This is a genomic window from Streptomyces sp. 796.1, from assembly GCF_047525675.1.
Taxonomy (GTDB): Bacteria; Actinomycetota; Actinomycetes; order Streptomycetales; family Streptomycetaceae; genus Streptomyces.
Window position 1 is genome coordinate 121,845 of sequence record NZ_JBLIWA010000001.1, and the last position, 57,671, is coordinate 179,515.

The window sequence follows — 57,671 nt, forward strand, 5'->3', positions numbered from 1 at the left end:
CCCCCCCCCCCCCGGGCCCGCCCGCACGGGGCGGGCCGGGACGGGTGGTGCGGGGTGAGGCGGGTGGGACGGTGCCGGGTGGGGTGGGTGCGGCCGGCGTGCGGGGGGCCCGGGCGCGGCGTGGGCTGGCGCGCGGGACGGGGCCGGTGCGGCCGGACCGGCGCTGACGGGGGTCCGCCCCGGCCGCCGCGGGTCAGCCGCGCAGTGCGCTCTTGGCCTGCCAGTCGCTCCAGCTCAGGTTCCACTCGCCGAAGCCGTTGTTGGGCGCGATCAGCCCCTTGGTCTCCTGGCCCTTGATCTCGAACGGGTCACCCACCCGCACCTCGCGGTAGAGCGTGGCGGCGTCCGCGTCGCTCATCCCGATGCAGCCGGAGCTGTGGTTGGCCCGGCCGAAGTAGGCGGCGTTCCACGGCGCGGCGTGCGCGTACGTGCCCGACCAGCTCAGCCGCATCGAGTAGTCGACCATCTTGTTGTACGAGTTGCCGAGGCCCACCGTCTCGGAGTTCATGTTGATGGTGCCCTCCTTGGACATCAGCACCGTGGTGCCGCGCCAGGACGCCTTGTCGCCGCCGGGCGTGCCGCCGGAGACCGGGATGGTGCGCACCTGCTGGCCGTCCCGGGTGAGGGTGAGCTGGTGGTTGTCCAGGTCCACGCTGACCACCTGGCGCGGGCCGATGGTGAAGTCCGTCGCGTAGTCGCGGACGAAGTAGCCGCCGGCCGAGCCCGAGTTGACGCCGGCGAGCTGGGCCGCGAGCTTCACCTTGGTGCCGGGCTGCCAGTACTCCTTGGGCCGCCAGTCCACCCGGTCCTTGCCCGACCAGTCCTGCATCCAGCCCCAGGACCCCTCGGTGTTGTTCGACGTCGTCACCTTGAGCTGCTTCTCGACCGCGGCCTTGTTCTGCACGGGGTGGTCGAAGACGATCGATATCGGCTGGGCGACGCCCACCGTGCCGCCCGCGCCGGGCCGCCAGTCCAACTTGTTGACCTTGCCCGCGGCGACCGTGCGGAAGGTGGCGGTCTTGGTCGCCTCGGCCCCGCCGGTGCCCTTGGAGTGCGCGGTGACGGTGTACGCGGCGCTCGGCGCCGTCACCCGGTCCGAGGTCCAGGAAGTGCCGTCCTTGGCGAGCTTCCCGGTCAGCTTGGTCCCCTTGGCGTCGGCGACCGTCACTTCGGTCAGTTCGCCGTTCTCCGCCGTGACCTTGACCTGCTGGCCGGCCGGGACCTTGGTGCCGCTCAGGTTGACCGCGACGGTGGCCGGCTTGTCGGACTTCGCGTCCGCGTCCGCGCTGGAGCAGGCGCTGAGCGCGGCGGCAGCCAGCGCGGCGGTGCCGGCGAGGGCGACGGTACGACGGCTCTGCGGGGAGAGGCGGCGGTATGAGCGGGTGGCGTCGAACATGGCGGTTCCTCCGTGCGCTGGCTGTCGACGGGATAGAGCGCCTCGCCGGCTCGTCGGTTGCCGTGCGGGCCGGAAAACTGCGTAACAGCGCTGTCACAGCCGCCGGCGGGCGAACGCGCCGCGGCTGCCGGGGCGGCCCGTCCGTGTGCGCGCCGGTCCGCCTGTCGCCGGTCCGTCGGGGCGGCTGGTCCGCGGGGGTGGCTGGCCCGGCAAGGGGGCCGGTTTGCCGGGCGGCCGGTCCGCCGTTCGGCGCGCGCCGGGCGGCCGGTGCGCTGACCGAGGGGCCAGCCGCACAGCGCACGGGCCCCGCCGCCCCGCCGGTCGAGGGCCCCGGTGGGTCGGGGCCGGCGCGTCGGCGGGGCCTGCGGGGCCCGGGGCGTACGGGGGCTACCGCGAGGTGAGCAGCCCGCGGTGCAGCCGGTTGATGATGCGGGCCAGCAGGCGCGAGACGTGCATCTGGGAGATGCCGAGCTGCTCGCCGATCTGCGCCTGGGTGAGCTCCTCGACGAAGCGCAGGTGCAACAGGCGCCGCTCGCGCGCGTCGAGCTCGGCGATGAGCGGGGCCAGCGACTGGAAGTCCTCGATCAACTCCATCGCCGGGTCGTCCATGCCGATGAAGTCGGCGAGGGCCGCCGCGCTGTCCTGGTCGTCACCGCTGATGGCCGCGTCCAGTGAGGCGGAGTGGTAGCCGTTGGCCGCCACCCGGGCCTCGATCACCTCTTCCTCGGTCATCTTCAGGGCCTCGGCCAGCTCGGCGACCGTCGGCGAGCGGCCCAGCCGCCCGCTCAGCTCCTCGGTCACCTTGGCCAGCTCCACCCGTGCTTCCTGGAGCCGCCGCGGCACGTGCACCGCCCAGGTGGTGTCCCGGAAGAACCGCTTGATCTCGCCCACGACGTAGGGCACGGCGAAGGTGGGGAACTCCACCTCGCGTGAGAGCTCGAACCGGTCGATCGCCTTGATCAGGCCGATCATGCCGACCTGGACGATGTCCTCCATCTCGTCGGCGCGGTGCCGGAACCGCTTGGCGACGTAGCGCACCAACGACATGTTGATCTCGATGAGCGTGTTGCGCGCGTACTGGTGCTCCGGGGTGCCTTCTTCCAGGCTCGCCAGCCGGTCGAAGAACAGCTTGGACAGCGACCTGGCGTCCTTCGGCGCGAGCTTGTGGGGCTCGGCGAGCAAGGGCAGGTCCACCCCGGGATGAGTGACGTCCGCGCTGGTCGGCGCGGTGCGTGCGGGCTCGGTCGCCGTCGTGCCCAGCACGTGGGACATGACCTGTGCCGTCATGGGTCCTCCCCGAAATCCGCAGACGCTGACCGCCGGGTTCGGCGGCGAAGCAGCGCCTACCCACCCGTAACCACGTCATGCCCCCCGATTTTCCGACCGCGCTGATCCCCTCTCAACAGGGCGCGCCGGCACGGAAGATGGCCTGCTGGCGCACGCCCCCGGCACATCCGGGTGCTTGTACTGCCCCGGTGCGGGCAACCGCACCATGAGGAGGCCCGCACGCCCGGGAGTGAAAAGAACGCCGCGCGGGGGCAACCAAAAGGCCCCGCCGCGACGACTGGGACAACGACCGCGACGGCAGCGGTCGGCAGCGGGCGACCGTGAGCGACAACGGAACGCAGCACCGGTCCGTCAGACGAACCGGGTGACACTGCGTCAGTACGGGGGTGAGGGGTGTGACGTCAGCGAAGGACAGTCCGGTACGGCCGCGGCGCGGCTTCCGGCGGGCGGTCCCGCGGACCGCCGGCGAGGCCCGCCAGTGGGTGACCGAGCTGGTGCGGCGGTGCCACCCCGTGCCCAGCGACGCGGGCCGCGAGAGCGACGCCCTGGCCGATCCGCTGCTGGTCACCTCGGAACTGGTCACCAACGCCATCCGGCACGGCGGCGGCGTCACCGGCTTCTGGATCGCGCTCGACGCGGGCGTGCTGCGCCTCGGCGTACGGGACCACAGCGACGCGGTGCCCCGCGTCAGGCCGCGCGAGAGCGCCGCCGCGGTGCCCGTCGGTGGCTACGGCTGGCCGCTGGTCTGCCGGCTGGCCAGTGAGGTCGACATCCTGCCCTGTCCGGGCGGCGGGAAGGAGATCCGGGTGGCGCTCCCCCTGCCCTGGCAGCCGCTGACCTGAGTGCCCGACCCGGGCGCCCGTCGTGAGCCCGGGCCCCGAGTCACCGCCCCGAACCCCGGCGCCGAGTCCCGAGCCCAGGCCCCGAGCCCAGGCCCTGCGCCTCCGCCCCGAACCCCGGGGCCGGACCCGGCCGACGGTCCGGCCGGCGCTCCGGCCGACAGGGTGGGACGGCCGGTGCGATCCCACCCCGCGAGGGCCAGGGGTGGCGAACGAACAGGGTTGGTCGTTGCGCGTACGGGTTCGCACGCTTGGCGGTCAGTTCCGGGCATCTACCGGGTGCATCCTGAGCGGCGGGGGCATCCTGAGGCCATGGCGGAGATGGGCGAGAACGTACCCGCGTACCGGATGATCAAGGTCTCCGGGCCGGAAGGACCGGTGGAGGCCCTCGCGGACGTCGAGGCGTGGCGGGCGCGTGCGACGTACCCGGAGGTGCTCGGTCTCGGCGGGCCGGTGTTCGGCCTGGCGCGGGAGTGCGAGACCGGCGGCTGGGAGGTGATCGACTCCTTCACCGGCCACACCCCGCAGGACTGCCGCGACGACCTGGGCGCCCACTTCCGCAGGCTCGCCAAGCAGCGGGCCGCGGAGGGCGAGACCGAGGCGCAGGTGGAGTGCCTGCGGATGGCCGAGCGGCTGGAGTGGGAGGCGTTGGACGAGCTGACCGTCCTGGGCGCCCGCTACCGGGTGGTGCGGGCCGAGCGCTTCATCCGCTCGGGCCCCGACGGCCCCGAACCGCCCCGGCCGTCGGACCCCGACCCGGCCGAACCCGGCGAGGCACACCGGATCACCCGCCCCGTGGAGGGCTTCGTGATGGACCCGGCCCAGGCCACCGCAGCCGCCGAGGGCGCCCTCAAGATCGAACTGCTCTCGCTGGTCTGCAAGGCCGGCTCCGTACCCGATGACGTGCGGGACGACTCGGTGCGCGCCTCCCGGACCCACCCCGGTGGCGTGCTGCTGCCGGCCAGCTTCATGACGTCCGAGCGCAGGGACGGCCGTTGGGTGCCCGACTCCAGCGGGGTGGAGGCCACCCCGCAGCAGGCGCGCGACGGCCTGGCGATGAGCCTGCGGGTGATGATCCCGTGGCGGCTCGGCCTCAGCGACCAGGAGCAGCAGCCGTACGCGAGCGCGGCCGACCGGCTCGACGAGACCCGGGCCGACGAGCTTGAGGTGGCGGGGCGGCACTTCCGGGTGGTGCGCGTGGAGCGACTGGTGCGCATCGGCCCGGACGGACCCGAGGGCCCCCGCCCCTCCGACCGCGACCCGCACGCACCCACGTTGATGTCGCGGGAGGCGGCACAGGCGTACGCCGACGCGGACGAGGACGTGCTCCCGGAGGAGACCGAGGCGGAACGCCGCCTGCACGAACTCCTTGAGGCCGAGATCGCCCGCCACCGCGCCCGCCGCCGCAAGGAGTGACCGTCCCGCCGGGCCGCCCGACCCACCCGCCGCCCACATGCCGGACGCCGCCCGTGCGCCCGCGGCGAACACCGCAACCCCGCCCCGTACGAGACCCGCGGCCCCCGTACGGCCCATGCACCCCCTCGGACGCACCCGCCCCGCAGACCACCTCGACGGGCGCCCCGGCCGGTCCCGTGCGGCGGCCCGTACCGTCGCCCCCGCCGCTGACCAGCACCCCCCGCACCGGCCCCGACCCGGCGGCCGGGGCCCGGCGGGTGCGTGGCCCGCCGGGCCCCTCGCACCGCGCCGGCTCCGGGCCGGTCGGGCGGCCGGCGGGGAGCCGGTGGCGCGGAGCGGGTCGGCCCGGGGCGCGACCCGGGGTACACAGGATGGCCAGGGCAAGTCCCGGCCGTTGAACATTGCAGAAGAGCGACATACGCTCGCTCTTCCAACAACCACCTCGAACAGCCACCCGTGGATGGCGCCCGGGCGGCGCACCCGCCGTCTGACCGGCACACTCATAAGCAGCACGGCGGCCGGGGCGCGATGGGAGGCCAGCACGGTGAACGACGGCAGCCGCACTCGGCGCCTGACCAGTCGGCTGGCCACGCAGAGCGCCGCCCGCGGACGGGCCGCGGCACGCCGCCGGCTGCGCGCCAGCCGGGCGACGGGCGAGACCGCGACCCAGTTCACCGCCCGCTCCAAGCTGGCCTGGCTGGCCACCGCGAGCACCCGCATCGGCACCACGCTCGACCTGGAGCGCACCGCACGGGAACTGGCCGAGTTCGTCGTCCCCCAGTTGGCCGATGCGGTCGCGGTGGATCTGTTGGAGTCCGTGCTGCACGGCGAGGAGGGCGACCGCGGCGCCACCGGCGGCGTGCTCGCCGCCCGCCGGGCCATCGCCGTCAAGGCCGTCGACGCGCTGGCCGACCTCGAACCCTCCCCGGTCGGCGAGATCATCGTGCGCGACGAGACGCACCGCGAGACGCTGCTGACCACCGTCTGCCTGGCGCAACGCAAGCCGGTCCTGGTCTCGCGGATGACCGACCGGGACTTCGAACGGGTCGCCTCCACGGACAGCGCCGCCGACAAGATGCGCCGCGGCGGCGTGCACAGCTACCTGGCCGTGCCGCTGATCGCCCGCGGCCTGCTGCTCGGCAGCGCCGACTGCGTACGGGCCGGCGACAGCCCCCCGTTCACCACCACCGACCTCGCACTGGCCGAACAGTTGGCGTCCACCGCGGCCGTGTTCATCGACAACGCCAGGCTGTACGGGCGCGAGCGCGAACACGTGGTCTCGCTGCAACGCAGCCTGCTGCCGCGCGCCGCACCGCACACCCCGGGCCTGGCCGTGCACGCCAGCTACGCACCGGCCGCCGACGCCCGCGGGGTGGGCGGCGACTGGTACGACGTGATGGCGCTGCCCAGCGGGCGGAGCGCGCTGGTGGTCGGCGACGTGATGGGCCACGGCGTCACAGCGGCGGCCACCATGGGCCGGCTGCGCACCGTCGCCCGCACCCTGATGATGCTCGACACCGCGCCCGACCGCGTCCTGGCCCGGCTCGACCTGGCCACCCGCGACCTGGAGGACGACCAGGTCGCCACCTGTCTGTGTGCCGTCTTCGACCCGGCCGACAACACGTACACGCTGGCCAGTGCCGGTCACCCGCCGCCCCTGCTGGTGGCGGCCGACGGCAAGGCCAGCTACCTGGAGGTGCCCACCGGGGCGCCGCTGGGGGCCGGCGTGATCCCGTACGACCCGCTGCGCATCCGCGTCGCGCCGCAGAGCCGGCTGATCTTCTACACCGACGGACTGATCAAGACCAGGGACGACGACAGCGACACCCAGTTCGGACGGCTGCTCGGCACGGTGGCGCAGATGCCCTCGGACCGGCTGGACGACGGCAGCCTGCTGGCCGCGCTGCCCGGCAGTGACCAGCGCTTCGACGAGGCGGTGCTGCTGACCGCGGCGACCGCCGCGCAGCCGCCGGAGCGGCTGACCGTGTGGGACCTGCCGCCGGACGGGACCGCGGCCTCCATCGCCCGCCGCCACGTCACCCGCGAGCTCGAACGGTGGGGCCTGTCGGCCCTCGCCGACGTCAGCGAACTCATCGTCAGCGAACTGGTGGGCAACGCCCTGCGGTACGGGCAGGGCCCCGGCCAACTGCGGCTCATCCAGTACGAACGCCTCATGATCGAGGTCTCCGACCGGGGCCCCGACCTCCCGCAGATCCAGCACGCCGACGTCAGCGACGAGGGCGGGCGCGGGTTGCAGCTCATCAACATGCTCTGTCGCCAGTGGGGTTCCTGCCGCACCCCCACCGGCAAGATCGTCTGGGCGGAGCAGGACGTACCGCAGTAGTGGTCCGGGCGGGGCGGAGCCCGCCGGCCCGCGTGGCGACGCCCGCGGCATGACCTCGCAGGTAATCGACCGGGCCCCGGGCTGCCCGGCAGAGTGAGGGCAACGGGACCCGGTCCGGCGCACTCCGGATCGGGCCCCGGTCACGATGCCCGCTCTCCAGGAGGAATGCCATGAGCCAGCCCACCACCGCCGCGATCGACTACCAGGCGGCCGTCGACCGGTACTTCGCCGCCTGGAACGCCACCGACCCGGCCGAGCGCCAGCGGGCCGTGGCCGCCGCCTGGGTCGAGGACGGCTCGTACACCGACCCGTTCGCCGACGTCAGCGGCCACGACCAGCTCGCGGCCGTGATCGCGGGGGCGCAGCAGCAGTTCCCCACCTTCAGCTTCCGGCTGGTGGCCGCCGCCGAAGGGCACCACCACACCGCCCGCTTCAGTTGGGAGCTGGTCTCCGAGACCGACGGGTCGGCGCCGGTGGCGGGATCCGATGTGGCGGTGTTCGCCGAAGACGGCCGCATCCGCGCCGTTTACGGCTTCGTCGACCGGGCACCCGGCGCCTGAACCGGGACGCTCCCGGGCGGGCACGGGGCCGCCCGGGAGCCGGCTGACGGGGGGCACGGGCCGCGGGCTACGGGCCACATCGCGGGGGCGCGGGTACTACGGGGCGCGGCGCCGCGGGGTTCCGAGGGCGCGGCCCTACCCCAGCACCTCGCGCAGATAGGCCGCCGTCTCCTGGTTGCCCGGCAGGAAGGTCTCCACGGCCAGCTCGGACACGGTCACGTCCATCGGCGTGTTGAACGTGGCGACGGAGGAGATGAACGACAGCACCCGGCCCTCGTGCTCGATGACCATCGGCAGCGCGAACGGCAGGTTCCCGATGGTCTCCGGCGGCTCGTCGGGGCAGTTCTCCGGCAGCGGGTAGGCGCTGACCTCCTCGTACAGCGTGCGCAGCGGCTCCGACCTGAGCAGGGCCAGTTGACGCTGCATCTGCTCCAGCAGGTGGGCGCGCCACTGCCGGTAGTTGAGGATGCGGCGCGCGATGCCCTCCGGGTGCATGGTCACCCGCATGGCGTTGACCGGCGGGCGCGTCAGATGGGCCGGCACGCCGGCCAGCAGCAGCCCGACGCCGGCGTTGGCCGCCACCACCTCGTACCGGCCGTTCATCACCAGCGCCGGGTAGGGCTCGTACCCGGTGAGCAGTTGGTCGAGCCCGGCGCGCAACCCGGCCAGGGCCGGATCGTCGAGCGCGGCCTCGGGATAGTGCGGCGCGTAACCCGCCGCCACCAGCAGCGCGTTCCGCTCCCGCACCGGCACGTCCAGGTGCTCCGCGAGCCGCAGCACCATCTCCTGGCTCGGGCGGGCCCGGCCGTTCTCGATGAAGCTGATGTGTCGGGCGGACGAGTCGGCCCGCAGCGCCAGTTCCAGTTGGCTGATCCGGCGCCGGTCCCGCCAGCTCCGTAGAAGGGCGCCCACTCCCGGAGCAACCGTGGCAGTCGTCATCCCCCGACCGTAACCCGCGGCGTGGCAGGCTGGTGAGCCAGTATCCGCAGCGTCGAAGGGGACGTAGTCATGGCCGTAGCACCGCTCTCCCACACGGAGGTCGAGGAGCGCCTGTCCACCCTGCCGGGCTGGCGCGTCGACGGCGACCACCTCACCCGTACGTACGCCTTCCCGGGACACCCCCAGGCCGCCGCCATGGTGGTGCACGTCGCACAGGTCCAGGAGGAGCTGAACCACCACGCCGACCTGCTGCTCAGCTACGACAAGCTGACGGTCACGGTGAACACCCACAGCGTCGGCGGCAAGATCACCGAACTCGATCTGACCCTCGCCGGCCGGCTGGCAGAGATCGCCCCGGGACACGGAGCACGCTAGGTTGCGGTGTGGCCCACGCCACACGTGACGGATGGCGGCCCGCCGTGTCGAACCCCCCGAACGAGGCGCGACGCAGCAAGGCGGACGGCAGGGGACCGAGAGGAGCCGGTGAGTGCCCGAACCCAGCGACAAACTGCTGGCCGTACGGGCCGGGGAAGGCGACGAGGCCGCCTTCGAGGTGCTGGTGCACCGGCACAGCGGGCAGTTGCTCAGCCTGGCCACCCGGCTCCTCGGCAGCCGGGCGGACGCGGAGGACGCCGTACAGGACGCGTTCGTGAACGCCTGGCGCAGGCTCCCGGAGTTCCGGGCCGACGCGGCGTTCTCCACCTGGATGTACCGCATCGTCACCAACCGGTGCCTGAATCTGCTGCGCGCCCGCCGTCCCACCCAGGACCTCAGTTCGGTCCCCGAGTTGAGCGCGCCCGAGCACGCGGCGTCACCGGTGCGGGCCGCGGAATCCACCGAGGTGGCCCGGGCGCTCTCGGACGCGTTGCAGGGGCTCACCCCCGAACAGCGCGCCTGCTGGGTGCTGCGCGAACTGCACGGCCTGTCGTACGAGGAGATCGCGGACGTGACCCGGATCAGTCAGCAGGCCGTCCGCGGCCGGATCTTCCGAGCACGGCGCTACCTGACGGAGGCGATGGGCGCATGGCGGTAGGCAGCAACCCGGTCCCGCCCGACGACGGGCCGGACCGGAACCACCACACACCCGACCCGAACCCCGTGCAGGAACCGCGACCCACCCAGGAACCGGGCCCAACCCACGACCCGGCACCCGCCCGGGAACCTTCCCCCACCCCCGCGGCCCCCGGCCGGGCCGATGTCGGGCCCGACGCGGGCGGCGCGGGCGGTGCCGGCGGCGATGGTCACCCGGAGGGCGAAGGCGGTCAGGACGACGAGGGCGGCGAGGACGAGATCCTGCTGTGCGGGCGCTCGCTGTCGGCCGTCTGGGACCAGGAGGTGCCCCGCGAGCACACCGCGCACTGCCCGTACTGCCAGCAGGCGCTGACCGGGCTCGGGGTGCTCGACCGGTACGTGCGCGAGGCGCGTGCCGAGCAGGCACCGCCGGCCGCCGCGATCACGGACCGGGTGATGAACCTGGTCCGCACCGAACTGCGCCCCGGCCGCCTGCTGCCGCTCGGCGAAGTCGCCGAGGACGCGTGGATCGCGGAGGTTGCCGCGGCCAGGGCGTTCCGGGCGGCGGCCGAGACGCTGCCCGGCGTGTTCGCCGGCAGTTGCCGGGTCATGCCGGCCGACCCCACGGCCGCCCGCCGCGCGCTCCTGCCCGGCGCCCCGCGCCACCGCGGACCAGTGCGCGTCACGCTGGAGCTCACCGCCGCACTCGACTGGACCGTGCCCGAACTGGCAGCGCTCGTACGGCAGTTGGTCGCCGATGCGGCCCGCGACGCGGTCGGCATGGACGTCGTGGAGATCGACGTGTCCGTCGTGGACGTGATCGGGGACGACCTCGGCGACGCACGCGCGGACGAGCCGCCGCACCCACCGGGGCCGGGCGGCGGGGGCCGGCCGGGCCCCGGCGACCCAGCGGGCCCCGAAGAGAGGAGCAACCCGTGATCCCCTCGCAGCAGGAGGCCGCGGAGCACACCCGGGTGCTCGCGGCGGCGGCCGACGCCACCCGGCGCACCCCGGGCGTCGCCTATCTGCGCCCCGGCTTCGGCGATCTGGTGCGCGGCGCGGCGGTGCGGGTGCGCTCCCGCGCCGCCCAGCCGGGCACCGCGGGCCGGATAGCGGGCGTCCGCGCGCAGCGCGTGGAGCGCCCGCCGGGCTGGGATCTGCGCATCCACCTCGCCGTCGCCCGCGGCCACCGGGCGCTCGACGTCACCCGCGCGGTCCGCGCCGCGGTCACCACGGCCGTACGGGAGTTGACCGCAGACGCCACGCCCGAGCCGCGGGTGAACGTCAGCATCACGGTCACCGACATCGTCTGACCGCGGCCCCGGCAGGCGGCCGTGCGCGGGCGGTGTCAGCCCTCGTCCGCCCCGACGCCGGCCCGCAACCCCCACGCGTCGAGCCCCGAGTAGACCATCGCGACGCGCCCCTCGGGGAAGTCGAACGCCTCGGCCTCCCCGGAGTAGAGCGCCACGAGGGAGTCGGGGCCCCGCCACCAGGTGTCGGCACGGCCCCGCACCTCGTCCACCGGCTCGAAGCCGCGCAGATCGAGGCCGTCGGCGTCGTCGCCGGTCAGCCGGGTGACCTGCTTCGCCCACCTGGACGCGTGGTGGGCCAGCGCGACCGACTCCACCCACCCTTCGGTGGAGGCGTGGAGCGGCACCCACCGGTCGGTGTGGATGCCGAACTCACCGGACGGGCTGATCAGGAACCCGTAGGCGACCGAGGCCCGCGGCGCCCCCGGCTCGAACCACCACCCCGTGGAGTCCGCCTCGGGCGAGTCCGGATCGAGGTACTTGGGGCCTCCCTCGTACTGCGGCCCGGGCGGCAGCAGCAGACCGTTCCACTGCTGTTGGAAGGCGGCCATCCGGTCGATCACTTCCGCGGGGACGTCCCGTTCGAGCCACCACTGCCGGTGCCCCTCCACGGGCCTGACGTCGGCCTTGACGCCGTGCGCGCTGACGAACGACCTGGCCCGGCGGGTCAGACCGGCGGGCACGTCGTTGACGAGGTTGAGATTCACCCGGCCGACGCTACCCAGCGGCCCGGGACCCGCGGCGGCTTCCCCCACTCCGCGAAACGGCCGGCCGGCACCGGGCCACCCCACGGCCCGCGCGGACCCGCCTCCCGGCGCCATCGGCCGGCACCTACCTACCACCGGCCCGTACGCGGCACCGGTGCACACCTGCCTATCGGCCTGTACGCGGCACCGGTGCACACCCACCCACCGGCCCGTACGGCCGCGCGTTGCCGAACCGGCAACGGATATTGCCACCGCGCCCGGCCCGGCGGCAGGCTCGGCACCGGTGGTCACGGCGACCACCGCACCACGACACCCGTCCCGAGCCGGAGGCACCGTCATGGCAGAGCGGCACGTACATCCGCAGCCCCCCGAGCAGTCCGCCGACCGCCCGCCGCACGACGGGCCCGACCACGGCGACGAAACCGGTCACAGCCAGGGTCACACCCCCACCCACACCCACGGTCATGGTCACACCCACGGCCACCGCGCCGACCTGGACTGGGCGCGCGAGGGGGTTCGCCTGGTGGCGGAGGCCGAGTTGTACGGGCCCATCGCCGAGCAGATGGTCGGCTCGTTGCGGGAGCGCTTCGGCGCGGTGGGCCGGCACCCCGACGAGGTGCGCCGGGTGCTGGACGTCGGCAGTGGGCCGGGTGTCTTCACCTGTCTGCTCGCCGAGGCGTTCCCGCGCGCCGAGGTGGTCGCGGTGGACGCCGCACAGCCGCTGCTCGACCTGGTGGCGGAGCGGGCCGCCGGGCTGGGACTTGGCGACCGGGTGGGCACCCTCCGCGCCGAACTGCCGCACGGTGTGACCGGGCCGGCGGGCACCGCCGTCAACGGGCCGCGCACGCCGGGCGACGACGCGTACGGGCCGGCCGGCGGCGGCGCCCCCGAGATAGCCGCCGGCCCCGTGGTGGCCGGCATCGGTGAGGCCGACCTCATCTGGTCGCGCAAGGCGCTGCACCACGTCGGGGACCAGCGCGAGGTGGTTCAGCGGCTGGCCCGCTCGCTGCGCCCTGGCGGGCTGCTCGCCCTGTCCGAGGGCGGGCTGCCGATCCGCTTCCTCCCGCGCGACTTCGGGCTCGGCCGGCCCGGCCTCCAGGCCCGGCTGACCGCGGCCACCGAGGAGTGGTTCAACGGGATGCGGGCCGGGCTGCCGGGGTCGGTGCCGATGGTCGAGGACTGGGCCGGACTGCTCGACTCGGTGGGCCTCAAGGGTGCCGCCAGCCGCAGCTTCCTGCTCGACCTGCCGGCCCCGCTCGCAGCCGCCGGCCGCTCCCACCTGACGGCGATCCTCACCCGGCTGCGGGAACGGGCCCCCGAACTCCTGGACACCGCGGACCAGCAGGTGCTCGACCAGCTCATCGACCCGGCCAACCCGGCGGGCGTCGCACGCCGCCAGGACGTCTTCCTGCTGACCGCGGAGACGCTGCACACGGCGTACGCGTAGGGCGACGGGCCGGCCCCGCGGGCCCCTGCCACTCCTGTGGCCCGGCGGGCCACCCGGTGCGGGCCCAACCGCCCCGTACACGGCCGGTGCCGCCACCCCCGGGAGGGAGGGTGGCGGCACCGGTGGGGCTGTGTGCGAGTGGCCCGGGAGCACGGGGCACGTGGGGCGCGGGCCTGGTGGGTGCGGGGCGCCGGCGTGGGTCGCCGGCACCCCCTGGGTGCTGCCGGCCGGTCCAGCGGGCCGGTCAGCCGCGCGGTGGCGCCGGGCTGGGCCCGGCACTCGCCGCGCTGGGTCAGCCGGTGACCAGCGTCAGCCCGTAAGCGCTGAGCAGCGGGTTGATCGGCTGGTGGTACGTGGTGCCGCCGCTGCTGCAATTGCCGGAGCCACCGGAGGTGACACCCTGCGCCTGGCTGCCGGAGATGTACGAGCCGCCGGAGTCACCGGGCTCGGCGCAGACGCTGGTGCGCGTCACGCCGGAGACGGTGCCCTGCGGGTAGCTGACGCTGGTGTTGTGCTGTTGCACGGTGCCGCAGTGCCAGCCGGTCGTCGAACCGGAGCGGCAGATCGAGCCACCCACGGCGGTCTGCTGCGAGCCGGAGACGGTCACGTTGCCGCTCTGCCCCTTCACCCAGGGGCGGGGCGTCCACTGGCTGTTGACGGCCACCCAGGCGGTGTCGGCACCGGGGAAGCGGGACGCCTGGAAGGAGCCCTGCGCCACTCGGTTGTAGCCGGTGGTGGACTGGCCGGCACGGCCGCAGTGACCGGCGGTGGCGAAGCCGCCCTGGCTGCCCTTGGTCACCGAGAAACCGACCGAGCAGCGCGAGCCGCTGCCGATGTAGTACGCGTCGCCGCCCCGCACGTCGTAGAACGTCTGCGGCTGCTCGGCGGACTTCACCACCCGCACCAGCTTGTTGTCGGCGCCGCTCTTGGCGATGAGGGTGTGGGCCGCGGAGGCGTCCGAGGCCAGGACCACGACGCTGTTGGACTTGACGTCCACGTACCAGACGGGTGCCGCCTTGGTCGGGTTGGTGCGGGCGGCCCGGTCCAGCGCGCTCTTCGCGGCGTCGAGCTCCTTCAGGCTGTGCTTGACCACGTGGGCCTTGGCACCGGCCGCGGTGATCGCGGCGCCGTCGGCGGCGTCCGTGGTGGCGACGACCAACTTGGCGTCTGCACCCGTCAGCCAGGAACCGCCGAAGTCGGCGCCGACGGTGCCGCGGAGCTTGGTCTCCAGGCTGGCGGCCCGGTATTCGTTCGCTATCCGCGCCTTCGCCTCGGCCGGGGACAGGCCGAGGTCGCGCTCCATGGCCTTCAACATGCCGGCGGGCAGCTCGGGCGTGGCGCTCTGGGCCGATGTGGGGGCGGCCGAGGGGCCGTTGTCGGCCATGGCGGGCACTGCGGTCAGGGAGAAGGCGCTCAGGGCGATGGCACAACCAGCGATCAAGCCACGTCTGCGGAGCATCTGGGGTTCTCCTCGTGTCGGGGGTGGCGTCACCGTAAGCCGGGCCGTCGCTCGTCGTGGACCTGTCAAGTCACTCATATCGCGGAGGTATGGCGCGGATCACGCCGCGGCGCCGCCGCCGGATGGGCTGTCCCCGCCCTGGCCTGGCACGGCTCAAGCGGAATCGAGCATCCCGGAACGCTGCATTTCGGCCGGCCCGCCGGCTGGGCCGGCCGGCCGATTGATGGGGCGGGGCCGAGTGGGGAGGGCCGGCGCGACCGCGAGGGCGGTGCACCGGGGCGGGGGAGGAGGGAGAGGCGCGGAGGGTAGCGGGGAGCGCCAGCGAGTCGGGTGTGGATGGGGTGCGGGTCACGGCGTGGCGGGGCCGACCGTGGCCGTGCCGAAGGCGGCGCTGCACTGCGGGTGCGAGTCGAGCCACGTCGCGTACGGCACGCTGCGTTGTACGGCGTCCGCGTGTGCCGCCCTGGCGTGCCCGGCGACCGCGGGCGCGGTGTCGGCGGCGGGCGCGCCCGGATGCCAGCCGACCAGATGGCGCCAGCTCAGCGGCGCCCCGGCCAGCGGTCTGATGACCACGCCGGGCGTCGGTGGGAAGGTGGCCCGACACAGCCCCACCGCCCGTCCCACCTGCACCAGGTGTACACAGGACGCGGTATCGGTCTCGAACACCGATACCGGGGTGAAGCCGGCACGTGCGCAGGCGGCGGCGAAGCAGTCGGCGAAGCAGCCGTCGCCCGGTACGTCCGTCCAGGACTCGTTGGCCAGTGCGCTGAGCTTCAACTCGACCTCGCCGGCCAGCGGATGGTCTTCGACCAGCATCACGAAGACCGGGTCGGTGCCGATGAGCTGCCAGGTCAGTTGGTCGCCCGCGGGCGGTGGGCTCTGCCCGCAGGCCCCGATGAGCGCGAAGTCCAGCCGCCCTTCGACCACCATGGTGCTCAACTCCTGTACGGACCAGGAGGTGAAGGTGCTGACCGGGGCGGACGGATGGGCCGTCGCCAGCCGGTCGATCAGCCCACCGAGCAGCGGCCCGTGGGTGCCGCCGATACGGAACCGCTGGATGTGCGCCCATGCGTTCGCGAACCGTACGGCCTCTTCCTGGAGTTCGCGCACCGCGGGTAACAACACCCTGGCCCGGTCGAGCACCAGCTCGCCGAGCGGTGTCGGCCGGGCGCCCGTGCGGTCCCGGACGAACAGGGGGCCACCCAGCGCCCGCTCAATCCGCTTGAGTTGGGTGCTGAGGGCCGGCTGCGCGAGCCCCAATGAGGCTGCGGCCTTGGTCAGCGACCCGGTATCGGCTATCGCGCGTATCGCTCTGAGGTGCCGCAGCTCAAGCTCCATATCCGAAAGCTATGGCGGCATCAGCGCGGCAGCAATACACGTGCCCGACCTTCTCGCGTAACCTCCGCCTCGCCCGCGGGCGATGTGTGGCGATCGTGGTGAAGCGCGGAATTTCGCAGACCGCCGCGGAGGTTGGCACGTGCGAACCTGCCGCGCCAAGGGTGGGCCACATTCCGAGGCAAGCCGTGGAACACCCCGCACAACCCACCGAAAGGACCTCGATGTCCACCTCTGACACACCCGGGCCCGCCGTCCCCCTGCCGCTCGCCGGCCGCACCGTCGTCATCCTCGGCGGAGGCTCCGGACTCGGCCGCGCGGTGGCGCGCCGCTCGGTCGCCGCCGGGGCGGACGTGGTGCTCGGCGGGCGCACCGCCGAGCGGCTCGCTGCGGTAGCGGACGCGTTGGGGGAGCGGGTGAGCTGGCGCACCGTGGACACCACGGACCAGGCGTCGCTGGCCGACTTCTTCGCCCCGCTGGAGCGCATCGACCACCTGTTCACGCCCGCGGCCTCGTACCAGACCGGGCCGATGCTCGAACTCGACGACGAGGCCGCCGAGTCCCCCTTCACCTCGAAGTTCTGGGGTCAGTACTACGCGGTCAAGCACGCGGCGCCGCTGCTCGCCGCCGACGGTTCGGTGGTGCTGGTGTCGGGCGCGGCGAGCGTGCGCCCGTTCGGCGCCGCCCCCGCGTACGTGGCCTGCAACGCGGCCGTCGAAGGGCTCGGCCGCGGCCTCGCCGTCGAACTCGCCCCGGTGCGGGTCAACGTGGTCTCGCCGGGCGCCGTCGACGGCGACCTGTGGGGCCGCCGCCCCGCCGAGGTCCGCGAGGACGGCTTCGCCCGCTACAGCGAGGCGACGGTGCTGCGCCGGATCGGCACCGAGGACGAGGTGGCCGACGCCGTGCTCTTCCTGTTCGGCAACGGCAACATGACGGGCTCGACGCTGTACCCGGACGGCGGGTACGCGCTGCGCTGACCCGCGGCCGGCTCCGGCGCGCCCGTGTTGGCACCCGAGCACGGCGACGGCGCCGGCACCCCTCCCACCTGGGGGTGCCGGCGCCGTGCACCGGTCGGACGGCCGGGCCGCCGTCCAGCGGCCCGGCAGCGGGACGGGCTCAGGCCACGTCGAAGGTGTCCGGGTCGGGTCCGGTGCGCCGGCCCTGGTCGAGACCGGCGATGGCGGCGAGGTCGTCCGCGTCCAGCGCGAAGTCGAACACGTCGATGTTCTCGCGGATGCGCGAGGGGGTCACCGACTTGGGGATCACGATGGTGCCGAGCTGGAGGTGCCAGCGCAGCACGACCTGGGCCGGCGACTTGCCGTGCTTGGCCGCGATGGCGGCGATGGCCGGCTCGTCGAGCAGGCCCTTGCCGGAGCCCAGCGGCGACCACGCCTCGGTGGCGATGCCGTGCTTCGCGTGGAAGTCGCGCAGCTCCTGCTGCTGGAGCTGCGGGTGCAGCTCGATCTGGTTGAGCACCGGCACCACCGAGGTCTCGGCGAGCAGCCGCTCCAGGTGCGCGGGGTGGAAGTTGGAGACGCCGATGGTCTTGGCCCGGCCCTCGGCGTAGACCTTCTCCAGCGCCTTGTACGTGTCCACGAAGGTGCCCCGGGCCGGCAGCGGCCAGTGGATCAGGTACAGGTCGACGTAGTCGAGGCCGAGCTTGGTCAGCGAGGAGTCGAAGGCGCGCAGCGTCGCGTCGTACCCGTGGTCGGAGTTCCAGACCTTCGTCGTGACGAACAGTTCCTCACGCGGCACACCCGACTCGGCGATCGCCTTCCCCGTGCCCTCCTCGTTGCCGTAGGCGGCGGCGGTGTCCACGCTGCGGTACCCGGCCTCCAGGGCCGTGCTCACCGCGGCGGTGGCCGCCTCGTTCTCCACCTGCCACACACCGAAGCCGAGCTGCGGGATGGTGACGTCGTTGTTGAGGGTGATTGAGGGGACCTTGCTCACGAGCAATTGATCCTTACGTTGGGGGTGTACTGACTCCACGGTCAACCATCGGCCCGCTGATCGCATTCCCGCGTTCCACCACCGATTCCGACTCCGGCCCTCCCGCCCCCGGGCCCTCCCCTGCCTCCGTCAACTGCGGTAGAGCTCTTCCACCTCAGCCGCGTACGCCTGCTCGATCGCCTTCCGCTTGAGCTTGAGCGAGGGGGTGAGCAGGCCGTCTGCCTCGGTGAAGCGGGTGGCGAGGATGCGGAAGGTGCGAATGGACTCGGGGTGCGAGACCAGCGTGTTCGCGGCCACCACCGCCCGTCTGACCTCGGCCTCCAGATCGGGGTCGCGGACCAGCACGGCCGGCTCCACGACCGGCTTGCCCCGCATCTGGAGCCAGTGCACGACCGCCTCCACGTCCAGGGTGACCAGCGCCGCCACGTACGGGCGGTCATCGCCGACCACCAGGCACTGGGCGACCAGCGGGTGGGCCCGTACGCGCCCCTCAAGCGCCAGCGGCGAGACCGTCTTGCCGCCCGAGGTGACCAGCACCTCCTTCTTGCGCCCGGTGATGGTCAGATAGCCGTCCTCGTCGAGGCTGCCGAGGTCGCCGGTGGCCAGCCAGCCGTCGGGCAGGGCGGCGGCGGTCGCCCGCGGGTCGCCGAGGTAGCCGGCGAACACCTGCCCGCCGCGCACCAGCACCTCGCCGTCCGCCGCGAGCCGCACCGCGGTGCCCGGGACCGGCAGCCCGACGGTGCCGAAACGAGGGCGCTCCGGCGGGTTGGCGGTGGCCGCGGCCGTGCACTCGGTCAGCCCGTACCCCTCGTACACGGTGACCCCGGCGCCCGCGAAGAACAGGCCGAGCCGCCGCTCCATGGCCGAGCCGCCCGACATGGCGTGCCGCAGCCGCCCGCCGAGTGCGTCGCGCAGCTTGCCGTAGACGAGCTTCTCGTAGAGCTGGTGCTGCACCCGCAGGCCGGGGCCCGGGCCGCCGCCGGCGCCGAACGCCTTGCGCTCGTCGGCCTCCGCGTGCCGCACCGCCACCTCGACCGCCTTGTCGAAGGGGCCGGCCCGGCCGGCCGCCTCGGCGCCACGCCTGGCCGCGGCGAAGACCCGCTCGAAGACGTGCGGCACGGCCAGGATGAAGGTCGGCCGGAACGCGCGCAGGTCGGGCAGGAGCGCGCTCGCCGAAAGCTCCGGCTGGTGCCCCAGCTTGACCCGCCAGCGCACCGCGGCGACCTGCACCATGCGCCCGAAGACATGGGCGAGCGGCAGGAACAGCAGAGTGCTCGCCTCATCGCCCGGCCGGGAGTGGAAAACCGCCTCATACCGGGCGACGACATTATCGGTTTCGGCCATGAAATTGGCGTGGGTGAGGGCGCAGCCCTTGGGGCGTCCCGTGGTGCCCGAGGTGTAGATGACGGTGGCCATCGACGCGGGGGTGAGCGCCAGCCGCTGCCGGTGCACCACGTCCTCGTCCACGTCCCGGCCGTCGGCCACCAGCTCGGCCACGGCCCCCGCGTCCAGTTGCCACAGCCGGGTGAGCAGCGGCAGTCGATCGATCACCGAGCCGATCGTCATCGCATGGTCCTCGTGCTCGACCACACAGGCCCGCACCTGCGCGTCGTGCAGCATCCAGCGGACCTGTTCGGCGGACGAGGTGGGGTAAAGCGGTACGGGCTGGGCGCCGATGCTCCACAGGGCGAAGTCGAAAAGCGTCCATTCGTACCGGGTGCGGCTCATGATGCCGACCCGGTCCCCGAACCGCACGCCCTGCGCGAGCAGCCCCTTCGCCAGGTCCAGCACCTCGTCACGGAACTGCGCGGCGGTCACGTCGTGCCACTCGCCGGCCACCTTCCGGGCCAGCGCCACCCGCCCCGGATCGTCGGCGGCGTGCTCGAACACGGCGTCCGCCAGACCTCCGACCTGGGGCGCCGTCGCCAGCGGCGGGACGGTGAACTCGCGCACCTGCTCACTCCTTGGGCTCCACGCAGCGCCGCGACCGTAGCCGACCGCACGGACGGCGGCCAGGGCCGCTCCCACGATCGGTACCGATGGCATCAGCGCTGGTCAACGGGGTGGTACCGGGCCATTCGTAGCCCCCCACAGGCGCTCAGGGGGCTGCTGCGCTCGCTGTGGCCGGATTCTGCACCGAATCTTTCCGAACGCGGCACGGCGGCTCTACACCCGTGCACCGGGTTTCTGCACGGGGCGGGTGGGGCTGGCCGCGGGGTGCGGACCGTGCGGGGGCTGGCTGCGCGGGAGACCGGCTGGGCGCGCCGAGCCACCCGCCGGGGTGGCCGGCCTGCGGAGTCGGCCGGCCACCGAGCCAGTCAGGCCAACCGCCCGGGCCGAGGCAGCCAGCCGGGGTGGCCCGTCGGCCCGTGGGTGGAGCCGGTCAGGGGCCGGGGCGGTGCGCGGGCGCCGGTCGGGTCAGCCGCCGCCGTGGAGCTGGTCCCCGCCGGCGAGCAGGGCCGCGGCGAGCGCGTCCGCCGCGGCCAGCGCGTCCGTTCCACCGCCGGCCTCGCTCGCTCGCCCGCCCCTGACCAGTGCGAACTCCACCGTGCCCAGATCCGGCAGGCCATGGCGGTCCGGCACCCTGACCAGGCCGGGCGGGATCATGCCCCGGGTGTGGGCCATGACGCCGAGGCCGGCCCGGGCCGCGGCGACCAGGCCGTTGAGGCTGCCGCTGGTACAGGCGATCCGCCAGGCCCTGCCGTGCTGCTCCAGCACTTCGAGGGCCCGGGCCCGGGTGATCCCGGGCGGCGGGAACAGGATCAGCGGCAGCGGGCGGTCCGGCTCGATCCGCAGCCGGTCGTGGCCGATCCACACCAGCCGGTCCCGCCAGACCAGTTGCCCGCCCGGCCGGTTGGGCGAGCGCTTGGCGAGGACGAGGTCGAGCCGTCCGGCCTCAAGCAGGGTGTGCAGCGTCCCGGACAGCTCGACCGTCAGCTCCAGGTCCACCCGTGGGTGCTCGCGGCGGAAGCCCTCCAGGATCTCCGGCAACCGGGTCAGTACGAAGTCCTCGGACGCCCCGAAACGCAGCCGGCCGCGCGGCCGGCTGCCCGCGAACCAGCTCGCCGCCCGCTCGTTGGCCGCGAGGATCGAGCGCGCGAAACCGAGCATCGCCTCGCCGTCCTCGGTCAGTTCCACGCTGTGCGTGTCGCGCGTGAACAACTGCCGGCCGGCCGCCGCCTCCAGCTTCCGCACCTGCTGGCTGACCGTGGACTGCCGCACCCCGAGCCGCTGGGCGGCCTGCGTGAAGCTCAGCGTCTGCGCCACCGTGCGGAAGGCGCGCAACTGCACCGGATCGAACATGCGGCCACCGTAGCCGGTCATCGCCATGCGTGATGACAGTGAGCGTGGTGTGCGCCTTTCCCGATGAACGGCCGGTGCGGCAGGGTGGCGGACGGAGGACCGCAGGGACGGAGACCACCAACCCACGCGCACCAACCCACGCGCACCAACCCACCCCCCGCACCAACCCACTGCCCCCTCGCACCCACCCAGCACCCCCCAGCCGAAGGAGAGCCCCATGCGTCGCCCCGCCCTGCCTGCCTGGTTGCCGCTCGACGGGTTCGTGCTGGCGCTGGTCGGCACGGTCGTGCTGGCTGCTTCGGCGCCGGTCACGGGGCGGGCTGCGGCGGTCGCCGACGGTGGCAGCACGGTGGCGGTGGCCGGGCTGTTCTTCCTCTACGGGGCCCGGCTCTCCGCCCGCGAGACGGTCGCCGGGCTGCGCCACTGGCGCCTCCACCTCACCGTGCTGGCCTGCACCTTCGTGGTCTTTCCGGTACTCGGCCTGGCGGCCGGCGGGTTGGTGCCGCTGGTGCTGACGCCACAGCTCCACGCCGGGTTGCTCTTCCTGTGCCTGGTGCCTTCGACCATCCAGTCCTCCATCGCCTTCACCTCGATCGCCCGCGGCAACGTGCCCGCCGCCATCTGTGCCGGCTCCCTCTCCAGCCTGGTCGGGGTGGTCATCACGCCGCTGTTGGCCGGGCTGCTGCTCGGTGGGAGCGGCGGCGGTTTCTCGGCCGGTTCGCTGCTGGCCATCGCACTCCACCTGCTCGTGCCGTTCCTGGCCGGACAGGCGCTGCGGCGCTGGGTGGGACCGTTCGTACTGCGCCACCGCAAGTTGCTCGGATACGCCGACCGGGGCTCGATCCTGTTGGTCGTCTACACCGCCTTCAGCCAGGGCACGGCCGACGGCGTGTGGCACCAGGTCGGCTGGGCGCGGCTGGGTGGGTTGCTCGGGGTGGAGGCCGCCCTGCTCGCCGTGATGCTCACCCTGACCGCGTACGGGGCACGCCGGCTCGGCTTCGACCGCCAGGACCGGGTGGCGATCACCTTCGCCGGCTCGAAGAAGAGCCTGGCGGCCGGGCTGCCGATGGCCAGCGTCCTGTTCGGCGCAGACGCGGGCCCGGTGGTGCTGCCGCTGATGCTCTTCCACCAGCTCCAACTGATCGTCTGCGCGGTGCTGGCCAGGCGGTACGCGACGAGCGGGGCGGGCCGGGCCCCGACCCCCGACCATCCAGCCGACCGACGACCCGCACCGCTGACCCCGCCCAGCCAGTCAGCCAACCGACCACCCACCCACGCCACTAACCCCGCCGCCCACCCAGCCAGCCCACCTCGCGATCACCCACGCCGCTGACAACCCCGGCCGACCGACCGCCCAACCGCCCCGAGAGCCCGGCCGCCGACCCCGACCGGCAACCCGGCCAACCCGACCGGGCACCCCTCACGAAGACCGCACCCGGTCCAGCGGCAGCCACACCACCGCCCCGTCACGGGCCACCCCCTGGGCCGATGCGCCGCTCAGCCGGTCGATCTCGGCATCGGACAGCGCCCGGCGCAGCACCAGCACCTCGTCCAGCGCGCCGGCCAGGTGCGAGCGGCTGTCCGGCTTCTGCCCCACGTGCACGCCGAAGACCGAGTTGCGGCTCACCGAACCCGCCGGGGCCCGGACGCCGATGGGTGTGCCGTCCACGAAGAGGGTGAGTTCCCCGCCGCCCCGCCGCAGCGCCAGGTGGTGCCACTCGCCGTCGTTGTAGGCGCGGGCGGCCCGTACCGTCGTGGTGACCGGCGCCGCCGCCCCGTCCACCGTCAGCATGGACGCCGTGATCCGGTTGTTGGCCGGCTCGCCGCGCACCGCCACCTGCGGCGACTTGTTGCCGACCCCGCCCATCCACAGGAAGGGTTGCTCGCCGGCGGTCGCCGTGTACCGGAACCACAGGCTGGCCGTGAAGTCACCGTCGCCGAGCGGCAGCGAGTTACGGAACGGCAGCCGTACCGCGTCGTCGACGCCGTCGAACTCCACCGCCCGGTCGAACCGGCCGTCGCCGGTCCGCGCCCCACCGAGCACCGCGGCCGGCCGCGCCCCGCGCCCGCCGTCCACCGTCCTCGGGTCCGGGCCGCGCCGCGGCCCGAGCCAGTCCTCGGTGAAGCGGGCGAAGCGGATCTCGTCCCTGGCGTCGACGGCCCCCGCCTCGTACAGCAACCCGACCGCACCGCCGGACAGCCGCGCCATGTCGGAGTAGCCGGACCAGTCGGTGGTGACCACCTTGCCGCGGTCCACACTCTCCCAGGTGCGCCCCTCGTCGTAGGAGGAGCGGATCATCATGGTGCGCCGCCGGTCCGGGTCGGCCGGCACGGACAGCAACAGCCGCCCCGGGCCGCCCTCGCCGACCCCGGCGCCGCGCAACCGGACCACCGCCCCCTGCACCATCGGCGCGTACAGGTCGGGTAGCGCCCGGAACGGCGCCTGGAAGGTCTCGCCGCCGTCGCGGCTGACGGCGTCGTCCCGGTGCCCGAGGTCCGTACCGTCCTGCTCCCGCCCGTTGACGTAGATCGCCCCGTCCGAGCGCTCCACCAGCGTCATCTCCGAAGGCTTCTGACGGAACGTCCCGTCGGCCGCCAGCGGCCAGGTGTCCCGCGCGCCGAGCCGCCAGGAGTCACCCCCGTCGTCGCTGTACGCCAGGGCCGCGTGGTTGGCGGTGATGCGGCCGGCGCCGTAGCTCTCCGCGTTGATGCCGAAGACCAACCGGCCCGCGTGCTTGCCGCGGGTGAGTTGGATGCCGTGCACCGGCCCGGTGGCGTACCAGGCGTCCCAGGCTGGATCGCGGACCTCACCGCTGATGTCACGCGGCGTGGACCAGTGGGCCCCGTCGTCGTCGCTGTACTGGAGGTGCGGTCGGCGGTCACAGGGAACCGTGCAGTTCTGGGCGTCGCCGCGCCCCTTGTTGTACGTGGTGGCCACCACGATCCGACCCGTCTTGCGGTCCACCACGGGCGCCGGGTTGCCGTGCGTGTCGCCCCCGCCCTCGTCAATGACCTGGAGCCCGCTCCAGGTGCGCCCGCCGTCGAAGGAGCGCTTGAGCACGAGGTCTATGTCACCGGCGTCCCCACAGGTGTCCACCCGGCCCTCGGCGAAGGCCAACAGGGTCTTGTCCCGGGTCTCCACGATGGCGGGGATGCGGAAGCAGGCGTAGCCCCCGTCCTGTGACGCCTTGAAAAGCACCTGCTCGTCGAAGGCGGCCCGCCCCGCCGCCGCCGTACGCCCGAGATCCGTGGCCTGCACCGGGGCCGGTACCAGCGCGACCAGCAGCAACGCCCCGAGCACGGCCCGACCCACGCCGCGCCACCGCGCACCGTCCCACGGGCGCGCACCGGACGCCGCCGCCCGGTGCCGCGGCACCGGGCGGGTTGGACGCGTCGGGTGGGTGTGGCGCGCGCGTCGGGAGCCGGGTGTGTCACCCGGTCCGGGCGCGGGACCCGCTGCGTGGTGGGTGTGTGGTTCGCTGGGGGCCGCTGCCGGTTCGGCGGTGTGCTGCCGGCCGCGGGGTGGTGGCGCCGCCTGCGGAGCCTGGTCGGATCGGAGTTGCCGCGATCTGCCGCCTCTAGCGGGGTCTGCGTGAAGTTCGGACGCCATACTCGGACCTGCCCTTCGAAGGCATCTGGACATCAAGACATCCCACGTCCCATGTGCGCTGCGCAGAAGTTACTTGTCTCCCAACAACCTCCACAAGAACCGCGCGCCGCTCGGGCTTCACTCGCTCAGGGGAACCAGGAACACTTGGTCGAAGAAGCGCCGGAATGGCGTACGGGACGGCCCTGCAACCCACACCCGCGCACCGCTGTCCGGTGCGTGCGCTCGGCCCGATGTCCCGTACGGCACAGGTCGTCTGACGCACCCTCGGCTACGTCGGATGCCGGTCACACTCGCGCACGACTGACGCGCCCACCTCACTTGTCGTACGCACCACGGCACCGGGCGGTCACCCCGCGCGGCCCCGGCGCGTGCTCAGGTGCCGTCCGTGCACAGGGCGCGGTCGATGAGGCGCTTGACCGCCGCGTCCGTACGGTCCTGCTGGTCGCCGTCGGCGTCGGTGAAGCTGTTCACGACGACGGTGACTGCCCGCCGTCCGTCGGTGGTGACGCCGTTCTCGCTGGCGTACCCGAGGGCGTTGCCGCCGTGGTGCCAGTAGAATCCGCCGCAGCTCAGCGGGGTGGTCTCGATGCCGAGCCCGTACCCGCGACCCGGCTCGTCCGGCATCGGGCGCAGCGTCTGCATCTCGGCCAGTTCGGCGGGGCGCAGCACGCGCCCGTCGATGAGCGCCCGGAAGAAGGCGTTCACGTCCGCGGGCGTGGTGACCAGGGCGCCGGCCGCGTCCGCCGCCGACGGGTTCATCACGGTGGTGTCCAGTTGCCGCCCCGGCCCTCCACCCGCGCTCGGCGCGAAGGTGTGATAGCCGTGCGTGTACGGCGTGCGCAGGTACGGGTCCCGGCTGGGCACCGAGGTGTGACGCAGCCCCAACGGCCGGACCAGGCGCCGGGTCACCTCCTGCTGCCAGGGGCGGCCGGTGACCTTCTCGATGACCATGCCGAGTACGAGGTAATTGGTGTTGCTGTAGCGCCAGTTGGTGCCCGGCTCGAAGTTCGGCGGGTGCGTGATGGCGCCGGCGACCAGGTCCGCCGCGGCGAGTTGCCGGTAGCGGTTGGCCAGGTAGCCGTCGGCGGTGTGTCCGGCCGGGAACAGTTCGGGGTAGCTCGTGTAGTTGGCCAGCCCACTGGTGTGTTGCAGGAGGTGGCGGATGGTGATGCGCCGGCCGTCGTTGCCGTGCCCGCTGATGGTGCCGGGCAGCCAGCGGTCGACGCTGTCCGACAGGGCCAGCTCGCCCTCGCCGACCAGTTGCAGGACGACCGAGGCGACGAACGTCTTCATCGTGCTGCCGGCCCGGTAGTGCGCATCGTCACGGACCGGCCGTCCGGTGCCGATCTCGGACTCGCCGGCACTGGCGGAGCGCACACCCTGCGGGGTGTCGAGCGTGGCGGTCACCCCGACGGCACCGGTGTCCCGGACGGCGGCCACGTCGCGCGCCAGCGTACGCGCGGCTCCGCCGCCGTTCGGGGCCGCTCCGGCCGGCGCGGCGACCACCACACCGGCGACCACCGCGGCACACACGACGGCGACCACCGAACCACGAACACCACCACGCACCCGACACGGCCTGGCACGCGGCCGGCCCAAAGGCAGGGACATAGGGAAACCCTCCGAACGAGAACATCAACACGAAACAGGTGAGGGGGAGCGGGAGCAGAGCCAGACGGCAGGGCAGGGCGCCCCCGTGCGACCGCCGCCGGCCCCGGGCCCACCGCGGGAAACCCCCTGGCACGCGGCGAACCCCACTCCGCAGCCCTCCCGACCGACGGCCGAGACGCTGCCCGCCCCACTCTGCCCGCCGCCCCACCCCAAAACGATCAGGCAGGCACCCGACCATTCCGGGGGCCAGCCGGTGCAACCCCCGTCGGGCCCGTCACCCGGGGTGGGGTGGGGAAAACCCGACGCACCGACTCCGTCGGAACATGCGAACACCGTTTGTTCCGGGGCAAGTTGAGCCGCCGTTGGCCGCCGCGCACGAGAACGGGGCGAAGCGGGGGAGCGGGGCCGGGGTGACACCCGGCGAGACAACCGGCGGGACAGCCAGGGAGGAGACACACGGCGAGGCAACCGACGAAGCGGCCGGGAAGACGCACCGCGAGACAGCCGGCAAGACAGCCGGCGACCAGGAAGAAGCAGAAGAACCAGGAGGGCCAGGAGAGCCAGAAGGACCAGGACGGACCAGGACGGACCAGGAAGGAAACAGCCGCGAACGCCGAACTAGTCGGCCCAGACCAGCCGTTCCGCGCCGGCGTAGACGTTCATGTCCGCGCCGCGCAGGAAGCCGATGAGGGTGAGCCCGGTCTCCTCGGCCAGGTCCACCGCGAGCGAGGACGGGGCGGAGACCGCGGCGAGCACCGGGATGCCCGCCATCACCGCCTTCTGCGCCAGCTCGAGGGAGGCCCGGCCCGACACCAGCAGCACGCTGGTGGAGAGCGGTAGCCGGCCCTGCTGGAGCGCCCGGCCGATCAGCTTGTCGACGGCGTTGTGCCGGCCCACGTCCTCCCGTACGTCGACGAGTTCCCCCGCCGCCGTGAACAGGGCGGCGGCGTGCAACCCACCGGTGCGGTCGAACACCCGCTGGGCGGCGCGCAGCCGGTCGGGCAGCGCGGAGAGCACGGCGGGGGAGACGGCCACCGGCGCCGCCGGGTCACCCACCGGCCAACGGGCCGTCGTCCGCACCGCGTCCAGGCTGGCCTTCCCGCACAGACCGCACGAGGAGGTGGTGTACACGTGGCGTTCCAACGTGATGTCCGGGACCTCGACCCCCGCCGCCAGCCGCACGTCGACCACGTTGTACGTGTTGGTGACCCCGCGGGCGCCATCCGCGCCGGCCCCGGCCAGGGGCAGCGCACGTGGGGCGGCCGAACGGAGCCCCGCCGGAGCGGAGCCACCCGCGCCGGCCCCCGACACCCCGGCGGTCCCGCCGACGGCCCGACCCGACGCCCCGGACACACCCTCCACGACGGCTTCGTCCGCGTACGGGTCGCCAGCCGGCCCCGCGGCCAGGTCCGCGCCGGGGGCCAGGGCCGCCAGGTCGTCCGTCCCCTCGGGCGCCGCGGCGGTCACCGCGCCGGCGCAGTAGACGATGTTGGCCAACTCGTCGTCCCGCCCCAGCACACCCTCGCTCACCAGGAACCCCGCGGCCAGTGCGAAGTCATCGCCCGGTGTGCGCATGGTGATCGCCAGCGGTTTGCCGTTCAGCCGGATCTCCAGCGGCTCCTCGGCAACGAGGGTGTCGGGGCGCGTACTGACCTGGCCGTTGCGGATGCGCACCACGCGCCGTCGCTCGGTGACCCGTCCCATGCTGTCGATCCGTCCTGGTCGTCGCCGTGCCGCCGGTCGCCTCCCGCCGGCGCTGCCCTGTCCCCGCATTGTCCCGCATCGCGGCAGGTCATGAGCGAATCGCCGTACCCGGCGAGCGGTGGCCGCAAACGTCGGCCGACCTCCGACACCCCGCCCGTCCGCGGGGGCGCGCGCGAGGCGTGATGTGAGCCATAGCCCCCCGTAATCCGTACCGCTCGACCGCCACCCGCCGCTAGCGTCCGTGCAACGCCACCTCCCGCCCCGCAGCGCAACGAGAGCGGACATCACCGATGGCAGCACCCACCCTCATCCTCAAGCCCCAAACGGCCTGGGCCGACGCCTGGCAGCGCTGCCTGAGCGTCGCTCCCGAGGCCTTCACCGACGATCGCGTACGCAACTACTGGAACGGCGCATGGCAGGCCGACGGCCGGGTCCTCGCCGCCACCACCCCCGTCGACGGCACCCCGATCGCCGGCCCGCCGCGTCTGGACGGTGCCGCGGCCACCAGCGCCGTACGGGCCGCGCTCGACCAGCACCGCGCCTGGCGACACGTCCCGCTGCCCGAACGCCGGGCCAAGGTCACCGCCGCCCTGGACGCCCTGACCGAACACCGCGAACTGCTCGCCCTGCTCCTGGTCTGGGAGATCGGCAAGCCGTGGCGGCTCGCCCAGGCCGATGTGGACCGGGCGATCGACGGGGTCAGGTGGTACGTCGAACAGATCGACCGGATGCTGGTCGACCGCACCCCACTGCCCGGCCCGGTCAGCAACATCGCGAGCTGGAACTATCCGATGAGCGTCCTGGTGCACGCGATGCTCGTACAGGCGCTGGCCGGCAACGCGGTGATCGCCAAGACCCCGACCGACGGCGGCGTTGCCTGCCTCACCCTGGCGACCGCACTCGCCGCCCGCGAGGGGCTGCCCCTCACTCTGGTCAGCGGTAGCGGCGGCGAACTCTCCGAGGCCCTGGTGCGGGCGCCCGAGATCGGCTGCGTCTCCTTCGTCGGCGGCCGGGACACCGGCGCGCGGGTCGCCACCGCCGTGGCCGACCTGGGCAAACGGCACATCCTGGAACAGGAGGGCCTGAACACCTGGGGCATCTGGAACTACACCGACTGGCCGGCCCTCGCCACCCAGATCCGCAAGACCTTCGACTACGGCAAGCAACGCTGCACCGCGTACCCCAGGTTCGTCGTCCAGCGCTCGTCCTTCGACGCGTTCCTGGCGGCCTACCTGCCGGCCGTACGCTCCCTGCGCCTCGGCCACCCGCTGGCGGTCGAATCCCCCGACGACCCGCTGCCGGAACTGGACTTCGGCCCGCTGATCAACGCGGCCAAGGCCAAGGAACTGGGCGACCAGGTCGCCGAGGCCATCGAACGCGGAGCGGTCCCGCTGCACCGCGGGGACCTGGCCGAAGCCCGCTTCCTGCCCGGCCAGGACACCTCGGCGTACCTGCCCCCGGTCACCCTGCTCAACCCGCCCCCCGCGTCGCCGCTGCACCACGCGGAACCGTTCGGCCCGGTCGACACGATCGTCCTGGTGGACACGGAGGCGGAACTGCTCGCCGCGATGAACGCCAGCAACGGCGCCCTGGTCGCCACCCTGTCCTGCGACGACCGCCAGACCTTCGACCGCCTGGCGCCCCAGGTCCGCGCCTTCAAGGTGGGCCACGGAAAGCCCAGGTCCCGCGGCGACCGGGACGAACTCTTCGGCGGCTTCGGAGCCTCCTGGCGCGGCGCCTTCGTCGGCGGCGACCTCCTGGTACGCGCCGTCACGGAAGGCCCCACGGGGGAGCGCCTCCCGGGGAACTTCCCCGACTACCACCTGATGCCGGACTGACCCGGGGCGCGCGGGCTTGCGAGCCTGGCCACCCACCGCGAGGTGGCCAGGCAAGCCGCCCAGGTGGTCAGGCAAGACCCCACCCCGCGCCGCCCCGCCCCGTTCCACGGCACACCCACACCCATCACGCTCCGTGGCGAAGGGTGTCACTCACGGTCCTCTGTCGGTGCCCGCTTCCACCGCCGCACGGGACGCGGATACGCAGGTGAAACGCACTGCGAATCCTTGGTATCGTTATCCATGTCGCCGCGGGGAACCGCGGTACACACCCAGTCCGGGTGGCGGAATGGCAGACGCGCTAGCTTGAGGTGCTAGTGCCCTTTATCGGGCGTGGGGGTTCAAGTCCCCCCTCGGACACCAGCCAAATCCCCACGGTCGTTCTCTGACCGTGGGGATTTCGTGTTGCGCTCGTCGAGTCTGATCTCGGCGCGCACGATCGCGCGGTGGGCCTCGCGGGTGAGGCGGAGGCCGAGGCGGCGGTAGGTCTCGATCTTGTCGGTGGCCTCGGTTTCCGGGCGGCGATGGCGAGACAACCGATGGAGCGCGCGACCCGCGCGATCTCGTCCCGGCTCATGTGGGTCGTGGGTCGTGGGTCGCGGGGCTCGATGGCGAGCTGCGCTCCCTCGTGCCACTGGGCGGGTCGGATTGCGCAAACCCGGCGTCCCGCCTGAGCGTCAGCCCTCAGCGCCGAATCTGAGCATGTCGCCAGCGGTGAGGAATCGTGTCGCAGCGGACCGCTGGGACGGTGGCCGGGTACATGGCCGTCCCCTGGGCTCGGCTGTGTGGCCAACCAACCCTCCTTACCGGTTGCGACGATTCGCAACTACGTGTGAGGATGGCGCGTCTGTTCAGGGGAGGGGGCGGTGATGGGGGATCGGTTGACGTTGGCGGAGTGGGCCCGTCGCGATGCCGTCGCGTCCATGTCGGATGTGGAGCGGGCGAGGACGCTTCGTGCTGCGCGGCTTTACTTCGAGCGGCCGGAGGAGCCGGGTTTCCTCGTCTCGGAGACCGAGCTTGGGCGGCTGGTGCCGGTCTTCACGTCGATTGAAGGTCTCGCGGAGTTCGCGGGAGTCTGCGGCTGGGCGTCGACTACTGCTCGGGACTTGGTGGACTTGCTGCCGGAGGGCGTACGAGCCGTGGTGGACCCGTACGGCGAGCACCCGTTTCTGCTGGATGCCGATGTGTTGAGCAAGGTGTTGGAGGGTTTGGACAGTGGCGGGGCATGACCGGCCGTCTGGTGCCCCTGAACCGGGCGTGATTGACGGGTCGGACGGGTATGCGATCGAGATTGCCGACGTCAAGGGCCTGATTGCGCCTCTGGAGGAGTCGGTAGTGGCGGCTAAAGCGATCGCGAGGAACCAGGAAGAGTTGACGTCCTATATCCAGCACTGTGGTGCCCCGGAAATCTTGGAGTCAGGCAAAAGCTTTCTCGCTGCCTGGAGTTTCGGCATGGGGCAGTTGTCCGAGCATGCGGACGAGGTCGTGACGCGGCTGTATGAGACGGTCGCGGCGTACGCGCTGGCGGATCTTCTCGGGGTCAAGAACTTCTGGCCGTCTGACGAGAATATCGCGAAGCTTCCTGGCGGCCCGTCGTCCAAGTGGGTGGCGGAGAATATAGGCGTGCCGGACATGGAGCCCTATAAGGAGTCGGCGTTGGAGAAGTTAGCGCGGAAGTATGCCGACTTCGAGGACGAGTCCTGAGCCATGGCTGACCCCGATGCATGGGCCCCGGCACGTACTGGGATTCCTGAAGGTGCAACACCCAAGGACCTGATTCCAGGTGATCCGGACAAGATTGATGACCTGGTGGTGGACTTACGCGCCTACGCCGCTGCTTTCAAGGACGGTCACGACAAGCTTGGTCCGCTGAAGCTGTACCGATGGTCAGGGCAGGGCGCGACTGCATTCCGAGACGCAGTCGACCGGCTCCCGAAGGAACTCACCTCCGCACACACTCAGTTCACGAACGCGGTTTCCGCCCTCTCCGCGTACGCCAGTAAACTCCGTGGCATCCAGGAACGCTGCAAGCCGATCATCGCGGACGCGGCCGAGGCCCGGTCAACTGCTAAGAATCATGATCGGAAGATCCAGGACTACAACGACGCGGTGAAACGCGGAGACAACCCGCTTCCTGAGCGGCCCGCGGAGACCAATCCAGGCATCACAGCTATGGAGAATTGCCAACGTCGCCTGGACGGTTTGATATTCGAGCTCCAGTTTGTGGTCGAGTCATCGAAGAAGAAACTTGACCAGGCGACAGAGAAGGCGCCGGACATACCGAGTGGCTTCCAGAAAGCCAAGCAGGGTGTTCGGAACTTCCTCTGGGGAGCACACTACGGAATCCTCGACATCGCCAACTTCGTCGAGCCGTTCCTCACGCTCGATCCGCAGGGCGCGGCCATGAACCTGGCCTCGGTCTTCGACGGTGCCAAATACGCTATCGAGCACCCGACCGAGTTCGCCAAGGCCGCCGCCAACTGGGAGGAGTGGTCGAAGAACCCACAGCGGGCAGCAGGCCAGTTGAGCCCTGCGGTGCTCCTGGCCCTCGCTACCGGCGGCGGGAGCACCCTGCGTAACGCTGCACAGGCATCACGAAACGCCGCCAGGAGATTGAGATCTCGTAAGGACGTGCTCAACCGCGGCGACAACCGCGACCGGGCAGAAGGCAAGGGCACGCATGACCAGTGCGGCCCCGAGAAGACCTGCGACGGCGAACCGGTCGACGTCGTCACCGGCGAGATGACGATGTCCGCCACGGACGTGAGCCTCCCGGGCAGCCTCCCACTCGTCCTGCGACGCACCCACGTCTCCGGCCACATCAGCGGCGGCTGGTTCGGACGCACCTGGGCGGCCACCCTCGACCAGCGGCTGGAACTGGACGCAGACGGGGTCGTGTTCGTCGCCGACGACGGCATGCTCCTCACCTACCCCATCCCACACTCGGAGGAGGACACCCTCCCCGACCGCGGTCCCCGCTGGCCCCTGCGCTGGAACGGGGAGGCAGGTGGGTCGATGACCATCACCATCCCGGAGCACGGACGCAACCTGCACTTCGCCCCGCTGCCCGACATGCCCGCCACCGAGCTTCCGCTCCAATGCATCAGCGACCGCAATGGCCACCGGATCGACATCTCCTACGACCCGGCCGGGTCACCGACTGAGATCAGCCACATCGGTGGGTACCGCATAGCCATCGACACAGATCCAGAGATGCTGCGCATCACCGCGCTCCGCCTCCTGGGTGTGGGTGATCCCGAGTCCGGCACCACGCTGATCTCCTACGGATACAACGCGGCCGGTGACCTCACTGAGGTCGTGAACTCCACGGGCAAGCCTCTGCGCTTCACCTACGACGACGAACATCGCATGACGTCGTGGACTGACCGTAACGGCACACAGTTCGGCTACTTCTACGACAGCCGTGGCCGCGTCACACACACCGTCGGATCCGAGAACATGCTCTCGGGCGGCTTCCGCTACGACGACAATGCCCGCACCACCACCTACACCGACTCCCTCGGCAACCAGACGCATTACGTCTACGACGACAAGTCGAAGGTCGTTGCCCAGACCGACCCCCTGGGCAACACCACGCGCACCGACTGGGGTCCGCAGCCTGGCCGTTTCCCGCTGGCCGTCACTGACCCACTCGGCCGCACCACCCGATTCGTTCATGACGACCACGACCGCCTCACCCGCGTCGAGCGCCCCGATGGCACAGCCGCAACCGCCCTTTACAACGGCCTGGGCCTTCCCACGGAGGTACGGGAACCGGACGGTGCGGTGTGGCGCCACACCTACGACCAGCTAGGCAACCGCACCAGCACAACCGACCCAACAGGAGCCGAGACCCGCTACGTCTACGACGATTGCGGCAACCTGTCATCCATCACCGACGCACTGGGGCACACCACCCACATCACGGCCGACGCCGCCGGCTTGCCGGTTGAGATCACCGACCCGCTGGGCAACGCCACCAAGATCCGCAGAGGCACACACGGCCGCATCACCCGCATCACCGACCCGTTGGGCCACATCACCCGCCACGGCTGGACGGTCGAGGGCAAGCCATCATGGCGAATACGCCCCGATGGCAGCAGGGAGTCCTGGACCTGGGACCCGGAAGGCAACCTCCGCGAACACACCGACCCAGCAGGCAACACCACACGACACACCTACACGCACTTCGACCGTCCGGCTACACGCACGGAGCCGGACGGAGCCATGTACGCGTTCACCTACGACACGGAATCGCGGCTGACGACGGTCACGAACCCGCAGGGGCTGGAGTGGCGCTATGCGTACGACGCAGTAGGCCGTATCACGTCAGAGACGGACTTCAACGGTCGCACCAACACGTACACCCATGACGCCGCAGGTGCGCTCCAGACGCGGGGCAACGGTGCCGGCGAAACGCTGACCCTCACCCGGGATCTCCTGGGCCGTCTTATCGAGCAGCGCGATGACAGGGGCCAGGTCACCACTTACGCATACGATGCCATGGGGGGACTAGTCCGGGCTTTCAACTCAGACGTCGAAATTATCACCCAGCGCGACGCACTCGGCCGGTGCGTGTCGGAATCTGTCAACGGTCGCACCATGACGTACGCCTTTGATGCGGTGGGTCATCGCACGGAGCGCGTGACGCCTAGCGGCAAACACTCGCAATGGAGCTACGACCCGGCTGCCCAGCCCGTCGAGTTACGCACAGACGTTGGCACTATCACCTTTGCCTACGACGCGGCCGGCCGGGAAGTTGAGCGGCGTTTCGGTGCTACAACCAGTCTCGCTCAGACGTGGGACCAGAACGGCCATCTTACGAGTCAGACTGTACGGCGCTATCAGGAGGCCGCTGACCATATCCTTCAGCACCGCTCCTTCGTCTACCGTGAAGACGGCTATCTCACGGAGATCCGAGAACTCACCTCCGGTACTCGCCGCTTTGATCTCGATCCCGTTGGCAGAGTCACGGCCCTCCATGCCTACGGATGGACGGAAAGCTACGCCTATGACAGCGCGGGAAACCTCACGTCAGCCGTCGCTCCCGCCCACCCAGCAACCGGCGACCGCGAGTACGTCGGAACCCTCATCCGTCGTGCCGGCCGCACGCACTATGAACATGACGCCCAGGGCCGGCTGATCCGACGTACCCGCAAGCTTCTCAACGGCAAGAAACACACCTGGACCTATACCTGGAACACGGAAGACCGTCTAGTTGCGGTCATCAACCCCAACGGTGAATGCTGGCGCTACAGTTATGACCCGCTGGGCCGTCGCATTTCCAAAGAGCGTCTGATTGGGGACGGTGTGGCCGTGGAGACCACGCTGTTTATCTGGGACGGCACCCGGCTGGCTGAGCAATCGACGTCTGACGGTAGGCACATCACTTGGGACTATACGCCAGGCACTCATAGTCCTATCGCGCAGACCAACGACGTACTTTCAACCCAAGTAAACGACGCACCCCTGATTGAGCCCTTCACCAGCACCACGTCCGACGGACACGGTGCCCGATTCCACGCCGTCATCACGAACCTTGCCGGCACTCCTATGGAGCTCATCTCTGCGGATGGCACCCTAGTCTGGCAGCATCGCACCACCCTGTGGGGCACACCACTGCAAACGACCACCGAGAAGCTGGACTGCCCGCTCCGCTTCGCAGGTCAGTACGCAGACGCCGAATCGGGTCTCCACTACAACTACTTCCGCCACTACGATCCCGAAACTGCACGCTACACGAGCCCGGACCCGTTGGGTCTTGTGCCAAATCCCAACCCAGCCACCTACGTTAACAACCCTCACGCCTGGTCCGACCGCCTAGGGTTGGCTCCCGAGGACTGTTCCAAGAAGCGCTGGACCAGCGACGCCGGGTTGCAGCGACACTACATCGATCACGGTGAAGACCTCGGGTACTACCGAGAAGAGGATTATGCCGAAGGGGCGCATGAGCTGATGAACGATTCGCGTCGCCCTGGCGTGCGTGAGAAGGATAGTCTCATTGAAGGAAAGATTTATCGGTGGGACCCGGAGACTCATGAGTTCGGAGTAATGGATCGCGCTACAAGGAAGATCATCACCTACTTTGATAGCTCAATTGACCGCACCGGAAAATCTTCTGATGCGTGGGCCAGGAAGTATTGGGATGAAAAAACGCCAGGCGTGGAGGAGTAATTATGAATCGATTTCCGTGTCCCTGCTGCCAGTTCATCACTCTTGAGGCGAAGGGATGGTTTGAAATTTGTCCTGTATGCGGCTGGGAAGATTCGGGACAGGATGACCGGAATGCCGATGAGTATGTCGGGGGGCCCAATCGTGTAACTCTGGCTGAGGCTAGGGAGAACTTCGCAAAGTTCGGCGCATCGGAAGAGCGTAGGCGGTCACACGTTCGCGCACCGCAACCTTGTGAGCAGCTCGGAGAGTGACCGCGGAACCTGCGTGGTGGAAGGTGGTTCTAGCAGCTTTGCGTGGCTGAAGGCAGTATCGCGGTCTGCGGAGGTGGCCGGCCGCAGGCGGATGATCGAGCGCCACTGAGGAAGGTTTCAAGGCTCCGACAGGAGCAGAAGCTTCAGCACATTGTGCGGCGGGGCAGCCCGAGCTCGGTGTGGTTGCGGCGAACGATGGTGGCGCTGGCGTCGGCCGGCGGCAGCACGGTCCCGGTCATGACCCGTCTGGTCAGGCAAACGAGGACTCCGCCTGTGATGTGATCCAGCGGTTCAATGAGATGGGGCTCGCGTCCCCGCCTGCCAGACCGTGACGACGAGGACTTCGCCGTCCAGACGGCCGCGACCAGCCCACCACCGTCTGCGGCGCGTGCTGATCCGCCGCGGAATCTCCTTCCAGCGCACCAAGATCTGGAAGGAGTCCCCATGGGGCAAGGGGCCCGGCAAGGGCGAATTCCAGGGGCTGTCCACATCGCAGGTCGTCCGCCGAATCAGCGGCTCCGAAGCCGCGGCACCACCCGTTCAGTCCGGATGGGATTAATCTCTGGACCAATTGTCAAAATTCCCCCTCGGAAACCATTTAAATCCCCACGGTTGTTCTCTGGCCGTGGGAATTTCATGTCGCCCTCGTCGAACTTGATCTCGGCGCGCACGATCGCGTGGTCGACTTCGTGGGTGAGATGGAAGCCGAGGCAGCGGTAGGTCTCGCTCGATCTTGTCGGTGGCCCTGCATTCTTGGCGGCGATGGCGAGATCGCCGATGGAGCGCGCGACCCGCGCGATCTCGCCCCGGCTCGTACGGGTGGCGAGGCTCGATAGGTGAGCTGCGCTCCCTCATGCCACTGGACGGATCGGATTGCGCAGGCATGGCGTCCTGCCTGAACGTCAGCCTTTTAGCGTCCCGGTGCATACGATGGACTGCCCGCTACGCTGCCCAGGCAGTATGCTGACCCCGAAACGGGCCTAAAATGCAATTACTTTCGCTATTGCGACAAGAAACGCGCTACCTCACTCCTGACTCACTCGGTCTGGCCCCAGCCGATAGCCCCCACATCTACATACCGAACCCCCTCGCCTGGATCGATCCGCTGGGCCGTCCGGGCTGGGCCCGGGCATTGATGACGACGCTTATAGCGAGATTAAGGGAACGTACAGGCAACGTGTGGCGGACGGAGTAGATCATGATCTTCGGCGAACAGATGACGGATCCAGCAATGCGCTTGATCATTCGATATCCGGCATCGGCTCAGATCCGCACGAGTTGGCTAGGTATCTGTCATCGTTCGAAGGTAGAACCACGCACGTCGACACCAAGCAGGGGTCACGCGTCGCGTACGACGATTCTCGCCGTGGCGCGCAGGGCTGTGGCGTTTTGATCGTGGAGACTCCCTACCGCATCCATGCGTTCCATTATTCGGAGGCGGATTTCAATTCTGGAAGGTATTCATTGCAATGAGGGCAAGAATGCGTATTCGATCCTCTGGTGAGGATAGTGTTTCAGTCAAGCTTTCATTCGCGCAAGCGTCGCTGATTCGCGAATGCTTGTCTCTCGCGATTGACACACCTGGCGAAGATCGTATGGTGAAACTCTATGTCGGGAGCTCAAGGGAGGAGTTGGAAAGCATTAGAGTGATGGTGGCCGGAATCCCGCAGAACGCGTCAAGTGAATGCGTCTTCGTGTATCGGCAGCTCCATGCCATTTATGCCAGCATTGCCCATGCAGTAGTGGGGTTGCCGTCGGAAGAAGATTTTCACATCCGGACGGGATTCTACCGCGAGAACGCCATCGCTCTAGCCAGATCAATGAGGCTCTCTGTTTCCGAGCTCCTGTGCTCGGATCCGTCTCAGATGAAAGAGGGCTAGCAGCTCTGTTGAGTAGGGGTGGGTGACGCTGTTCCCGAACTTTTGCTCCCGGAGTCTTCTCAGTCGAAAGAGAGAGGGAGGATCGGCAGGTCCGAGGGGGCCCGCCCCCGTCGGTTTCGGAGGCGGGCCGTTTGCGTTCTCCCTGAGAGGAGATCGTCTTCTGAATTACCTGCCGGCGGATCTACGGGCAGGCTGCCGGCGTTTCGATGCGTACGCCGGTGACGACGCCGCTCCCACCGAAGAGGAACTTATGATTCGGTTCCAAGCACGCGAACCGGGTCGAACCCTTGACGGTATAGCGGAGAGATACCCGGTCGTCGTTTCGCGTGTTCACCACCCAGAAGGATCCGCGGGCGCGGGGCCCAAGGTTCTGGTAGTTCTTCGTGACGTCCTTGTACGAGGCGGTCGGCCGGGAAGCCTCGTAGTCCGCTTCCTTGAGGTAGAAGCAGACTCGGGGGAAGGAGCACCCCTGCATGCTGTCCGCTGAAGTGGTGGGAGCCGTGGCGATCATCGTGCCGAGCAGGACAGCGGTCGCTGCGCAAGCCCCGATAGCTTTCTTCGTTGCCTTCATGGCTGCAACGCTAGGCAATTTCGGGAATGTGGCTAAAGACTCCTTCTGGACAAGGATTGAGTGCGCGCCGGCGCATCCTCATTCAGGTATTCGTTTCACGTTGTCGAGTTTCGCTCTGATGTGATTGTTCAGATGTGGTGGTCCGGTTGCCGAACAAAATATTTCGTGCTTGGGTGGCCGCGGTAGCGGCACCTGCCTTCATTTTGCGAGTCGGGGCGGGAACGGGCGTTCGTGTCGGGTTTCGGTTGTTCGACTTCTGGGTGCGCGGTGAGCGTTCGCCCTGCACATCACTCGCGTCTATTGCGAATTGCGGCACGTGGCGCATATTCGTCATGGGTAATGGTTTAACGGCTTCGGTGCGATGTGCTGGAGGCCCTTACGGCGGCTCAGCGGCGCGTAGGGCCCATGTTGTGGTCTGTGGCCAGTGCCTGATCTTCTGTCGTCGCACACTGGTGATGACCAGCCGGCCGTATCGACCAGAATCACCGCAAGCCCCACCACGAAATCCACCAGCACCGAAAGACGGGAAGGCACCCACATGCAGTACGACGCCTCCGGCGGTGGCCGGTACGACCTGTTGGTCGTCGGGTCGGCCAATGTTGATCTCGTGATCGGTGTGGAGCGACGGCCCGCGCCGGGTGAGACGGTGCTCGGTTCTGATCTGGCCGTTCACCCGGGCGGCAAGGGTGCCAACCAGGCCCTGGCCGCCGCCAGGCTCGGCGCGCGGGCGGCGCTCCTCGCTCGGGTGGGTGACGACGAGCACGGGCGGCTGTTGCTGGCGAGCCAGCGGGCGGCGGGTGTGGACACCGACGGTGTGCTCGTCGGCGGGGCGCCCACGGGCGTCGCCCTGATCACCGTGGACCCCTCGGGTGACAACAGCATCGTCGTCTCCCCGGGGGCCAACGGGCGGCTCACCCCCGCGGACGTCCGGGCGGCGGCCCCGCTGTTGGCCGCCGCGCGCGTCGTCTCCCTGCAACTGGAAATCCCGCTGGAGACGGTCGCGGAGACGGTACGCGGCCTGGCTCCTGACGCCCGGCTCGTCCTCAACCCGTCCCCGCCGGCCCCGCTCCCCGCCGAGGTGCTGGCCGCCTGCGACCCGCTGGTGGTCAACGAGCACGAGGCGCGGTACGTGCTGGGCGCGGCGGCGGGGGAAACGCCACAGGACTGGGCGCGGGGGCTGCTCGCGCTCGGCCCGCGCTCGGTCGTCATCACGCTCGGTGCGCAGGGCGCCGTCGTGGCCGAAGGGCATGCCGACTCGCTGCACCACCTGCCCAGCCCCCGGGTCGATGCGGTCGACACGACGGGCGCGGGCGATGCGTTCACCGCCGCCCTGGCCTGGCGCCTTGGCCGCGGCGACGAACTGCGCCGGGCGGCGGCGTTCGCCGTCCGGGTGGGAGCGGCGACGGTCACGGCCCGCGGGGCGCAGGACTCCTTCCCGACACCGGAGCAGGTCGACGCGGTGTGAGGGGACCGGGGGTGTGGGCGTGGGGTGTGGGTGTGGGGTGTGGGGTGTGATGAGTTGAGCCGGTGGAGGCGTACGACCCGCGACAGGGTGGCACACCCGTGCCCGCACTCGGTGGTGGTGGGCCAGCGGGTTGGTCTACGCGGCGTGGCAGGTTGATTCGGGTGTGTTGGGCTGGGCCGTCAGTCACGTACGACTCGCGACAGAGCGATGTACCTTAACCCAGCCTCGTACGCCGGCAGTTGGACGGATCGCGCCCGGGGCGGGCGGGGTCAACGCGGCGGCGGGGCCCGTACCCGGTCAGCCGGAGAACAGGGCGTCCAGTAGCTGGAGTTCGGCGCGGGCCTCTGCCTGGCGGGGACTCTTGTGTTCGGTCAGGGTCTTCAGGGCGGCGTCCACTGCCGCGCGGGCCGCTGGAAGGTCGCCCATGTGGCGCAGGACGCGGCCGAGTTCGAGGTGGACCGGGCCGCTCCAGGCCGGCATCGCTGAACCCTCGAAGGCGGCGAGGGCCTTGCGCAGCGGTTCCTCGGCCTGCTGCCACTGGCCGAGGGCCGCGTGGTCGCTGCCGATGTGTTGCAGGGCCGCCGCCTGGTAGAGGTCGAGCAGTTCGGGAGAGCAACCCGGGATACCGGCCCGGCAGATCGCGTCGCTGCGGAGGTGGATGGCCAGGGCCTGGTCGGCGTGGCCCTGGCCGCGCAGGACCTCGCCGAGCGCGTTGAGGGTGGTGAGCTCCGCGAGCCGGCCCTGTGGGGTGGTGTTCTCGTGGTGGCAGGCGGCTGCCTCCCGGAACTTGGCGACCGCCTCTTCCGCCCGGCCGAGCCGGCGCAGCGCACCCGCCTCGTAACCCAGCGCCCACCCCATCTGGAGCCGGTCACCGCTGGTGAGGGCGGCGGCGTACGCGGCGCGGGCGGCGGCTGCCGCGGAGTGGTGGTCGTGCACGCACAGGTTGTACGCCCAGGCCAGGTAGTTGAGGTGGGTGGCCTCCTCCCGGGGCGAGCCCAGCGAGCGGGCGGCGTCCGCGGCCCGCTCGAAGACCTCCACCCACAGGTCCCAGTGCTGGGTGAGGTCGGAGAACCAGTGCATGGCCTCCGCGGCGTCGACGACCTCCCGGTGCCTCCCGGCATGGTGGGCGTGGCGCAGCGCGGCGAGCCACTGCGCCGCTTCCGCCTCAAGCCAGGCCCTGGCCCGCTCCCGGCCGCTCGGCGCGGTGGCCGGGTCGGGGTCGCGCCCCGCGGGGTGGTGCTGCTGGGCGTCGAAGTGCAGGCCGGCCGCGGTCGCCCGGGCCAGCATCCAGCGCCCGGCCCGCTCCCGCGCCGCCTCCTCCGTCGCGGCGCCGTCTTCGTCTGCCACCAGCTCGGCGGCGAACAGCCGCAGCAGGTCGTGGAACCGGTAGCGCTCGACCGCGGCCTCGGTCTGGAGGAGTCCGCGGTCGGCGAGCTCCTCCAACCCGAGCTCCGCCGCGCGGACGGTCGTCCCGGCCAGCAGGGCGGCGGTCTCGGCACTGAAGTCGGGGCCCGCGGCGAGCGCGGAGCGGCGCAGCAGGGTCCGGGTAGCGGGGGCGAGCCGCCGGTAGGAGAGCGCGAAGGCCGCCCGTACTTGAAGGTCACCGGCCTTGAGCAGGTCCAACCTGCGCTCTTCGCCGGCCAGTTGGGTGGCGAGTTTGCCGAGCCGCTCCTGGGGGCGGCTGGCGAGCCGGCCGCCGACGATCCGGATCGCCAGTGGCAGGTGGCCGCACAGGTCGGTGAGGTCGCGGGCGGCCTGCGCCTCGCGGCCGACCCGCTCGGGGCCGATGATGCGGGCCAGGAGTTCCACGGACTCCTCGCGGCGCAGCAGCGGCAGATCGATCCGGTGCACCGCCTCCAGGCCGATCAGCCCCCGCCGGCTGGTGACCAGGGTCAGTGTTGTGCCGCTGCCCGGTAGCAGCGGACGCACCTGGTCCTCGTCGGCCGCGTTGTCCAGGACGAGCAGCAGCCGGCGGCCGGCGAGGAGCGAGCGCAGCAGGCCGGAGCGGTCCTGGAGGTCGTGCGGGATGGCGTGCTCGGCCACGTCGAGCGCCCGCAACAGGGTGGCCAGCGCGTCCCGGGGGTGTGCGGGTTCCGCGTCCATGCCGCGCAGGTCGAGGAAGAGCTGTCCGTCGGGGAACCGTGGGGCGAGGGCGTGGGCGCTGCGGATGCCGAACGCGGTCTTGCCGAGTCCCGGCTGCCCCGTGACGACGATGACCGGCGGGTACGCGGCATCCGGCCGTTCCGCCAGCGCGAGCACGTCGGCCAGGGCCTGCCCGCGGGCGGTGAAGTCCCGGGGGGCGCGCGGTAGCGACAGCGGTACGGGGAGGCCGGCCGGGCCCCCTGCCGGGGCTGGGGCCTGGGCGGTGGTGGCCTGCGCCCGGGCGCGGCCGGGCGCCGCAGCCGCCTCCAGGGCGCGCGCCTCGTCGGCGGTCAGCGCCAACCCTTGGGCCAGGGCCTCCACGGTGCGGCGCTGCGGTCCGCGGGTGCGGCCCCGCTCCATGTCGGCCAACGCGCGCACGCTCACGCCCGACGCGTGGGCGAGCTCTTCCTGGCTGAAACCCGCCCGGAGCCGGAGTCCGCGCAGGAGCGGCCCGAACGCGTGCGTCGGGGGAGTGGTGCTGTTCACGAGGCCGGCCTTTCTGCGTGGGTGCCGGGGCTGGCACTACCAGTAGAAGTATCCCCAACTGCACTTTTGCCGGTGCTTCCGCCTGGTGCCGGCCGTGTCGCCTTGATGGACTGCACCTCGGAATCGCCGGCTGATGGGGCCCGAGGGACGGCGTGCCCCGTCGCCCGCCGGGTCGCTCCCGGGAGGCGTCGTGGCGCGTTTCCTTCCCCCACGGGCCGACGGCCTCGCGCCGTCGGGCCGGCGAGTTCCCCTTCCGTACGTCCGATGGCCGGGGCCGCTGGGCTCGCCCGGGCGTACGAATCACGTGGTCCACAGAGTGCGGAGAAAGACAGGGATGGTCATGGGTGGGGTGTTGCGCTGTGCGCTTCTTTAGGCGAGTTGGAGGCAGCTCCCGGAATACCGAAAGGCGCCGGGGCTGGCTTCTTCCCGTGGCGATGGCGGTGGTCTGCTCCGCGGCGGCGGTGGCGGGTGCACACGACCTGACCTCGCGCGTCGGCGAACGGAGCGCGCCGGTGAAGAAGGAGCAGGCCAGCCCGGCGGGAATGGGCGACCGAGAAGGCGAATTCGTGTTGTTCGAGCCGGTCTGGACGACGGCGCACATTTACCAAAAGGGCATCAACAACGTCGCGCATGACACGGGTCTCGTCGTCTCGTACGTGGGGCCGACCGGGCGGAACCCGCACGTGGAAGAGGACTGGATCGGCATCTACGAGTACGGCAAATTGGACAAGGAGCACCGGAAGGACTGGGACTACGTCTGTCCGAACGAGAAGGAACGCTGCAAGGCGTTCGGCTCCGCCATCGTGCCCGCCGGAAATGACGGCCTGGAGTCGGGCAAGAAGTACACCGTGGCCTACTGGCTCGGTTCCAAGGGCGAGTCGGGCCGGGCGCCCGCGGTGACCATCGACTACGTCGTTCCCTGGTAGTCCCGCACTCCGTCCGTGCCACCGATGGCCACTCACCTCTCATTCCCCAGAAGGGGGTTCTCATCAATGCGCTTCACCATGCGCCGAGCCGGCAAGCGGCGTGTCGTCGTCCCCGTAGCGCTCACCGCCCTGTTCTCCGCCTTCGCGCTCGCGGGCCCGCCGCTCCTGCTGCCGCATTCGGCGAGCAGCGCCAGCGCGGAGCAGCCCAGACCCGCCAGCCTGCCCGCGGATTCACACAGCAAGAACAGTTTCGACATCATCGACGCGACCTGGACCACTGCCCACATAAGGCAGAAGGGCCTCAACTGGAACCCCAAGGACACGGGGCTGGTGGTGACCTATCTCGCGCCTGTCGGCCGGAACCCGGGAACGGAAGGGGACTGGGTCGGCATCTACGAGCGTGGAAAGTTGGACAAGGAGCACCGGAAGGACTGGGACTACGTCTGCCCGAACGAACACAACCGTTGTATGTCCTACGGGGCCGCGGCCGTGCCGGCGGGAAATGACGGGCTGCGATCCGCCGCGACCTACACCGTGGCGTACTGGAAGGGGGGCACCAGCGAATCGAGTGGGGCCCCCGTAGCGACGATCAATTACGTGGTGCCGTGGTGAACCAGCTCGTAGGAGACGCGCCTGGTCGGCGCCTTCGTGAGACCGTCATCAGCGGCTCGCTCGCCTTTCTGCTCGCCCTTGTCTCCACCGTCACGGTGCTGGTCAGGCCCGCCGCGGCTCAGGACGAGGACGACAATCTGCCGCAGATCTACTTGCATATCGTCGAGGCGCTTTCCGAACGGGTTGAGGCGGCTGAGCAAGAGGAGTCCACGAATTCGCACGGGCGGCGCCCCGCCCGTACGACATCCAGCATTTCCCCGTCCCGGTCGCTGCCGTACGACTTGGCGCTGCCGCGTCCGACCGGGCGACCTCGCGTCGGCCATACCCTCCTCAGCCTGGATGCCCTGCACGGGGCGACGAACATGCCGTCCGTCAGTCTGGTCATTGACCTTGAATCCATGTATGTGATGGGCTTCTACCAGGTCGGGGTCGGCACGCACCGGTTCTACCATTTCAACGACGCTGAACCCGGCAACGTGCCCGCGCGGCTCTTCGGGGCGGTAGAGGTGGAGAGGATCAGGCTGCCCTTTTCGAGCCAGTATTCTTCCATGGGTGGAGATCGGGTATGGGATCGGACCATCTACCGTTATGATCTGCGCGATGCTGTGCGAACTCTTGGTTTTCTCGGCGGGGCCGGCACCCCTCTGAACGACGCGGGTCCCGCACTTACGCGGCTCATCATGACCCTGGTGGAGGGCGCACGGTTCAATAACGTCAGGGATTCGGTACACACTGCCTTTACCGCGGACGAGGGGTGGCGGGCGGCCGACTACCAGCCGTACATCAATAACTGGGCAGCGCTTTCGGAATCCGCCCGAGACCGTTATTACCACGTCTTGCGGCCAGCCGGCCGCAATCCCATCACGCTGTACCTCAGTTGGTTGCGGGCCAATCTGAACTTCCTCCAGATTCCCAAGGGCACGGGTCCCCAGCGGATGTGCTCCGCCCCCGGTGCCGGCGGCCCGGGTGAGGCGCCCTGCGCGGCGGCCATCACCTACGACGACCGGCGCGCCGCCGTCGACGGCATGCCGGACTGGACCGGCGCCGGCTACCGCGGGGGCAGCCCACTGCCCGACCACCGGCAGTACACGACGGACCCGATCTGCCGGATCACGCCGGAGAAGTTGGCCGACTCGTACGAGGTCAAGCCGGACGACGACAAGGACGACTCCGCCGGTCTGCAACGCGCGATCGACGACGTCCGCGGCAAGTGCAGCGGGCGCGCGAACTTCGACCAGCTCTCGCTGATCACCCTGCCCGCCGGGCGCATCGACATCTCCCGGCAGATCTCCGTGGACGCCGACTACCTGGTGATCCGCGGGCAGGGCAACAACCCGGCGGGCGGCCAGGGCACCCGCATCGTGTTCCGCCCCGACGCCGACACGCGCTACGACACGCTCAGCAAGGACGGCAGCCGCTGGGACCCGGACGCGATGACGCACGAGGCGGGCGCCGACACCGCCAAGGGTGGCTGGATGTGGCCGGGCCGCGGGCTGTTCCGGGTGCAGACCCGGGAGGTCGCCGCGCGCTACGCCGACGAGTGGGCCGCCGCGCCAGCCAACCGCAAGGACCTCTACGAGGGCTCGATCAACCAGCACTGGGCCTCGGGCGTCAAGCTGCGGGCCGGGGCCGACGCGCCCGGCTACGCCGCCAAGGAGGGCGGCCGGGTGATCCACCTGGACGCCAAGGCGAACCTGTCCCGCTTCCAGGTCGGCGGGCACCTGTGGGTGGGCGCCGCGAACAGCCGCAAGTTCTACGAGCAGCAGGGCGCCCTGGACGACCGGCGCTACGACGACCTGCACATGCGTCAGCAGGTCTTCCGCATCGACGCGGTGGACGCCGAGAACCACACCGTCACCATCGACAAGCCACTGGAGTTCGACCTCCCGGTCGACTCCACGTCCGACGGTTCGCTGCCGATCGGCAGCACCGCGTACACCAGCAAGGTGACGCCGCTGAAGATGGTCGTCGGCGTCGGATTCGAGGACTTCTCCTTCACCCAGGACATGCCGGGGCTGAAGCCGGAGCAGGCCAAGAACAACTACGGGAACCTGGCGCCCGAAGCGGCCATGAACGGCCTCGTCTTCAAGTGGGCCGCCGATTCCTGGGCCCGCGGCGTGCGCGCGGAGATGACCGGCTCGCACCCGATCGTCACCGAGGTCGCCAAGAACCTCCAGTTCGAGTCCAACTACCTGGACGGCGCCTGGAACAAGGGCAAGGGCGGCAACGGATACTTCCGCGGCAGCCGCGTCTGGGACTCCCTGTACGCGTACAACACCACCCGCAACCTGCGCCACTTCACCCTGCAATGGTCCGCTTCGGGCAACGTCGTCTACGCGAACGACTTCGACTCGGACCTGAACCTGCACGGTGGTTGGGAGCGCCGCAACCTCTTCGAGAACAACACCGTACGGGTGCCGTTCGAGCACTACTCGGGCAACTGCACGGCCCGTTGTGGCGGTGAGGGCGGCGACGTGGAGGCCGGTACGTGGTACCCGATCTGGTGGGCGGCCGGTGAGAAGGCCGTGAAGTGGGCCGGCTCGTCCGGGCCGCAGAACGTCTTCCACAACAACGTCCTCGCCAAGCAGCTCACCAAGGGCGGCCCGTACGTGGACTTCAAGCCGTACGGCAAGTCGGGCGACGGGAAGCAGCCGGTGTTCCAGTTCGGCTCGTCGGCCGACGACCCCGGCCGGTTCCGCCACCTCACCCAGGACGGCGCGCCGATCCTGGACTGGAACGGCAAGGAGGGCGCGGACTACGCCAGCGGCGACCAGGGGGTGAACACCTCCCGCGCCGCACCCGGCACCTCGGTGTTCCTCAGGGACCCGGGTGAGCAGGAGGACTGACAGCGACTGACAGCGGGGGAGTGGCCCCGGCGGGACGACCGCCGGGGCCACTCCTGTTGTGTGCCGCGGGGCACGGGTGGGCGGCCCCGCGGGGACACCCGCCGTCCGCCACGGTGGGTCCCACCCTGGTTCAGCGCCCTGTGCGACTGGGCGTCGGCCAGGTGGGTCCCACCCTGGTTCAGAGCTCCGTGCCACCCGGCGTCCGGCGCGACGGTTCCCGCCCTGGTCAGCGCCGCGCGGCAGTCGACTTGAGCGTCGTCCCGAGCCGTACCAGCAGGGTCGCCGCGCGCGCCGCGAACGCCAGCGCGGCGAGTACGGAAGCGACCGCCTTCAGCACGCCGGCCGTGCCTCCGGACAGGTCCCACACCCACGTCGGCGCGACGACCGCGAAGTAGACCAGGGCGGCGAGCAGGGCCCCGGAGACGGCGGCGTACGAGATCTCCACGGTGACGGCGTCGCGACGGGCTCGGGGGTCTGCGGCCATGGGTTGCATGCGGGGAGTCTGCCACCCGCCCGGCGCGCAGCAGCCCCGGACCGACGCGAATCGGCCTGGCACCCTGCCGACCCAGGTCCCCACCCCCGCGGCACCCGGCGCGAGCACCACACGCCCCTCGGGGATTGGCTGCCCCACGGTGCCGCCGGCCCTCCGGTGTCCACTCCACTCCCCACGCGTCGCGGCGAATCTTCAGTTCCGCTCCGCACATCACCCGACTCGGGCTCAGCACCTTGTGGACGGGGTGTCATACGGCCCCGGTAGGGCCGTGGGCATCCCGCAAGGGGGAACGGAAGGTTCCAGGCGGGCACCATCAACTGCCTTGTATTTCAAGGTATTCGGGGGCACAGATGGCTCTTGCGGCGCCCCCCGGGCAGCGTCACATACTCGCCCTGTACGAGAACGGTGCGCGAGGTGCTCAAGTGGCCCTCGCGCGAACTGCCTTCATTGGGGGGAAAGTTGCAGAGACGAAGAAAGGCCGGCTGGGCCGCCGGGGTGGCTGCCGCGGCGGCCACCGTACTCGCGGCGGGGTTGACCACCCCGATCGCTGCGGCACAGGAAGGCCCCGCCGCTTCGGCGGGCGCCCCGCAGGCGAAGCACGAGCAGCGGGGTGAGGCGGCCCGCACCTGGGTCACCCTCATCACCGGGGACAGGGTCTCGATCAACCCCGACGGGCGCGGGGTGTCCCTTCGGCCGGCCGAAGGCCGCAAGCACGTACCGCTCCGGGTGGAGCGGTACGGCGGGCACGTGTACGCGATCCCGAGCGACGCGCGACGCCTGATCAACCGAGGCACCCTGGACCGGCGGCTGTTCGACGTCACCGAACTGAGCCGGCCGCAGTACGCGGCACAGCAGCGCGAGGGGCTGCGGCTCATCGTCGCCTACCGGGGTGAGCGCGCCGCAGCCAGGAACCAGCTCCGCGGCGCCGACGGAGTGCGGCTGCGGCGGACGCTGCCGGTGCTGGGCGCCGACGCGGTGACCGCATCGCCCACCCGGCCCGGGGCCGTCTGGGAGACGCTGACCAACGGGGCCCGGGGCGCGGAGTACCGCACCGCCGCCGCCGGCGTCGCCCGGGTGTGGCTGGACGGCGTCCGCAAGGCCACGCTGGATACGAGCGTGCCGCAGATCGGCGCGCCCGCCGCATGGCAGGCCGGCTTCGACGGCAAGGGCACCAAGATCGCCGTGCTGGACAGCGGCGTCGACGAGACGCACGCCGACCTGGCGGGCCAGCAGGTCGCGGAGAAGAACTTCTCGGAGGCGGCCGACGCCAAGGACCGGGTGGGCCACGGCACGCACGTGGCCTCCACCGCGGCCGGCACCGGTGCCAAGTCGGGTGGGAAGTACCGGGGCGTCGCACCCGGGGCACGGCTCATCGACGGCAAGGTCCTGGACGACGGCGGCTCCGGATGGGACTCCGACATCGTTGCCGGCGCGGAGTGGGCGGTGGCCGAGAAGGCCGACGTGATCAACCTCAGCCTCGGTGGACTCGACACGCCCGGCCTCGATCCGCTGGAGACGGCGATCAACAAGCTGTCGGCCGAGCACGGGACGCTGTTCGCCGTCTCAGCCGGCAACGAGGGCGCGGGAGCCGGCACCGTCGGCTCGCCCGGCAGCGCGGACGCCGCGCTGACCGTGGGCGCCGTCGACAAGAAGGACGCACTGGCCGACTTCTCCAGCAGGGGCCCCCGGGTGGGGGACGGGGCCGTCAAGCCCGATGTGACCGCGCCCGGCGTGGACATCGGCGCCGCCGCGGCGCCCGGCAGCCAGGTGGCGAAGGACGGCACCCCGGTCGCCGACGGCTACGTGGCGATCTCCGGTACGTCGATGGCCGCGCCGCACGCCGCCGGCGCCGCCGCGCTCCTCGCGCAGCAGCACCCGGAGTGGACGGGCGCCCAACTCAAGGCCGTACTGACCGGTTCTGCGGTGCCGGGCCCGTACACCGCCTTCGAGCAGGGCACCGGCCGCATCGACCTGCGCAAGGCACTCACCCAGACGGTGGTCGCCGAGCCCGTCTCGCTCTCCTTCGGGACGCAGCAGTGGCCGCACGCCGATGACGCGCCGCAGCGCAAGGAGTTGACCTACCGCAACCTGGGTGACCAGCCCGTCACCCTGAAGCTCGCGGTGGCGGGCACGGGCCCGGACGGCAAGCCGGCCCCCGCCGGCTTCTTCACCGCGGCCGACCAGCAGCTCACCGTTCCGGCGCACGCCACGGCGACCACGTCGCTCACCGTCGACACCCGAATCGGCGGCGACGTGGACGGCGCGTACACCGCGGTGGTGACCGCGACGGCGGGCAAGCAGGCCGTGCGGACCGCCGCCGCGGTCGTGCGCGAGGTCGAGTCGTACGACGTGACCCTCACCCACCTGGGGCGGGACGGGAAGCCCTCGGGGTCCTTCGCCACCGACCTGTTCGGGTTGGCCGGCCTCGGCAAGGGGACGGGTTTCCGGGTCGATGAGACCAGCAAGGAAACGACGGTGCGGGTGCCCAAGGGCAGCTACCTGCTCGACAGTCTTCTGGGCGACAGCGAGGAGGGCTTCGACTGGCTGGTCCAACCCAAGCTGGTCGTCGACAAGGACACGAAGGTGACCCTCGACGCGCGGGTGGCCAAGCCGGTCGAGGTGACGGTTCCGGACCGGAAGGCCGTCGCGGGGGCCGCCACGGTCGACTACGACATCGCGGACTTCGGTGGCGTGGCCCTGTCGCTGGACTCCTTCCAGCCCCTGCGGATCGCGCACCTCGGCCCTGACCTCCCCGCCGGGGAACTCTCCCAGTGGTTCAGCGCGGGATTCCAGGGCAGCGCCGCGGACACCCTGTACTTCGTGGGGTACGGCGGGCCCACCACGCGGTTGGCGACCGGCTTCGTCCGGCACGCCAAGAGCAAGGAACTGGGCAAGCTGACCGCCGAGTTGGGCGGATCGGTCCCGGGGCAGAACGGCACGTTCGGGGTGCTCCCCGAACGCGGTGGCCTGGGGCTCTACACGCCCGACGCGCCGCTGCCCCGCCCCGCGACGCTGTACGCCAATGACAACGGTGTGCAGTGGAGCCTCTACTTCTCCCAGTCCGAGAACGAGGAGACGAACGGCGTCTCCTACTACTCCGACCCGATCAGGCTGAAGCCCGGGGCGTCCTCGTCGCAGCGTTTCAACATCGGGGTGTTCGGCCCCAAGGTGGCCGAGTGGGACGGCATCTTCCGGCAGGGCAACACCCTGGTCGGGAGCCTCTCGCTGTTCGCCGACGGCGCGAACCACTCCGGATACTCGGAGTACGACGCGGCGAAGACCACCCTGTACCGCAACGGCAAGCTGGTGGGGACGAACACCGACCCGCTGACCGGCGATGAATCGTTCACGGTGCCCGCCGAAGAGGCGAAGTACAAGCTCAGCACGTCGGTCACGCGGAGCAAGGTGGCCAACGTCTCCACCAAGATCGAGGCCGCCTGGACCTTCTCGTCGAAGCAGACCGACAGCGAGGTGGCGCTGCCGACCTCGGCGGTCCGCTTCACCCCCACCCTGGCGGTCGACAGCACGTCCAAGGCGGGGGCCACGGTCGCCGTTCCCGTGTCGGTACAGGGTTCGGCCGCCGGGAAGAACCTGAAGTCCCTTGTGGTGTACGTGAGTTACGACGACGGGAAGAAGTGGAAGAAGCTTCCCGTGCGCGCCGGCAAGGTCTCGGTGAAGAACCCGGGCCCGGGCAAGGCGGTCTCGTTCAAGGCGGAGGCGGCTGACAAGCAGGGCAACACGGTCAGCCAGACCATCCACAGCGCCTACCGCACCCGGTAGGGGCAGTTCTGGCCGTACGTCGGTGTGCCGGCCCGTCGGGGGTGAATCCCCGGCGGGCCGGTGTCGTTCCCGGGGTGTCGTTCGTACGGGCCGGCTTCGTCTGTGCGGGTGGCGGTCGGTGCGGCCCGCCTGCCGCCCCGCCCCGACTCCGATCCGCCCCCACTCCGCTCCAACCCAGCCTGACTGCGACCCACCCCGCTCCAACCCGACCCCGCTCCAACCCAACCGGCCCGCTAGTCCTTGGCGAGCGTCGCCGTCAGGCGTTCCAACAGTGCGGCGAGGTGTGCCGCTTCCTCGTCGCTGAGGCCGGCGAGTAGGTGGCGCTGGTTGGTCAGGTGGGCGGCGATGAGGTCGTCGGCCAGGGTGACGCCGTCGGTGGTGAGGGCGATCCGGCGTCCGCGCGAGTCGCTGGCGGCGACGGACCGGCTGACCAGGCCGCGGGCTTCCAGCCGGTCGACCCGCTTGGTGATCGCGCCGGTGGTGACCAGCAGGGTGCGGCTGAGTTCGCCCGCGGGCAGCGCGTAGGGCGCGCCGGAGCGGCGCAGCGCCGCGAGGACGTCGAAGTCGCCGTTGCCCAGGTCGGCCGCGGCGAAGGGCGGGCGAAGCCGCTCGTCGAGCAGGCCGGTGAGGCGGAAGAGGCGGCCGATGACCAGCATGGGTGTGGCGTCCAGGTCGGGGCGCTCGTGCTTCCACTGGTCGACGATGGCGGCGATGGCGTCGGTCTGCATGGCATTGATTCTATCTTCCGCGGAAGCTATCTTTCCCTTCCGTGGAAGATAAATTGTGGATGCGGCCCGCGCCGGCCGGGACGGCGGAGCCTGCCGCGGGAGTGCGGGAGTTGGCGTACGGGGGTGGCGTGCATGTCCTCCGCTGACGTCGAAGAGCCCGCCGGCACCGGGGCGCCGGGTGGCGACAAACAGCCCGCCGGCGCCCCGGTGCCTACTGACACCGTGGCGCCCACCGGGAGCGGCGGGCCCATCGACACCCCCGGGCCCACCGGCGTCGCCGCGCCCGTACGTCGTCGGCTGATCTCCGCCAGCCTGGTCAGTTCGCTCGGTGACGGCATCTATGTGCCGTTGACGATGCTGTTCGTCCATACGCTCACCGGCCTGTCGCTGACGGCGATCGGCGCCGGCCTGACCACCGCTGGGCTCTGTGCGCTGGCGGTGATGCCGGTCGTGGGCGTGGCCGTCGACCGGTACGGGGCGCGGCCGGTCGTCGTCGCCTCACTGGTGCTGCGGGCGGTGGGCTTCGCCGGGTACCTCGTCGCCGATTCCTACCCCGCGTTCCTCGCCGTCGCCCTGGTGGTGGCGGTCGGCATGTGGGCGTCGTCCCCCAGCCAGCAGGCGCTGATCGGCGAGGTCGCCGAGGGGACGGCGCGCGACCGGCTCCTGGCCTGGGATCGCAGCCTGCGCAACGGGGGGATGGGCGCGGGCAGCCTGGCCGCGGCCGGACTGCTGGCCCTCGGCGGTAGCACCGGCTTCCTCGCCGCCGCGGTGACGCTGGCCGTGCTGTTCGCTCTCGCCGCGGCGCTGGCGGCCGGCATTCCGACGGTGCGGCGTGAGGGCACGCCACCGGATGCGCCGGACGTACCGGACGCGCCGGGCACGGGAGGCCGGCGGGGTGCGGCGGCCGTACGCGGCGTACGCGACGGGCGGGGCGCAGGGGGCGGGCTCGACCCGGAGGGCGGGCGGGGCGCAGGGGGCAGGCGCGGTGTAGGAGACGGGCAAGGCGGAGGGGGTCGGCAAGGCGCAGGGCTCGGGGCCGGAGGCAAGCAGGGTTATCGGCGCGTGCTCGCCGATCGGCCGTACCTGCTCATCACCCTTGCCAACTTCCTGATCGCCTTCGGCTACACCACCCAGGCCATGGCCCTGCCGGTCTACCTCACCCGTGACGTCGGGCTGCCCGACGCCCTGGCGGGGGCGGTGTTCGCGCTCAACACCGTGCTGGTCGCGGCGCTGGGCGTGCCCGTCGCACGGCTCACCCTGCGCGGTAGTCGCCCCCGTACCGCCGCGCTCGGCGCAGCCGTCTTCGCGCTCTCCTTCGTGGCCTTCGCCCTGCTGCCGCACCTGGTCAGCGGTGCGTACGCGCTGGCCGCCACGCTGGCCGTCGCGGTGCTCTACACCGCGGGTGAACTGGTGCACTCCGGGCCCGCGCAGACCCTGTCGGTGCAGGCGGCACCCGACCACCTGCGCGGGCGCTACCTGTCGGTCTACCAACTGTCGTGGTCGCTGTGTCGCACGGTCGCCCCGCTCCTGCTCGGTCTCCTGCTGGAGGCGGGAAGTTGGCAACTGTGGTCGGTGCTCGCGCTGTTGGTGCTCTCGGGGGCGGTGGCGCTGCTGTGTGCCGGGCCCGGCCTGCCGCCACACGCCAGCGACGGCCGGGCCGCACTGGTCGCCGCCGGCGGGGTGGAACACCGGCAGGCCTCCCGCCCCGAACCGGTGCGGGAGCAGCCTCGCGCGCGGGCGTAGGGGTGTGCCGGCGACTTCCCGGGCGGGGGCTCGGGGAGTGGTGGGCCGATTCACGCGTCTCCCGCGTGCCCCCTTTCCCGCGTCGCCCGGGGCAGACCGGGGCAGACCGGAGCGGACTTGGCGAAGCTGCCGGGAGCCGGCGGTCGCCTGGGTATCGTGAGCGGATGAGTGCCGACTTATCGCGTATGCGGATGTCGCGGGCGGTGGTGCCGCAGCCGTTGCGGGCCTGGCTCGGGGTGGTCGTGGGGCTTGCCGTGCTGGTGGTGGCCGCGTTCGGGGTGGGCCACGCCGGTGACGGCGAGCCCGGTGGAGCGGAAGGTCGGCTCTGGCGGGCGGTGAACGGGGCGCAGGGGCCGGGTCGGAGCGTCGCCCACGCCCTGGACTTCTGGGGCGAGCCGGCCGGGGCGGCGGCCCTGCTGGCGGTGGTCGTCGCGGCGTGTCTGCTCCTGCGGCAGCCCCGCGCGGCGGTGTTCGCGGTGGTCGCGACCGCCGCGCCGGTGGTGGCGACCAAGCTGCTCAAACCCGTAGTGGGGCGCACCATCTACGGCGACAACCTGTCCTACCCGAGCGGACACACCGCCTTCTTCACCGCCGTGGCGCTCGTTGCGGGGCTGCTGGTGAGCGGTCGGCTCGGCCTCGGGAGGGCGGCCGGTGCGCTCCTGGTCGGCATCCTGGCGCTGGCCGCCGGGGCCGCCATGGGTTGGGCGCAGGTCGCACTCGGCGCGCACTACCCCACCGATGTGCTCGGGGGCTGGTGCGTGGCGCTCGCCGTGGTGCCGGCGACCGGGTGGCTGGTCGACGGGGCCGCCGACCGGCTGGCCGGCCGTACGCCTGGCCGTACGGCCGCTCCCTCCTCCGACCAGCCACCTGCGCGTACCGGCAACCACCCGCCAGCCAACCAGCCACCTGCCCACACACCCGCCCGCCCAGCCAACGAAACAACCGACGAAACAGCCGCCCAAGCAACCAGCGAAGCAATCACCGAAACAGCCAACGCACCGGCCGGTGAAGCCCCCGACGGGCCGGCCGGTGCGTCGACCCGTGTCGACCGCTGAGGTGGTGAGGTCGCCGGCGTCGAGCCGGCAGCGCGGGGCTGACGGGCGGCCAACCCTCACGCCAGGCGGCGGAAGACCGGCTTGACCGGTCGGCCGGCGAGCCAGGGTGCGGGGTCACCGGCGTCCAGCGCCTTGCGGTAGACCGCGCAGGCCCCGGCCACCACGTCGACGGTGTGAGCCACGTCGGCGTCGCTGAGCGCGCTGCTCACCACGAACGACGGGGCCAACACTCCACCCGCCAACAACTGACGCAGGAACAGGGTGCGGTACTCCTGCGACGGCTTGCCCGCCTCGTCCAGGGTGGTGAAGACCAGGTTGCTGGCCCGGCCGCGGACCACCACGTGGTCGCCGACGCCCATGCTGGCCGCGGCGGCCCGAACCCCGGTGGCGAGCCGTTCGCCGATGGCGTGCAGCCGTGCCGTGACGCCCTCGTCGACGTACGTGTCGAGTACGGCCATCGCGGCGGCCAGCGAGTGCGTCTCGGCGCCGTGCGTGGTGGACAACAGGAACACCCTGGCGTCGGCGTGCCGCAACCCGCCCCGCTCCATCAGCGCGCGGCGCCCCGCGAGCGCCGCGACGGCGAACCCGTTGCCCAGTGCCTTGCCGAACGTGGACAGGTCGGGGACGACCCCGTACAGGCCCTGCGCACCCGCCTCCGACCAGCGGAAACCGGTGATCATCTCGTCAAAGATCAGGACGCAGCCGTGCCGGTCGGCCAGGGCGCGCAGCCCGGCCAGATAGGCGGCCGTCGGGTCGTTCCCGGCTGATGTGTCCGGGCCGCCGGTGGTGGGGGACTGTGGTGCCTGGGTGGTCGGTTCCAGGATCAGACAGGCGATCTCGCCCGCGTACCGGGTGAGCAGGGCGTCGACGGCGGCCAGGTCCCCGTACGGGAACGTCACCGTGAGGTCGGTGGTCGCGGCGGGGATGCCGGCCGACATCGGGGTGGTGCCGATGAACCAGTCGTCGGTGGAGAAGAACGGGTGGTCGGCGCAGATCGCCACCCGCGGCCGGCCGGTGACGGCGCGGGCCAGCCGGACCGCCGCGGTGGTGGCGTCCGAACCGTTCTTCGCGAACTTCACCATCTCGGCCGTCGACACGGTGGCGAGGAACCGCTCCGCGGCCTGCAACTCCACCACGGAGGGCCGGACGAAGTTGCTGCCCCGGTCGAGTTCGCGCCGTACCGCGTCGACCACCCGCGGGTGGGCGTGGCCGAGGCTGACCGACCGCAGCCCCGAGCCGTACTCGACGTAGCGGTTGCCGTCGACGTCCCACACGTGGGCGCCGCGGCCGTGGCTGATGACCGGTGCCAGGTCCGCCGGGTACTGGTCGTCGCCCTTGGCGTAGGTGTGCGCGCCGCCGGGGACCAGGGCGTGCAGCCGTTCGTTGGCCGCCCGCGACTTGGGCAGGGCGAAGGCGTCGGGGTCCATGTCGGCCTCACTTCTCTCGGTGCGCGAGGACCTCGGCGAGGCCCGGCGCCTTCCGGTCCCGGGGGGAGACCGACGCGGCCGGCAGCGGCCAGGCGATGCCGAGTTCGGGATCGTCGAAGGCGATCGTCACGTCCTCGGCCGGGTCGTGCGGACGGTCGATCCGGTACGAGACGTCCGCCGGGTCGGTCAGTGCCTGGAAGCCGTGCGCGCAGCCCGCCGGCACGTACAGGGAGACCTGGCTCGTGCCGGACAGTTCGAAGGACGCCTGGCCCAGGTAGGTCGGCGAGTCGGGCCGCAGGTCCACGATGACGTCGAAGACCTGCCCGTACGAGCAGCGCACGAGCTTGGCCTCGCCGGCGCCGGAGCGCAGGTGCAGGCCGCGCAGCACGCCGCGCGCCGAGCGGGAGACGCTGTCCTGCGCGAAGCCGTCGGGATCGAGATCGAGGCCCACCGAGCGGAACACCTCGGCGTCGAAGGTGCGGCAGAAGAAGCCGCGTTCGTCGGCGTGGGGTGTGGGTTGGAACAGGTACGCCCCGGCGATCGTCGGGACTTCGGTCACCTTCACGGGGCCTCCCGCAGTGCGTGGGTGGGAACGGGTGCGTGGGTCGCGGCCGGGAACAGGGCCGCGGTCAGCGCGGTGAACTGGTGGGCCAGGCGCCGGGCCGCGTCCCGGTTGTGCTCGGCGATGGTCTGCCGTAAAGCGGTCGCGTTCCGCTCCAACTCACGGAACTGGCGCATCAGTTGGTCGGCATCCACCTCGCGTGCGGGGTGGCAGTAGGCCGCCAGGCCCCACTGGGCGAGCAGGGTGTCGCTCTTGGCCGCGTAGCTGAGGGCGAGCGTCGGCGTGCCGGCCTTCAGGGCACAGATCAGGTTGTGGTAGCGAGTCGCCACCACGGCGTCGGCAGCCGCCATCTCCCGCATGAGGTCGGCGAGCGAGGTGGCTTCGGCCGCGGTGACCAGGGGCGAGTCCACCGCGGCGCGGATCGCCTCCACCACCGGTCGGTCCACCTCGTCGCCGGTGAGCAGCCT

The 57,671-nt window shown here is 71.3% G+C and carries 44 protein-coding genes, 1 tRNA gene and 2 pseudogenes (1 of these 47 only partly in view); 27 read left to right on the top strand and 20 right to left on the bottom strand.

The genetic code is table 11. The features are described from left to right. Positions 1–193: 193 nt before the first annotated feature. Positions 194–1,396, bottom strand: coding sequence for a L,D-transpeptidase (locus ACMA1D_RS00445; protein WP_414721797.1), 1,203 nt, complete (start codon positions 1,394–1,396; stop codon positions 194–196). 387 nt (positions 1,397–1,783) lie between these two features. Continuing rightward, positions 1,784–2,683 carry an RNA polymerase sigma factor SigF gene (locus tag ACMA1D_RS00450; protein WP_414721798.1) on the bottom strand — a complete coding sequence of 300 codons (900 nt, stop codon included), beginning with the start codon at positions 2,681–2,683 and terminating at the stop codon, positions 1,784–1,786. 395 nt (positions 2,684–3,078) lie between these two features. Between ACMA1D_RS00450 and ACMA1D_RS00455 the strand changes: the two genes are divergently transcribed. The 4 genes from ACMA1D_RS00455 to ACMA1D_RS00470 all read left to right on the top strand — a co-directional run bounded on the left by ACMA1D_RS00455 (position 3,079) and on the right by ACMA1D_RS00470 (position 7,842). Continuing rightward, the gene (locus tag ACMA1D_RS00455) at positions 3,079–3,525 is read left to right on the top strand and encodes an ATP-binding protein (RefSeq protein WP_414721799.1); all 447 of its coding nucleotides are present in this window, start codon (positions 3,079–3,081) and stop codon (positions 3,523–3,525) included. Between the two features lie 309 nt (positions 3,526–3,834). Continuing rightward, positions 3,835–4,938: a DUF5954 family protein gene (locus ACMA1D_RS00460; protein ID WP_414721800.1), complete on the top strand. Its 1,104-nt coding sequence runs from the start codon at positions 3,835–3,837 to the stop codon at positions 4,936–4,938. A 544-nt stretch (positions 4,939–5,482) separates the two neighbouring features. After that, a complete protein-coding gene (locus ACMA1D_RS00465; protein WP_414721801.1) occupies positions 5,483–7,282 on the top strand; it encodes a SpoIIE family protein phosphatase in 1,800 nt (599 codons plus the stop codon). Between the two features lie 170 nt (positions 7,283–7,452). After that, positions 7,453–7,842 carry a nuclear transport factor 2 family protein gene (locus ACMA1D_RS00470; protein ID WP_414721802.1) on the top strand — a complete coding sequence of 130 codons (390 nt, stop codon included), beginning with the start codon at positions 7,453–7,455 and terminating at the stop codon, positions 7,840–7,842. 135 nt (positions 7,843–7,977) lie between these two features. Here ACMA1D_RS00470 and ACMA1D_RS00475 read toward each other — a convergent pair whose 3' ends face one another. Beyond that, positions 7,978–8,781 (bottom strand): helix-turn-helix domain-containing protein, encoded by an 804-nt coding sequence (locus ACMA1D_RS00475; protein ID WP_414721803.1) that lies wholly within the window; start codon positions 8,779–8,781, stop codon positions 7,978–7,980. 69 nt (positions 8,782–8,850) lie between these two features. Between ACMA1D_RS00475 and ACMA1D_RS00480 the strand changes: the two genes are divergently transcribed. From ACMA1D_RS00480 to ACMA1D_RS00495, 4 genes are all read left to right on the top strand, one after another. Beyond that, entirely contained in the window at positions 8,851–9,156 is a 306-nt protein-coding gene (locus ACMA1D_RS00480; RefSeq protein ID WP_414721804.1) for a 4a-hydroxytetrahydrobiopterin dehydratase, read from the top strand. Between the two features lie 112 nt (positions 9,157–9,268). Continuing rightward, positions 9,269–9,814, top strand: a complete 546-nt coding sequence (locus ACMA1D_RS00485) for an RNA polymerase sigma factor (protein WP_349997088.1) — start codon at positions 9,269–9,271, stop codon at positions 9,812–9,814. Then, positions 9,805–10,731 (top strand): hypothetical protein, encoded by a 927-nt coding sequence (locus ACMA1D_RS00490; protein WP_414721805.1) that lies wholly within the window; start codon positions 9,805–9,807, stop codon positions 10,729–10,731. Before ACMA1D_RS00485 ends, ACMA1D_RS00490 begins: the two co-directional genes overlap by 10 nt. Beyond that, positions 10,728–11,105, top strand: a complete 378-nt coding sequence (locus ACMA1D_RS00495) for a hypothetical protein (RefSeq protein ID WP_414721806.1) — start codon at positions 10,728–10,730, stop codon at positions 11,103–11,105. Before ACMA1D_RS00490 ends, ACMA1D_RS00495 begins: the two co-directional genes overlap by 4 nt. Before the next feature lie 35 nt (positions 11,106–11,140). Here the strand turns inward: ACMA1D_RS00495 and ACMA1D_RS00500 are convergent, their stop codons facing one another. Continuing rightward, positions 11,141–11,809 carry a hypothetical protein gene (locus ACMA1D_RS00500; RefSeq protein ID WP_414721807.1) on the bottom strand — a complete coding sequence of 223 codons (669 nt, stop codon included), beginning with the start codon at positions 11,807–11,809 and terminating at the stop codon, positions 11,141–11,143. Positions 11,810–12,146: 337 nt separating this feature from the next. On the opposite strand from ACMA1D_RS00500, the gene ACMA1D_RS00505 reads away from it, so the two are divergent. After that, positions 12,147–13,256, top strand: a complete 1,110-nt coding sequence (locus ACMA1D_RS00505) for a class I SAM-dependent methyltransferase (RefSeq protein WP_414721808.1) — start codon at positions 12,147–12,149, stop codon at positions 13,254–13,256. Positions 13,257–13,548: 292 nt separating this feature from the next. Here ACMA1D_RS00505 and ACMA1D_RS00510 read toward each other — a convergent pair whose 3' ends face one another. Both ACMA1D_RS00510 and ACMA1D_RS00515 read right to left on the bottom strand, forming a co-directional pair. Then, on the bottom strand, positions 13,549–14,715 hold the full coding sequence (locus tag ACMA1D_RS00510; protein WP_414721809.1) for a S1 family peptidase: 1,167 nt from the start codon (positions 14,713–14,715) through the stop codon (positions 13,549–13,551). A gap of 348 nt (positions 14,716–15,063) precedes the next feature. Beyond that, positions 15,064–16,053: a LysR family transcriptional regulator gene (locus tag ACMA1D_RS00515; protein WP_414721810.1), complete on the bottom strand. Its 990-nt coding sequence runs from the start codon at positions 16,051–16,053 to the stop codon at positions 15,064–15,066. Between the two features lie 221 nt (positions 16,054–16,274). Between ACMA1D_RS00515 and ACMA1D_RS00520 the strand changes: the two genes are divergently transcribed. Beyond that, positions 16,275–17,027, top strand: coding sequence for an SDR family oxidoreductase (locus tag ACMA1D_RS00520; protein ID WP_414721811.1), 753 nt, complete (start codon positions 16,275–16,277; stop codon positions 17,025–17,027). 139 nt (positions 17,028–17,166) lie between these two features. Here the strand turns inward: ACMA1D_RS00520 and ACMA1D_RS00525 are convergent, their stop codons facing one another. The 3 genes from ACMA1D_RS00525 to ACMA1D_RS00535 all read right to left on the bottom strand — a co-directional run bounded on the left by ACMA1D_RS00525 (position 17,167) and on the right by ACMA1D_RS00535 (position 21,303). After that, complete coding sequence (locus ACMA1D_RS00525; RefSeq protein ID WP_414721812.1) at positions 17,167–18,000, bottom strand: aldo/keto reductase; 834 nt, start codon at positions 17,998–18,000, stop codon at positions 17,167–17,169. A 129-nt stretch (positions 18,001–18,129) separates the two neighbouring features. Beyond that, the gene (locus tag ACMA1D_RS00530) at positions 18,130–19,953 is read right to left on the bottom strand and encodes an AMP-dependent synthetase/ligase (protein ID WP_414721813.1); all 1,824 of its coding nucleotides are present in this window, start codon (positions 19,951–19,953) and stop codon (positions 18,130–18,132) included. Between the two features lie 465 nt (positions 19,954–20,418). After that, on the bottom strand, positions 20,419–21,303 hold the full coding sequence (locus tag ACMA1D_RS00535; protein ID WP_414721814.1) for a LysR family transcriptional regulator: 885 nt from the start codon (positions 21,301–21,303) through the stop codon (positions 20,419–20,421). Between the two features lie 217 nt (positions 21,304–21,520). Between ACMA1D_RS00535 and ACMA1D_RS00540 the strand changes: the two genes are divergently transcribed. After that, on the top strand, positions 21,521–22,636 hold the full coding sequence (locus ACMA1D_RS00540; RefSeq protein ID WP_414721815.1) for a bile acid:sodium symporter family protein: 1,116 nt from the start codon (positions 21,521–21,523) through the stop codon (positions 22,634–22,636). A gap of 87 nt (positions 22,637–22,723) precedes the next feature. On the opposite strand, the gene ACMA1D_RS00545 is transcribed toward ACMA1D_RS00540, so the two are convergent. From ACMA1D_RS00545 to fdhD, 3 genes are all read right to left on the bottom strand, one after another. Further along, entirely contained in the window at positions 22,724–24,616 is a 1,893-nt protein-coding gene (locus ACMA1D_RS00545) for an exo-alpha-sialidase (protein ID WP_414721816.1), read from the bottom strand. A gap of 669 nt (positions 24,617–25,285) precedes the next feature. Then, positions 25,286–26,458: a serine hydrolase domain-containing protein gene (locus ACMA1D_RS00550; RefSeq protein ID WP_414721817.1), complete on the bottom strand. Its 1,173-nt coding sequence runs from the start codon at positions 26,456–26,458 to the stop codon at positions 25,286–25,288. 684 nt (positions 26,459–27,142) lie between these two features. Continuing rightward, the gene (gene fdhD / locus ACMA1D_RS00555; protein WP_414721818.1) at positions 27,143–28,228 is read right to left on the bottom strand and encodes a formate dehydrogenase accessory sulfurtransferase FdhD; all 1,086 of its coding nucleotides are present in this window, start codon (positions 28,226–28,228) and stop codon (positions 27,143–27,145) included. Positions 28,229–28,518: 290 nt separating this feature from the next. Between fdhD and ACMA1D_RS00560 the strand changes: the two genes are divergently transcribed. The 9 genes and pseudogenes from ACMA1D_RS00560 to ACMA1D_RS00600 all read left to right on the top strand — a co-directional run bounded on the left by ACMA1D_RS00560 (position 28,519) and on the right by ACMA1D_RS00600 (position 38,368). Next, positions 28,519–30,066, top strand: coding sequence for an aldehyde dehydrogenase family protein (locus ACMA1D_RS00560; protein WP_414721819.1), 1,548 nt, complete (start codon positions 28,519–28,521; stop codon positions 30,064–30,066). Between the two features lie 272 nt (positions 30,067–30,338). Next, positions 30,339–30,426 (top strand) — tRNA-Leu (locus tag ACMA1D_RS00565). Between the two features lie 560 nt (positions 30,427–30,986). After that, positions 30,987–31,292 carry an SseB family protein gene (locus ACMA1D_RS00570; protein ID WP_414721820.1) on the top strand — a complete coding sequence of 102 codons (306 nt, stop codon included), beginning with the start codon at positions 30,987–30,989 and terminating at the stop codon, positions 31,290–31,292. Then, positions 31,279–31,767 carry a hypothetical protein gene (locus tag ACMA1D_RS00575; RefSeq protein WP_414721821.1) on the top strand — a complete coding sequence of 163 codons (489 nt, stop codon included), beginning with the start codon at positions 31,279–31,281 and terminating at the stop codon, positions 31,765–31,767. Before ACMA1D_RS00570 ends, ACMA1D_RS00575 begins: the two co-directional genes overlap by 14 nt. A 3-nt stretch (positions 31,768–31,770) precedes the next feature. Beyond that, on the top strand, positions 31,771–36,237 hold the full coding sequence (locus ACMA1D_RS00580; protein WP_414721822.1) for a putative T7SS-secreted protein: 4,467 nt from the start codon (positions 31,771–31,773) through the stop codon (positions 36,235–36,237). Between the two features lie 2 nt (positions 36,238–36,239). Beyond that, positions 36,240–36,488, top strand: coding sequence for a CPCC family cysteine-rich protein (locus ACMA1D_RS00585; protein ID WP_414721823.1), 249 nt, complete (start codon positions 36,240–36,242; stop codon positions 36,486–36,488). 195 nt (positions 36,489–36,683) lie between these two features. Further along, positions 36,684–36,933: pseudogene (locus ACMA1D_RS00590) on the top strand (IS630 family transposase); the annotation flags it as partial. Positions 36,934–37,426: 493 nt separating this feature from the next. Beyond that, positions 37,427–37,599, top strand: a pseudogene (locus ACMA1D_RS00595) (RHS repeat-associated core domain-containing protein); the annotation flags it as partial. Positions 37,600–37,969: 370 nt separating this feature from the next. After that, entirely contained in the window at positions 37,970–38,368 is a 399-nt protein-coding gene (locus tag ACMA1D_RS00600) for a hypothetical protein (RefSeq protein WP_414721824.1), read from the top strand. Positions 38,369–38,549: 181 nt separating this feature from the next. Here the strand turns inward: ACMA1D_RS00600 and ACMA1D_RS00605 are convergent, their stop codons facing one another. Continuing rightward, a complete protein-coding gene (locus tag ACMA1D_RS00605; RefSeq protein WP_414721825.1) occupies positions 38,550–38,939 on the bottom strand; it encodes a hypothetical protein in 390 nt (129 codons plus the stop codon). Between the two features lie 82 nt (positions 38,940–39,021). Beyond that, positions 39,022–39,273, bottom strand: coding sequence for a hypothetical protein (locus ACMA1D_RS00610; RefSeq protein WP_414721826.1), 252 nt, complete (start codon positions 39,271–39,273; stop codon positions 39,022–39,024). Between the two features lie 204 nt (positions 39,274–39,477). On the opposite strand from ACMA1D_RS00610, the gene ACMA1D_RS00615 reads away from it, so the two are divergent. Beyond that, positions 39,478–40,404 (top strand): ribokinase, encoded by a 927-nt coding sequence (locus ACMA1D_RS00615; protein WP_414721827.1) that lies wholly within the window; start codon positions 39,478–39,480, stop codon positions 40,402–40,404. A 297-nt stretch (positions 40,405–40,701) separates the two neighbouring features. On the opposite strand, the gene ACMA1D_RS00620 is transcribed toward ACMA1D_RS00615, so the two are convergent. After that, positions 40,702–43,032, bottom strand: a complete 2,331-nt coding sequence (locus ACMA1D_RS00620; protein WP_414721828.1) for an ATP-binding protein — start codon at positions 43,030–43,032, stop codon at positions 40,702–40,704. Positions 43,033–43,460: 428 nt separating this feature from the next. Here ACMA1D_RS00620 and ACMA1D_RS00625 point away from each other — a divergent pair, with 428 nt between their 5' ends. The 3 genes from ACMA1D_RS00625 (at position 43,461) to ACMA1D_RS00635 (ending at position 47,416) form a co-directional block, all read left to right on the top strand. Continuing rightward, positions 43,461–43,958 carry a hypothetical protein gene (locus ACMA1D_RS00625; protein ID WP_414721829.1) on the top strand — a complete coding sequence of 166 codons (498 nt, stop codon included), beginning with the start codon at positions 43,461–43,463 and terminating at the stop codon, positions 43,956–43,958. 66 nt (positions 43,959–44,024) lie between these two features. Next, entirely contained in the window at positions 44,025–44,570 is a 546-nt protein-coding gene (locus ACMA1D_RS00630) for a hypothetical protein (RefSeq protein ID WP_414721830.1), read from the top strand. Then, the gene (locus ACMA1D_RS00635; protein ID WP_414721831.1) at positions 44,567–47,416 is read left to right on the top strand and encodes a ribosome-inactivating family protein; all 2,850 of its coding nucleotides are present in this window, start codon (positions 44,567–44,569) and stop codon (positions 47,414–47,416) included. Before ACMA1D_RS00630 ends, ACMA1D_RS00635 begins: the two co-directional genes overlap by 4 nt. Before the next feature lie 226 nt (positions 47,417–47,642). Here the strand turns inward: ACMA1D_RS00635 and ACMA1D_RS00640 are convergent, their stop codons facing one another. Next, on the bottom strand, positions 47,643–47,900 hold the full coding sequence (locus tag ACMA1D_RS00640; protein ID WP_414721832.1) for a DUF6332 family protein: 258 nt from the start codon (positions 47,898–47,900) through the stop codon (positions 47,643–47,645). Positions 47,901–48,368: 468 nt separating this feature from the next. Between ACMA1D_RS00640 and ACMA1D_RS00645 the strand changes: the two genes are divergently transcribed. Continuing rightward, a complete protein-coding gene (locus ACMA1D_RS00645; protein WP_414721833.1) occupies positions 48,369–51,689 on the top strand; it encodes a S8 family peptidase in 3,321 nt (1,106 codons plus the stop codon). 233 nt (positions 51,690–51,922) lie between these two features. Here the strand turns inward: ACMA1D_RS00645 and ACMA1D_RS00650 are convergent, their stop codons facing one another. After that, complete coding sequence (locus tag ACMA1D_RS00650; RefSeq protein ID WP_414721834.1) at positions 51,923–52,417, bottom strand: MarR family winged helix-turn-helix transcriptional regulator; 495 nt, start codon at positions 52,415–52,417, stop codon at positions 51,923–51,925. 132 nt (positions 52,418–52,549) lie between these two features. Here ACMA1D_RS00650 and ACMA1D_RS00655 point away from each other — a divergent pair, with 132 nt between their 5' ends. Beyond that, entirely contained in the window at positions 52,550–54,160 is a 1,611-nt protein-coding gene (locus ACMA1D_RS00655) for an MFS transporter (protein WP_414721835.1), read from the top strand. 164 nt (positions 54,161–54,324) lie between these two features. Beyond that, positions 54,325–55,215 (top strand): phosphatase PAP2 family protein, encoded by an 891-nt coding sequence (locus ACMA1D_RS00660; protein WP_414721836.1) that lies wholly within the window; start codon positions 54,325–54,327, stop codon positions 55,213–55,215. 56 nt (positions 55,216–55,271) lie between these two features. On the opposite strand, the gene ACMA1D_RS00665 is transcribed toward ACMA1D_RS00660, so the two are convergent. The 3 genes in view from ACMA1D_RS00665 to ACMA1D_RS00675 are tightly spaced (at most 7 nt apart) and all read right to left on the bottom strand, a layout consistent with a single transcriptional unit that may run on beyond the window. Further along, positions 55,272–56,642: a glutamate-1-semialdehyde 2,1-aminomutase gene (locus tag ACMA1D_RS00665; protein WP_414721837.1), complete on the bottom strand. Its 1,371-nt coding sequence runs from the start codon at positions 56,640–56,642 to the stop codon at positions 55,272–55,274. A gap of 7 nt (positions 56,643–56,649) precedes the next feature. Further along, a complete protein-coding gene (locus tag ACMA1D_RS00670; RefSeq protein WP_414721838.1) occupies positions 56,650–57,207 on the bottom strand; it encodes a dTDP-4-dehydrorhamnose 3,5-epimerase family protein in 558 nt (185 codons plus the stop codon). After that, positions 57,204–57,671: the final stretch of a polysaccharide pyruvyl transferase family protein gene (locus ACMA1D_RS00675; protein ID WP_414721975.1), read on the bottom strand. It continues 897 nt past the right edge of the window; only the last 468 of its 1,365 coding nucleotides appear in the window; the start codon falls outside the window, past its right edge; its stop codon occupies positions 57,204–57,206. Before ACMA1D_RS00675 ends, ACMA1D_RS00670 begins: the two co-directional genes overlap by 4 nt.

Excerpts from the sequence above, each read along its gene's own strand:
- ACMA1D_RS00445 (WP_414721797.1), bottom strand. The coding sequence starts at position 1,396 with ATGTTCGACGCCACCCGCTCATACCGCCGCCTCTCCCCGCAGAGCCGT.
- ACMA1D_RS00450 (WP_414721798.1), bottom strand. The coding sequence starts at position 2,683 with ATGACGGCACAGGTCATGTCCCACGTGCTGGGCACGACGGCGACCGAG.
- ACMA1D_RS00460 (WP_414721800.1), top strand. The coding sequence starts at position 3,835 with ATGGCGGAGATGGGCGAGAACGTACCCGCGTACCGGATGATCAAGGTC.
- ACMA1D_RS00470 (WP_414721802.1), top strand. The coding sequence starts at position 7,453 with ATGAGCCAGCCCACCACCGCCGCGATCGACTACCAGGCGGCCGTCGAC.
- ACMA1D_RS00475 (WP_414721803.1), bottom strand. The coding sequence starts at position 8,781 with ATGACGACTGCCACGGTTGCTCCGGGAGTGGGCGCCCTTCTACGGAGC.
- ACMA1D_RS00480 (WP_414721804.1), top strand. The coding sequence starts at position 8,851 with ATGGCCGTAGCACCGCTCTCCCACACGGAGGTCGAGGAGCGCCTGTCC.
- ACMA1D_RS00490 (WP_414721805.1), top strand. The coding sequence starts at position 9,805 with ATGGCGGTAGGCAGCAACCCGGTCCCGCCCGACGACGGGCCGGACCGG.
- ACMA1D_RS00505 (WP_414721808.1), top strand. The coding sequence starts at position 12,147 with ATGGCAGAGCGGCACGTACATCCGCAGCCCCCCGAGCAGTCCGCCGAC.
- ACMA1D_RS00510 (WP_414721809.1), bottom strand. The coding sequence starts at position 14,715 with ATGCTCCGCAGACGTGGCTTGATCGCTGGTTGTGCCATCGCCCTGAGC.
- ACMA1D_RS00515 (WP_414721810.1), bottom strand. The coding sequence starts at position 16,053 with ATGGAGCTTGAGCTGCGGCACCTCAGAGCGATACGCGCGATAGCCGAT.
- ACMA1D_RS00520 (WP_414721811.1), top strand. The coding sequence starts at position 16,275 with ATGTCCACCTCTGACACACCCGGGCCCGCCGTCCCCCTGCCGCTCGCC.
- ACMA1D_RS00535 (WP_414721814.1), bottom strand. The coding sequence starts at position 21,303 with ATGTTCGATCCGGTGCAGTTGCGCGCCTTCCGCACGGTGGCGCAGACG.
- ACMA1D_RS00540 (WP_414721815.1), top strand. The coding sequence starts at position 21,521 with ATGCGTCGCCCCGCCCTGCCTGCCTGGTTGCCGCTCGACGGGTTCGTG.
- fdhD (WP_414721818.1), bottom strand. The coding sequence starts at position 28,228 with ATGGGACGGGTCACCGAGCGACGGCGCGTGGTGCGCATCCGCAACGGC.
- ACMA1D_RS00560 (WP_414721819.1), top strand. The coding sequence starts at position 28,519 with ATGGCAGCACCCACCCTCATCCTCAAGCCCCAAACGGCCTGGGCCGAC.
- ACMA1D_RS00570 (WP_414721820.1), top strand. The coding sequence starts at position 30,987 with ATGTCGGATGTGGAGCGGGCGAGGACGCTTCGTGCTGCGCGGCTTTAC.
- ACMA1D_RS00580 (WP_414721822.1), top strand. The coding sequence starts at position 31,771 with ATGGCTGACCCCGATGCATGGGCCCCGGCACGTACTGGGATTCCTGAA.
- ACMA1D_RS00585 (WP_414721823.1), top strand. The coding sequence starts at position 36,240 with ATGAATCGATTTCCGTGTCCCTGCTGCCAGTTCATCACTCTTGAGGCG.
- ACMA1D_RS00600 (WP_414721824.1), top strand. The coding sequence starts at position 37,970 with ATGCGTATTCGATCCTCTGGTGAGGATAGTGTTTCAGTCAAGCTTTCA.
- ACMA1D_RS00605 (WP_414721825.1), bottom strand. The coding sequence starts at position 38,939 with ATGAAGGCAACGAAGAAAGCTATCGGGGCTTGCGCAGCGACCGCTGTC.
- ACMA1D_RS00610 (WP_414721826.1), bottom strand. The coding sequence starts at position 39,273 with ATGACGAATATGCGCCACGTGCCGCAATTCGCAATAGACGCGAGTGAT.
- ACMA1D_RS00615 (WP_414721827.1), top strand. The coding sequence starts at position 39,478 with ATGCAGTACGACGCCTCCGGCGGTGGCCGGTACGACCTGTTGGTCGTC.
- ACMA1D_RS00630 (WP_414721830.1), top strand. The coding sequence starts at position 44,025 with ATGCGCTTCACCATGCGCCGAGCCGGCAAGCGGCGTGTCGTCGTCCCC.
- ACMA1D_RS00640 (WP_414721832.1), bottom strand. The coding sequence starts at position 47,900 with ATGGCCGCAGACCCCCGAGCCCGTCGCGACGCCGTCACCGTGGAGATC.
- ACMA1D_RS00650 (WP_414721834.1), bottom strand. The coding sequence starts at position 52,417 with ATGCAGACCGACGCCATCGCCGCCATCGTCGACCAGTGGAAGCACGAG.
- ACMA1D_RS00655 (WP_414721835.1), top strand. The coding sequence starts at position 52,550 with ATGTCCTCCGCTGACGTCGAAGAGCCCGCCGGCACCGGGGCGCCGGGT.
- ACMA1D_RS00660 (WP_414721836.1), top strand. The coding sequence starts at position 54,325 with ATGAGTGCCGACTTATCGCGTATGCGGATGTCGCGGGCGGTGGTGCCG.
- ACMA1D_RS00665 (WP_414721837.1), bottom strand. The coding sequence starts at position 56,642 with ATGGACCCCGACGCCTTCGCCCTGCCCAAGTCGCGGGCGGCCAACGAA.